Genomic DNA, 56,354 nt, shown 5'->3' with positions numbered 1-56,354 from the left:
GAAGCGTGCGCGGTCGAACAGCGGGTATGCGGCAAGGTCTCCTACACCGGAACGAGCAAGAAGACCGGCCAGGCCATCGTTTTGCGCGGCAAGACCGTGGAAGGCAAGTGCGACGAGAACAACAGCTGCGATTTCGAGGGCTACATCTTCAAGAACGGCGCCACGGTCTATCGGGTGACGTCGGATGGCAAACTGACCGTCTCGCAGGGCGCCAAAACCCTGGTCCAGGAAAAAGGCGTGTGGCAGTAAGAGCGCCTTACCGGATCCTTTATGAAATCGATGGAATCGATTGAATCGACCAGTGCTGCGCTCAACGAACGCATGTACCGTTTCGACCAGCTTCCAGGCGCCAGCGCCAGTGTCATCGCTGAAGCAGCCTACAGCGATATCCACATCGACCGCAACTCTGTAAACTATCTGCTGTTTGGCGGGGTCGGCATGGCGGGCGCAATTGCCGTTGTGGTCGGCGCGGTGACGACGGCGCAGGTCTTGCCCGGGTGGCTGGCGCGTGTGGGCATTGCGGTCAGCCGCGATGCGATCCTGGTGCCGGTCCTGGCAGGCGTGATTGCCGCCGCCTGGATCCTCACATCAAAGCATGCCAAATGGCAGGCGCGCAGACGGCTGGCCGCCTTGAGCGTGCCTCAGCATCGCGCGCGCGACGCTGTCGCGGCGCTGCGGGCCGTATTGCCTGCGCACTTGTCCTTGCTCGACCAGAACCTGCAATCGGCATCGGAGCGCATGCTCAAGGTGTATGCGACCGGGAATATGGAGCTGGCGTACATGTTGTCGGCCCTGTTGAACGACGCGTTCGGCGCTGCGGCCTTCGTGTCGCTCGGGGCGTCGTCCCCGGCGATTGGACAAGGTTTGGCCGAGCTGAGGGCGGCGCTGGCCGCGCTTGGCCGGCCCGACTACCGCGCCGCCTGAAACGACTCGCGTCAATACATTCGCTGTCAAACTGTGATCGCGGCAGTCAAATGTGTGGCGAAAAGCCACATGGCTCGTCTTTTTGGGCACCGGGCACGGCCCCGGCCGCCCGGCCATTTTTGATGTATATCAAGGATTTCGGCCTCCATGCTCCCTAGACTGCTCCTATTGAATTAATGCCCTAGGGCAAAAGGAGTATCTCCGTGCGCAATAATCTGCCGGTAACAGGTATCGAATACGAGCTTCGCGAAGGCCAGTCGATTGTGTCCAAAACGGACACCAAGGGCAAGATCACCTATGTCAATGCCTCCTTCATCGAGGTCAGCGGCTTCACCGAGGACGAATTGATCGGCAAGCCGCACAACCTGGTGCGCCACCCCGACATGCCGGCCGAAGCATTCGCGGACCTGTGGCGCAGCATGAAGGAGGGCCGTCCCTGGACTGGGCTGGTCAAGAACCGGCGCAAGAACGGCGACTTTTACTGGGTGGTGGCAAACGTCACGCCGGTCAAGGAAAACGGCCAGGCGGTCGGCTACATGTCGGTGCGCACGCGTCCAACGCGCGAACAGGTCAAGGCCGCCGGCGATTTGTACCAGCGCTTCAAGCAGGGCAAGGCCGATGGACTGGTGATCGTGGACGGCGGCGCGGTGCGCACCGGCCTGGCCACGCGCCTGCGCGCCGCGCTGCATTTGCCGATCGGCGTACGGATCGGCATCCTGATGGCCAGCCTGGCCGCCTTGCTGGCCGTTCTCGGCGCGGCCTCGGGCAGCGCCATGCTGGGCGGCCTGGGCGGGTTCGGCGCGCTGCTGGCGCTGGGCGGCTGGGTCGCGCTGCAGCGCGCCATCGTGACGCCCATGCGCCAGGCCCTTGAGGCGGCGCAGGCGCTGGCCGGCGGCGACCTGTCGTTCCTGTGCACCGCCGACCGTACCGACGACATGGGCCAGCTGCTGCGCGGCCTGCGCCAGGTGACGGTGAATCTGCGCGCCATCATCGGCGACGTGCGCAGCAACGTGGCCTCGATCGAGACGGCCACCCGCGAAATCGCGATCGGCAATGCCGACCTGGCCGCGCGCACCGAGTCGCAGGCTTCCAGCCTGGAGGAAACCGCCGCCAGCATGGAGCAGTTCGCGGTGACCGTGGGCGACAACGCCGAGCGCGCCTTGCAGGCCGACCAGCTGGTGCTGTCGGCTTCCAGCATCGCCGGCAAGGGCGGCCAGGCGGTGGCCCAGGTGGGGGCGACCATGGGGCAGATCAGTGATTCGGCTGCCAAGATTGTCGATATCATCAGCCTGATCAACGGGATCGCCTTTCAGACAAATATCCTGGCGCTGAACGCCGCCGTCGAAGCGGCGCGCGCCGGCGAGCAGGGACGCGGCTTTGCCGTGGTGGCCGGCGAAGTGCGCGCGCTGGCCCAGCGCTCGGCGGCCGCCGCCAGCGACATCAAGCACCTGATCGAAGATTCGGTCACCAAGGTCAAGAACGGCGACCGCCTGGTCGAGGAGGCCGGCGGCACCATGGCCGGCGTGGTCGAATCGGTGCAGCGCGCCACCACCATCATGGGCGACATCAAGCGCGCCAGCATGGAGCAGAAGAGCGGCATCGCCCAGGTGAACGAAGCGGTGGCGCACCTGGACCAGATCACCCAGCAGAACGCCGCCCTGGTCGAGGAAGCGGCCACCGCCGCGGCCAGCGTGGCCGAGCAGGCGGTGCACCTGGCGCAGGCGATTTCGGTGTTCAAGTTCGGCGGCGAGAGCCGGGTGCGGCCGACGCGCCCGCATCGCCCGGCACAGGCCGACTCTGCCGTTTTTGATGCAGGTCAAGGATTTCGCGCGCTCTGATCCCTACACTCGGTCCCATAGCCCAGGAGCCCACCATGCTGCATAACGTTATCCCCATCGCCAACCAGCGCCACATCGACTTCGATGCGGCCCTGATCCGCAAGTTGAGCCAGAACGGCCCGCGTTACACCTCGTACCCGACCGCCGACCGCTTCAGCGAGGCCTTCGGTTACCGTGACTACCTGCAGGCGGTGGCGGGGCTGCGCACGCGCGGCACGGTCAAGCCCTTGTCGCTGTACCTGCACATTCCCTTCTGCGAATCGGTGTGCTACTACTGCGCCTGCAACAAGATCATCACCAAGAACCGCGACAAGGCGGTCACCTACCTGGGCTACCTGAAACGCGAGATCGAGATGCAGGGCAGGCTGTTCGCCGGCATGAACCAGATCGAGCAGCTGCACCTGGGCGGCGGCACGCCGACCTACTTTACCGACGCGCAGATGGAAGAACTGATGGACCACCTGCGCCGCTGGTTCCAGTTCGCGCCCGACGGTACCGGTGAATACTCGATCGAAATCGACCCGCGCACGGTCTCCCGCGAGCGCGTCCTGAGCCTGCGCCGCCAGGGTTTCAACCGCGTCAGCCTGGGCGTGCAGGATTACGATCCGGCGGTGCAGGCGGCGGTCAACCGCATCCAGCCCGAGGCCGAAACCCAGGCCATCATCGACGCCGCGCGCGAAGCGGGCTTCCGCTCGGTGAGCATCGACCTCATTTACGGCCTGCCCAAGCAGAGCGTGTTTACGATGGCGCAAACCATCGACAAGGTGATCCGCGCCGACCCGGACCGCATCGCCATCTATAACTACGCGCACATGCCGCATCTGTTCAAGCCGCAGCGCCGCATCAACGAAGCGGACATGCCGAGCGCCGACGAGCGGCTCGACATGCTCGGCCTGGCGATCCGCAAGCTGGAGCAGGCTGGCTATGTTTACATCGGCATGGACCATTTCGCCAAGCCCGAAGACGACCTGGCCGTGGCCCAGCGCCAGGGCCGGCTGCACCGCAACTTCCAGGGCTATTCCACGCACGCCGAGATGGACCTGGTCTCGTGCGGCGTCTCGGCCATCAGCGCGGTGGCGGCCACCTACAGCCAGAACGTCAAGACGCTCGACGCCTATTATGATCTGATCGACAAGAACGAACTGCCGGTCGCGCGCGGCATCCGCCTGTCGATGGACGACGCCCTGCGCCGCACCATCATCCAGATGCTGATGTGCCACTTCGAGCTGTCGATGCCATCCATCGAGCAGGCTTACCCGGTCGCGTTCCCGACGTACTTTGCGGCCGAACTGGAACGCCTCAAGGTGCTCGAAGCCGACGGCCTGGTGACCGTCGGCCCCGAGTGGCTGAGCGTGACGCCGAAAGGGCGCCTGTTGATCCGCAACGTGTGCATGGTGTTCGACCGCTATCTGAGCCAGCCCGCCCCGCTGCCGCGCTACTCGCGGACGATCTGACGGAGCAGGGGTGGACGCAGTCAATCTGATCCCGGTGTTCGTGGTGGGCCTGCTCGGCAGCGTCCACTGCGTCGGCATGTGCGGCGGGATCGTCAGCGCTTTTTCGGCAGCCCCCGCGGCGCCGGCGACGGCGCGGCCGTTTCCGGTCGCCGTCATGACCGAGCGCGCGGCCACCGACGGCCTGGCGCGCGTGCTGGCGTATAACACCGGCCGCATCGCCAGTTACATGGCGGCCGGCGCGCTGGCCGGTGGACTGGCGGGCGGCGCGCGCACCCTGGCCGGCTTGACCACCTTGCAGGCTGGCGGCTACTGGCTGGCCAACCTGATGCTGGTGATCCTCGGCCTGTACCTGATGGACGCCTGGCGCGGCCTGGCCAGACTCGAATCGCTGGGACAGGTTTTGTGGCAGCGCGCGCGGCCCCTGATGCGTTTCATCGTGCCGCTCGACAGCCCGTTCAAGATGCTGGCGCTGGGCGCGCTGTGGGGCTGGCTGCCGTGCGGGATGGTCTACAGCGTGCTGATGACCGCCATGCTCACCGGTTCGGGCGCCGGCGGCGCGCTGGTGATGCTCGCTTTCGGCCTGGGCACGCTGCCGATGCTGCTGGCACTGGGCATGGCGGGCGACCGCCTGCGCGCGGCCCTGCAGCGGCGCGCCGTGCGCATCGGCGCCGGCGTGGTCGTTCTGGCCTTCGGCCTGCTGGGCCTCGTGCGCGCGGCCGGCGGCGGCCAGGCCGGCTGGCTCGATGCGCTGTGCATCACGGCGGGTGCCCATTGAGCGACCAACCGTTCGCCGCCGCCTGCTACCACTGCGGCCTGCCGGTGGCGCTTGGTTCCACCTGGTCGGTGCGCATCGACGGCGCAGCGCGCCCGATGTGCTGCCCAGGCTGCGAAGCGGTCGCGCAGGGCATCGTCGCGGCCGGCCTGGCCGACTACTACCGCACCCGCAGCGTGTTCGCCGAGCGGGCCGACGGCATCGACCTGGTGCCGCCCGAGCTGGCGCTGTACGACACGGCCGCCGCCACCGAAGGCGAAGCGCGCGAAGGCGTCTTCTCGGACGGCGTGTACTCGCTCGACGGCATCCGCTGCGCCGCCTGCGTGTGGCTGATCGAACGGCGCCTGGCGCGCCTGCCCGGCGTGCGCGAGGCGCAGGTCAACGTGGCCACCGAGCGCCTGCACATGACGTGGGATGCCGCAACCTGCAAACCGAGCGACATCGTCCAGGCCCTGCGCGGCATCGGCTACACCGCCTACCCTTACGAAGCGGCGCAGCACGGCGCCCAGATGGAAAAGAACCGCAAGAAGCAGTTCCGCCAGTTGTTCGTGGCCGGGCTGTCGATGATGCAGGTGATGATGTACGCGCTGCCGGCCTACATCGCCGACGACGGCACCATGGACGCGCCGATGGCGGCCCTGATGCAATGGGCCTCGCTGCTGCTGACGATTCCGGCGGTGCTGTACTCGGCCCAGCCGTTTTTCAAGGGGGCCTGGGCCAGCCTGCGCGCGCGCATGCCGGGCATGGACCTGCCGGTGGCGATCGGCATCGGCGCCGCCTTCGGCGCCAGCGTGGTGGCGACCCTGCGCGGCAGCGGCGACGTGTATTACGACTCGGTGACGATGTTCATCTTCCTGCTGCTGGCCAGCCGCTACCTCGAACTGATGGCGCGCCGCAAAGCCGCGCGCGCGCTGGAAGACTTGCAGCGCGCCTTGCCGGCGGCGGCCCAGCGCCTGGCCGATTGGCCCGCTTCGCGCCAGGCCACAATGGTGGCCGCCGCCAGCCTGGCCGAGGGCGACGTGATCCTGGTCGAACCGGGCAGCGCGGTCGCTGCCGACGGCATCATCCTCGAAGGGCAGTCCGATGTCGACCTGGCACTGTTGACGGGCGAAAGCCGCGCCCAGGCGCGCGTGCCGGGCGACGAGCTGCCGGGCGGCGCCATCAACACCACCCAGGCCATCGTGCTGCGCGTGACCCGCGTGGCCAGCGACAGCACCCTGGCGCGCCTGGTCAAGCTGGTGGAAAAAGCCGGCCAGGGCAAGCCGCAGATCGCCCAGTGGGCCGACCGGGTGGCCGCCTGGTTCGTGGTGGGCTTGCTGCTGCTGACGGTGGCGGTGTTCATCGGCTGGCAGATGGTCGACCCGGCGCGCGCCTGGCAGGTGGCGATCGCGGTGCTGGTGGTCTCGTGCCCGTGCGCGCTGTCGCTGGCCACGCCGACCGCGCTGGCCGCCGCCACCGATGCACTGGTGCGGCGCGGCGTGCTGGTGGTCCAGCCGCACGTGCTGGAAACCCTGCAGCGCGCGACCCATATCGTGTTCGACAAGACCGGCACCCTGACCGAAGGCCGGCCGGTGCTGCGCCACGTGGAGCCGCTGGCCAGCCTGGAGCGGGCGCGCTGCCTGCAACTGGCGGCGGCGCTGGAGGCGGGCAGCGCCCATCCGCTGGCGCTGGCGATCCGCAATGCGGCGCCAGGCGGCGAATTGCACGCGACGGAACTGCACAGCGAAGCGGGGCAGGGCGTGGAAGGCGTGATCGACGGCGTGCGCTATCGCCTCGGGCGCGCCGGCTATGCGGGCGCGGCGCCGGCCCCAAGGTGGCCCGACGTCAGCAATGTCTACCTGGGCGCCAACGGCATCGTGCTGGCACGCTTCGAGCTGGCCGACGCGCTGCGCGCCGACGCGCCCGAGGTGGTGCGGCGCTTCAGGGCGCGTGGCCAGACTGTCATTCTTTTGAGCGGCGACGACCAGAGTGTGGTCAGCCGCACCGGCGCGGCGCTCGGCATCGAGACTGCCATCGGCCAGCAGCTGCCGGAGCAAAAGCTCGCCTACGTGCAGCAGCTGCAGGCGCAGGGCGCGGTGGTGGCGATGGTCGGCGACGGCATCAACGACGCCGCCGTGCTGCGCGCGGCCGATGTCTCGTTTGCCATGGGCGGCGGGGCCGCGCTGGCGCAGCTCTCCGCCGACTGCGTGCTGCTCTCAAGCCGCTTATCGGCGCTCGACGACGCGGCCCTGGGGGCGGCGCGCGCGCTGCGCATCATCCGCCAGAACCTGGCCTGGGCCAGCATCTACAACTGCGTGGCGATCCCCGCAGCCGCCTTTGGGCTGATCAATCCGTGGCTGTCGGCGGCCGGCATGTCGCTCAGTTCCGCGGTCGTTGTTGTTAACGCATTGCGCCTGCGGCGCATGAAGGCCGCCTGAATGGAATCCTTGTACCTGCTGGTCCCCCTGAGCGTGTTCATCGTCGTGCTGGCGGCGTGGGTGTTCTTCGGCGCGGCCGACAGCGGCCAGTTCGACGACCTCGATGGCCCGGGCATGCGCATCCTCCTCGACGACGAAGAGTCGCCCGCTCCATCAGACACGCCACCGACCTCATTGCGCAACGACAACGAGTGATTCCGGCGTTTTTGATTCACATCAAGGATTTTTGAACTCCAGAAATTTACTCTTCTGCTGTCATCGTTGCATTCTCAGGAGAGCCTTTGTGGACAGAGCTTTAAATTACAACAACAAGATCGTCAGGTACTTCACGATCGCCACCGTCTTTTGGGGCGTTATCGGCATGCTGGTCGGCGTTTTCATCGCCGCGCAGCTGGCCTGGCCGGCCCTCAATTTCGACATCGCGTGGTTAAGCTACGGGCGCCTGCGTCCGCTGCATACCAACGCTGTCATTTTCGCATTCGGCATCAACGGCCTGTTTGCAACCTCCTACTGGGTGGTGCAGCGCACCTGCCAGGTGCGCCTGTTCTCGGACACGCTGGCCATGATGACCTTTTGGGGCTGGCAGGCGATCCTGGTGCTGGCCACCATCACCCTGCCGATGGGTTTCACGCGCGGTAAAGAGTACGCCGAGCTGGAATGGCCCATCGCGCTCCTGATCACGGTGGTCTGGGTGATCTACGCGATCGTCTTCTTCGGCACCATCGTCAAGCGCAAGGTCAAGCACATCTACGTCGCCAACTGGTTCTTCGGCGGGTACATCCTGGCCGTGGCGATCCTCCACATCGTCAACGGCGCGGTCATGCCGGCTTCGTTCTGGAAATCCTACTCGGCCTACGCCGGCGTGCAGGACGCGATGATCCAATGGTGGTACGGCCACAATGCGGTCGGCTTCATCCTCACCGCCGGGTATCTGGGCATGGTGTACTACTTCATTCCAAAGCAGGCCGAGCGCCCGGTGTATTCGTATCGCCTCTCGATCGTCCACTTCTGGGCCCTGATCTTCACCTACATGTGGGCGGGACCGCACCACCTGCACTACACCGCGCTGCCCGACTGGACCCAGTCGATCGGCATGGTCTTCTCGCTGATCCTGCTGGCGCCATCGTGGGGCGGGATGATCAACGGGATCATGACCCTGTCGGGCGCCTGGCACAAGCTGCGTTCGGACCCGATCCTGAAATTCCTGATCGTGTCGCTGTCGTTCTACGGTATCGCCACCTTTGAAGGCCCGATGATGTCGATCAAGACCATCAACGCGCTGTCGCACTACACCGACTGGACCGTCGCCCACGTGCACGCCGGCGCCCTCGGCTGGGTCGGATTCATCACCATGGGCTCGATCTACTACCTGATCCCGCGCCTGGCGGGCAAGAAGGAAATGTGGAGCGTGCGCCTGATCGACACCCACTTCTGGGTCGCGACCATCGGCATCGTGCTGTACATCGCCTCGATGTGGATCGCCGGCGTGATGCAGGGCCTGATGTGGCGCGCGGTAAACAGCGATGGCACCCTGACGTACACCTTCGTCGAAGGCGTCAAGGCGACCTACCCGTACTACGTGATCCGCGTCGGCGGCGGCCTGCTGTACCTGACCGGCATGCTGCTGATGGCCTTTAACACCTTCCAGACCATGCGCGGCACCGCCAGCGAAGATGCGCGCATTCCGACCCTTTTACCGGCACACGCCTGATTTCGGAGCTTGTAATGAAATTTTCACATGAGTCAATCGAGAAGAACCCGTGGCTGTTGATCGGACTGGTTTTGCTGGTCGTGTCCTTCGGCGGCCTGGTGGAAATCGTTCCGCTGTTCTTCCAGAAGTCGACCACCGAGCCGGTGGCCGGCCTGAAACCCTACTCGGCCCTGCGCCTGGTCGGACGCGACATCTACGTGCGTGAAGGCTGCTACAACTGCCATTCGCAGATGATCCGTCCGTTCCGTGCCGAGACCGAGCGCTATGGCCACTATTCGGTGGCCGGCGAATTCGTCTACGACCGTCCGTTCCAGTGGGGTTCCAAGCGCACCGGCCCGGATCTGGCGCGGGTCGGTGGCCGCTACAGCGACGAATGGCACCGCACCCACCTGGACAACCCGCGCGACGTGGTGCCGGAGTCGAACATGCCCGGCTACCCGTGGCTGGCCAAGACCAAGCTCAATCCGGCCGAGGTGGTCCCGAAAATGCGCGCCCTGCAGCGCCTGTCGACGCCGTACACGGAAGAAGACATCGCCCAGGCCCCGGCCACCCTGGCCGACAAGACTGAACAGGATGCCCTGATCGCCTATTTGCAGGGCCTCGGCATCCAGATCAAAACCAGGAACTGACATGGCAATCGAACATATTTTTGACAGCGCGAGCAGCGTAATGACCGTCATCAGCTTCACCACCTTCCTCGGCATTTTGCTGTGGACCTTTGTCCTCAAGGGCAACAAGGACTTCGAGACGCAAGCGGCGCTGCCGTTCGCCGACGACGACAAGCAAGGGGAGAGCGGTCATGGCTGATTTCACCAGCGGTTTCTGGGACCTCTACATCGTCGTCATCACGATCCTGGCGATCGTCGGCTGCGGCGTGCTGCTGTGGTCGCAGTCGACCCACACGGTCGAACCGGGCAGCGACGGCACCACCGGCCACGTATGGGACGAAAACCTGACCGAACTCAATACGCCGCTGCCGCGCTGGTGGATGTGGCTGTTCTACATCACCATCGTGTTCGCCCTGGTGTACCTGGTGCTGTACCCGGGGCTGGGCAGCTACGCCGGCAAATTGGGCTGGAAGTCGACCGGCGAATACCAGCAGGAGCTGGCCAAGGCCGATGCCGACTACGGCCCGCTGTTCGCCAAGTATGCCAGCCAGGACCTCAAGGCCGTGGCGGCCGATCCGCAGGCGCACGCCATCGGCGAGCGCATGTTCCTGACCTACTGCGCGCAGTGCCACGGGTCTGACGCACGCGGCAACAAGGGCTATCCCGACCTGACCGACAAGGACTGGCTGCACGGCGGCGAGCCGTCGGTGATCAAGGAAACCATCATGAAGGGCCGTAACGGCATGATGCCGCCGATGGGCGCGGCGGTCGGTTCCGAGGCCGATATCGAGAACGTGGCGCATTACGTCAAGAGCCTGTCCGGCCTGACGGCCGATCCGATCAAGGTCTCCTTCGGCAAGTCCAAGTTCGCCGCCTGCATCGCCTGCCACAGCGCCGGCGGGGTCGGCAACCAGGCCCTGGGCGCCCCCAACCTGACCGACAAGGTGTGGCTGTACGGCGGCAGCGCCGAGACCATCATGGAAACCATCCGCAAGGGCCGCACCAACACCATGCCGGCCTTCCACGAGTTCCTGGGCGAGTCCAAGGTGCACGTGCTGGCGGCGTATGTGTGGAGCCTGTCGAACGACCCGGCGCAACAACCCAAAGTGGCGGAGGTAGCAGCAAAATGAACGAGGCCCCCACCAAGCCGGCGGTGATCCGGATGTATGCGGCGCGCGAGGAAATCTATCCGCGCGAAGCAAAAGGACGATACGCAAGCTTGCGCTGGGCCTGCGTGTGGATCACGCAGCTGGTCTTCTACGGCCTGCCGTGGATGAACTGGAACGGCCGCCAGGCCGTCCTGTTCGACCTCGGTGCGCGCAAGTTCTACATCTTCGGCATGGTATTGTGGCCGCAGGACTTCATCTACCTGGCGGCGCTCCTGATCATCGCCGCCTACCTGCTGTTCCTCGTGACGGCGATCGCGGGACGGGTGTGGTGCGGCTTCGCCTGTCCGCAGACGGTCTACACCGAGATTTTCATGTGGATCGAGCGCAAGATCGAAGGCGCGCGCAGCGCCCGCATCCGCCTCGACCGCCAGCCCTGGACCGCCGACAAGCTGGCCAGGAAGACCGCCAAGCACCTGGCGTGGGGCGCGGTGGCGCTGTTTACGGGCTTTAGCTTCGTGGCCTATTTTGCGCCGGTGCGCTCGCTGCTGTCGAACATCGGCGCCTTTGCGCTGGGACCGTGGGAATGGTTCTGGATCGGTTTCTACGCGTTCGCCACCTACGGCAACGCCGGCTGGCTGCGCGAGCAGGTCTGCAAATATATGTGCCCGTACGCGCGCTTCCAGAGCGCCATGTTCGACAAGGACACCCTGATCGTCACCTACGACCAGGAACGGGGCGAACCGCGCGGCGCGCTCAGTCCCAAGCACGCCACCCAGGCTGTCAAGGAGAAGGGCGATTGTATCGACTGCAATATGTGCGTGCAGGTGTGCCCGACCGGGATCGACATCCGCAAGGGCTTGCAGTACGAATGCATCGGCTGCGCCGCCTGCGTGGACGCCTGCAACGGCGTGATGGACAAGATCGACCTGCCGCGCGGGCTGATTCGCTACTCGACCGACAACGCGATGGACAACAAGTGGTCGGCCAAGCGCATTGGCCAGCGTATCCTGCGCACGCGGGTGCTGATTTATACCGGGCTGCTGGTGCTGATCGTGGCCGGTTTCGGCACGGCGCTGGCGCTGCGCACCCCGCTCAAGGTCGACGTGATCCGCGACCGCGGTTCGATGGGACGCGAAGTGGGCGATGGCCAGATCGAGAACGTGTATCGCCTGCAGATCATGAATACGGCGGAAGCCGGGCATACCTTCCGCATCAAGGTCTCGGGCATCGATTCGGTGCGCCTGGCCACGCCTGACCAGACAGTGCTCGATGGCGCCAGCACGCGCGCGGTGCCGGTGCGGGTGCAGGTCGACAGGGGCGCGGCGGCCAAAGGCTCGAACCAGATCGAGTTCGAGATCACCGCGGTGGACGACCCGTCGCTGACGGTGCGCGAAAAAGCCGTGTTTATTGTGCCTAAATAAGCGTGCCAAAATAATCGTGCCAGAATAGGCAAACAAGGAGACTCGCATGCAAACCGCCTCACCCCTGACTCCCCCCGCCGGGCCGTGGTACAAGCACCGCTGGCCATGGCTGCTGATGCTCGGTCCCGCCATCGTGGTGGTGGCCGGTGTCAACCTCGGTTTCGTGGCCTATCGCGGCCAGGATGCCATGGTCGTCGATGACTACTACAAGAAGGGCAAGGCGATCAACCAGGACTTGCGGCGCGACCGCGTGGCCAGCGCCATGCGCCTCGGTTTCGATGCGCGCTACGATCCGGCCACCGAAAAGCTGGCCGGGATGTTGAGCAGCGGCGGGCAGCCCTTGAACGCGCCATTCAGCATCCACCTGGCGCACGCCACCCAGCCTGAAAAGGACCGCAAGCTGGACGTGATCCCGGATGCGCAGGGGCGTTTTTCGGTGGCCTTGCCCATGCTCGAACGGGCCCGCTGGCAGGTGGTGGTCGAAGGCGGCAAGCGTGACTGGCGCCTGGCGGCGGCCTGGCACTGGCCGCGCGAGCAGGCGCTGGAGATCAAGGCCGACGCCGTGGAACCAGCCAGGCAAGCAGCTCACTAATCAAAGGGGGGAAGTCTCGTATGCGTCTTGCGATGAAAGTACTGTGGCCCGCCTTCCTGGCGGCGATGCTGGCCGAAGGCTGTTTCTTTGCGCTGTTCGACCCGCGCGAAACGCTGCACGTGGGCGAGAGCGCGCTCTCGCCGATGGCGGTGTACACGCTCGGGTTTTTCTTCTTCTGGGTCTTTTGCGCGCTGGCCAGCATGCTGACCTACTACCTGGTGGTGATACCGGACGACCCGCATCCGCCGTTCTGAGTACGTGCCGGCGCCCGCGCGCGCCGGCCGCGCAACTTACGCGAAATCCGGCATGACGCCGTCCGCCACGCCAACGAGTGTCGGCGGCACATCGGGCAGCTCACCCGCTGCGCTCCTGGCCGGTACCGGCGCCAGGGCGGCAACCGCCGCAAGCACCTTCGCCTGGTAGGGGAACAGTTCGGTGCCGTTGGTGACGCCATCGAGCAGGTTCCTGACGATGGCCACCGCGCCATTGCCCGCATACGCGCCACCCTTGCCGGCGGCATCGACGGCGAGCGTAAAATTGGAAGCGACATCGACCAGGTTGCCGATCAGCGCCGCATCCTGCTTTCCGAGCGGGCTCTGGTTCGACAGTGCGCCGTCCATGATCGCCAGCGAGGCGTTGGCGCGGGTCAGGGTGCCGCGATCGAGCGCCTGGGTCCAGAAATCGAGTCCGGCCTGGTCCGGCGCGCGGCTGAACAGGTTCTGGTAGATCGCTTTCACGAACGCCGTGTTGGCACCGCCGTAGAGCGCAAGCGATTCGGCACTCGATCCGAACGAGTCGATCAGGGTGCGCAAGCCGGCATTGCCGGGGTAGGCGGCGTTCAGCCCGGCCACCGTCTCCGGCGCGTCCAGCTCGGCCAGGCGCTGCTGGAAGTTTGCCATGCCGCCCACATCGGCGGCGCGCCCGAAATAGCTGTAGTACAGCGATTGGGTCAGATTCATGTACTTGAACGTGACCGCCCTGTCGGCAAACTCGGCACGCTCAACGCTGAACAGCGTATCGGTGCCTTCGCCGCTGGCGAGATTGGTGACGTTATAGATACCGCGCGTCGAGACGATCCCGGTCGTACCGAAGGTGCCGAGGTACAAGGCGGTGTCGAAGCCGTCTTCGCCCGCCAGAATATCAATCCCGCCGCCGCCATACAGGATGTCGTCGCCGCCTCCCGCGACCAGGGAATCGTCGCCATTGAAGCCTGTCAGGACATCGTTGCCCAGGCCGGCCTTGAGATAGTTGTCGTTGTTGTCGCCGCGAATCGAGTCGCTGGCCGCCGTATCCATGGAAAACGGCGTGTAGCCAGGCAGGTCGGCGATGCTGACGGTCTTGTCGGCGAAGCGGATGAACTCGATGCCGGTGAAGCGGAGGTAAGGATGCGACGATAGCGCATAGTGGTCCGGATACGGGCTGTTGGCGGCGTCGATGCCGATCGCTTTCGGCGCAATGCTCACGCCAGCGCTTGCCCCCGGCACTGCCAGCGTGTCGATTCCGATGCCGCCATCGACAATGGCGCGGTCTCTGCTCACATTGCCAGCCGAGATGAGGTCGTTACCGGCGCCACCGGAGAGCTTGTTGTCCAGCCCCGGCAAGCTCGACGTGATGCTGTCGTTGCCGGCGCCGCCCAGGTAACCGTCGCCACCGCCCGACGATACATTTTTGACGTACACGTCGTCGCCTGGCGTGCCATGCGCATGCTCGTCGACACGGATCTTGATTACCGGATTGGGGTAAGCCGGCGTGGCAGCGCCGCCCGCCTTGAGGTAAATGCGCCCGGTTTCTTCCGCCAGGAACGTCATGCGCACCGTGTTGATGCCGATGTGAGCGGTGCCCTCGCGCTCGACGATCGGGAAACCGTCCGCGTCGTACAGCCGCACCCATGATCCCGGCCCCGCGACGCCTTCAAACTCGTACAAGTGCCCGGCCACCACGTCCAGCGCATAGGTGCCAACGGCGCCAACGACGTTGGTATCCCAACCGGGCGTGCCCATTGCCGGTGCATCCCCGGCGTCGTACCTGGCGAGTCCCTCGAGCAGCCTGGGCGTCGCCTTGGCAATGTCGTCAGCCGATAGGCGATAGGTGTACAGCGTCTGGTGCGGATAGGGAACGTAAATGGACATGAATGGACAGTAAAAACGTGGTTTCAGGAATGCAATAATGAATTTGTGCAATTTTAGCCGGATTGTCCATGATTCCGGATTGAAAGCCAGGGTAAATACGCCGCGTCGCCTGTGCGGGCGAGGTTGACGGACAGGCCGGGAAGCGAAGATACCGATGGGCAGCGGTGCCGCTGCGCTCGAAACCTCGGCCAACGGGCTCGCCGCCATCGACGGCCAGGCAGGCGCAGCGGCCTTTGGCGGGCGGTGTGTCGCAGTGTCTTCGATGGCAAAGATTGGACACCGCTCCGCCCCGATGAAAACTGAGAGCGCCATCCCTGAACTATACTGTCTGGCTGCTGTCTGATAAACATAGCCAGCCACGCCAGGACGGGATACCCGGATGATAAAAATCGACATACCAACTTCCAACAAGCAAGTTCTACCGATCGGGGTGCTGTTCGCGGTGCCGCTCCTGCTGACCACGTTCTTCTATTTTCTGACCCCGCACCAAAAAGCACCGGGTTCCATGGAGTTAGGTTTCGTCGGGGGCATGCTCATCGCCTCGGGAGTGCTGGCCCTGGTTCTCTGCGCGAGCATGCTGAAGCGTCACTCGGTCGAACTGGGCCCCGATGCGATCGTGGTCAAGCATGCCTTCTATACCTTCAGGCTGGCGCGCGCCGACATCCGTGCGCCAGCCGTCGAGCGCCTGCCCGACGTTCGCAGCCTCGGCATTTCGAACAAGAGGAACGGCATTGCCGCCTTTGGATTCTATTCGGGATGGTTCAACGCCACCAGTGGCGAGCGGGTATTCATGGCGGTGTCCGGCGCACCGGTCGTGGTATTGCGCTTTACCGGCCATCCCAAGTGCTCGGTGCTGGCCGTGAGCAGCGGCGGCAACCTGGAAGCGGACCTCGCGGCCTGGCTCGCCCAAGGTTCAGGCGCGCCGGAGCGCGCCAGCCTGCCCGCCTGAGCCAGTCCGGCTTACGCCATCGGGCTGCACTGCTCGGTGCCGGCGGCCAGCGCCTTGAGCATGGCCGGGTCGAGCAGGCTCAGTTCGCGCTTGTCGACGCTGATCCAGCCCTGCTTTTTAAAGCGCGACAGCAGGCGGCTGATGCTTTCGATGGTCAGGCCCAGGTAGTTGCCGATATCTTCGCGCGACATGCGCAGCTGGAAGCTGGTGGCCGAGTAACCGCGCGCCGCGTAACGCGCCGACAGGTTGACCAGGAACACGGCAAAGCGCTGTTCCGCCCGCATATTTCCCAGCAACAGCATGACATTCTGCTCACGCGTGATTTCCTGGCTCATGATGCGATGGAAATGGCGCAGCAGGGTCGGCACCTGGCCAAACAGTTCTTCCAGGCGCTCGAACGGAATTTCGCACACTTCGCTGTCCTCCAGCGCGACCGCGTCGCAATGGTGGCGCTCGCCGCTGATGGCGTCCATGCCCAGCAGTTCGCCGGCCATCTGGAAACCGGTGATCTGCTGCTCGCCGTTGGCATTGACCTGGTAGGTCTTGAAGTGCCCGAAGCGGATCGCGTACAGGTTGCGGAACGGCTCGTCCATCTGGTACAGGCGTTCGTCGCGCAACAGGCGGCGGCGCTTGCCGATGATGTTGTCGAGCCGGGTGATGTCGTCGTTTTCGAGTCCCATCGGCAGGCAGAGCTGGTGCATGCTGCATCCTGCACAGCTTGCCTTTAATGCTGCGACGTTCAGCATTGCTGCGGGAACGAATGGAAGAGGCTGAGGCATAGGGTCTAACGGTTTGTGGCTTGAGCCGTATGATACCCCACAGGAACCAGGTCGCACAGGCTATAACCGGCGCAGTTTCCGCTAAATCACCAGTACAGATGCCTGTTTGTCCATGGCGGCTTGCCATTATCACCAGCGGCGTTATGCAAGGTATAACAGACCTGCTCTACATGCGGCCGCTTACCCGAATCGGCTAGCGCGGGCGGAAGCGCACATCGACGTGCGACACCTCGCCGACGACCTTGGCTTTCTTCGGCTTCTTGGGTTTTTTCACGACCTCGCCGGCGGTGTTGGTGAGCGGCACCCGGTGTTCCGGCGAGAAGCCCGGTTCCTCGATGCGTTCGAGGGTCTGCTTGGTCAGAATCTCGATAGCGGCCAGCAATTGCACCTCGTCCGCGCACACCAGCGAGACGGCCTCGCCCGAGGCTCCCGCGCGGCCGGTGCGGCCGGTGCGGTGGATGTAGTCTTCGGCCACGATCGGCAGGTCGAAATTGACCACCTGCGGCAGGTCGTCGATATCGAGTCCGCGCGCGGCCACGTCGGTCGCCACCAGGATTGTCGCTTCGCCGGCCTTGAAACGGTCGAGCGCGCGCAGGCGCGCCGGCTGCGGCTTGTCGCCGTGAATCGAATCGGCCGCGAGACCCTGCGCCTGCAGGGTCTCGACCAGCTGGTCGACGCCCTTGCGCGTCTTGACGAACACCAGCACCTGGCCCCAGCGGTGCTTGTTGAGCAGATAGACGAACAGCTCAGGCTTGCGTTTTTTGTCGACCGGCACCACCCACTGGCGGATGCGCTTGACGGTGCTGTTGCGCGGGCTGACCTCGATGCTCAACGGGTCGCTCAGCAGTTTCCCGGCCAGCGTGCGGATCTCGTCCGAAAACGTGGCCGAAAACAGCAGGGTCTGGCGCTTTGCCGGCAGGGCGGCGAACACGGCGTCGAGCTCGCGCGAAAAGCCGAGGTCGAGCATGCGGTCCGCTTCGTCCAGCACCAGCGTCTCGAGCTGGTCGAACTTGACCGCGTTCTGGCGGTACAGGTCGAGCAGGCGGCCTGGGGTGGCCACCAGCACGTCGAGTCCCTTGCGCAGCTTCATCATTTGCGGATTGATGCTGACGCCGCCGTAGGCCACATGGGTGCGCAGCGGCAAGCCGGCGCCATAGGCGCGGAAACTCTCGTGCACCTGCTCGGCCAGTTCGCGCGTGGGCACCAGCACCAGCACGCGCACCGCGTTGGCGCCGACCTGGCCCTGCAGGGTCAGGCGCTGCAGCAGGGGCAGGGCGAAGCCGGCGGTCTTGCCGGTGCCGGTCTGGGCGGCGGCCATCATGTCGCGTCCGGCCAGCACGGCGGGAATGGCTTGCGCCTGCACCGGCGTGGGCGTGCTGTAGCCGAGCGCGTCCAGCGTGCGCACGAGGGGGTCGATCAGACCGAGGGAATCAAAAGACATGGGGAAGCGACCTTGCGGCAAAAGAACAAGGACGTAGTTTACCCTGTCCGGCGCTTGCCGGGGCGCAAAAGCCTACGCGCTCAATGCCGCCCTTGCCACTTGCGGCTTGGTCGGTTCGGGCTTGTCGCCGCAGCCGGCCGTGGCCAGCATGAGCATGCAGCAGGCGGCGAGCGCCGCGAGCGGGTGAAAGCGTGGTTTCATGGCGTACTCCCTTGTAAAAAGGACATCCTACCCAAAACCACGCCCGCGCGGCGCGCTGTTAATACTGACTTAATGCGTGGCGATCAGAAACGGTAGCTGATACCGGCGCGCAGCACCGGATAGACCTTGTAGGCCTGGACGTCGGCTTCCATCTTCACGCGCTCGGTGGCGACATCGCGCGCCAGCACGGTGCAGACGGCGACAGTGCCGGTACATTGCGAATTGGTCAGGCGGCCCTTCGGATGCCCCTGCCACAACGCGCCCAGGTCGGCGCTGACCTGCCACTTCTTGTCGGTGCTCAGGGCATTGCCCCAGCCCACGCCGATGTAAGGCGCGCCCTTGTTGTACTCGATGCCGCCGTTGAGGATGCCGACCTGGCTGGCGGCGTAATTCTTGCCGTTGATATTGAAGTTGCCGTTCGAATCCTGGCGCGCCACCATGCTGACCTTGTTACCGTTGTACACCACGCCGCCGGTCAGGCGGAACGGGCTGTTATCGATCAGGTGCCAGTCGAACAGCACATCGATATTTTGCAGCTTGGCCTTCATGGTGTAGCTCACGGTGCTGGCGGTATCGTTGTATTTGCGCTGGAAGTAGCTGGCGCCGAAACGGGCGTTCAGCGTCTTTTCCATTGGGAAAATCACGTGCGCACCGACGCCGGTGGTGCCGACTTCGGCGGTGACAGCGAACTGGGCTTGGGCGCTGGCTGCCAGCAACATGGCGGCGGCCGCCAGGACGGTATTCTTAATGTACATGCAATGACCTTTGACGAATGACTGGGGGATGGCGGCATTGTACCGGTTGGGGTGGCGACAAGCGCTGGCATCGTGGCTCGCCATGCTACCCCAGTCGGGGCCGTCGATCCAGTCCCTTAAGGTAAGCAATTGTCGTTTTTTGTCGCGGCGGCGGACTGTCCCGGCGCGCCTCGTTCAGGCGTTTCACCTGTATTGACGGGCGTCCCGTAGGGCGTCCCTGAGGGATTCGTTGGGCGCTGGCGTGGTGGTTTCTTGATGGAATCCATGATAAATTCTGTCGCGCTTGAAAGCAGGCCGTCTGCGACAAGCCCACCACACCATCTCAGGAGACTTTCGCATGCATACACCGTTCCGCCGCGCCATCGCGCCCCGCTTGACCGCCGCGCTGGTGGCGCTTTCGCTCGGCGGCGCCGCCTTGCCGGTGCTTGCCGCCGCGCCCGGCGCCGGCGTGGTGGCCGGCGTGGACAAGCGCGCGCACGCCTTCGACAAATGGGCCGACGGCTTCGCCGCCGACTGGGTGCGCCTGTCGCCCCAGCGCGCCACCGGCGACCAGTACTTTGCCGGCGCCGAACAGCAGGCGCTGGACCGTCAGCTCGCGCCGATCACGCCGGCGCAGCGCGCCAGATATGCGGCGCTGGCCAGGGCCGGCGTGGCGCGCCTGGACCGCTTCCTGGCCGGCCCGCTCGACGCGACCGACCGCGTGTCGGCCGAAACCATGCGCTGGTCGCTGGCCAATCACCTGGCCGGCGAGCGCTTCGACGACCACGCGTTCGTGTTCTCGCAATTCGGCGGCACGCACATCGCGCTGGTCAACTTCATGACCAGCACCCACCCGATGCGGCGCGCGGCCGATGTCGACAGCTACCTGGCGCGCCTGGCGCAGATCGGCGAGCGCATGGACCAGGCCAGCGCGCGCGCCCGTGCCGCCGCGGCGCGTGGCATGCTGCCGCCGCGCTTCATCCTCGAACGCGCGCAGGGGCAGGTCGACGCCTTCCTCAAGCCGTCGGCCGATCAAAATGTGCTGGTGACGTCGCTGTCCCAGCGCAGCGCCGCGCTGGCCGACCTGAGCCCGCAAGCGCGCGCCGCCACCATCGACAAGGCCATGGCGATTGTCGGCAAGAGCATCTTGCCGGCGTACGCCAGGACCCAGGCGCTGCTGGCCGAACTGCACCCGAAGACTGGCGACGCCGCCGGCATCGCGCGCCTGCCCGACGGCGCCGCCGCCTACAGCCATGCGCTGGCCAGCTACACCGGCACCACCCTGAGCGCGGCGCAGATCCACGCGATCGGGCTGCGCGAAGTGGCGCGCATCGAGGGCGAGATGGACCGCCACCTGCGCCAGCTCGGTTTCACAGAAGGCAGCATCGACGTGCGCATGAAAGCGCTCGACAAAACCTTCCAGCCGGCCGCCGACCCCGATCCGCGCGCGGCCATATTGGCCAGCTACGTCGCCATGGTGAAGGATGCCGAAAAGCGCAGCGCCACGCTGTTCAACCTGATGCCGCGCGCGCCGGTGGAAGTGCGGCGCGAACCGCCGCTGACCGAAGGCAGCGCCTCGGCGCACTACAGCGTGCCGGCGCCGGACGGCAGCCTGCCCGGCATTTTCTGGGTACCGCTGCGCGGGCCGACGTTCGACATGATCCGCATGCGCAGCCTGGCGTACCACGAAGCGGTGCCCGGCCACCACTTCCAGCTCGCGATCCAGCAGGAGCTTGGCGGCCTGCCGAAGTTCCGCACGCAGCGCATTTTTGGCGGCGGCAGCGCGCACTCGGAAGGGTGGGCGCTGTACACCGAGCGGCTGGCGGTGGAGCAGGGCTGGTATGAAGGCGACGTGCCGGGCTTGCTTGGCGCGCTCGGCTCCGAACTGTTCCGCGCGCGCCGGCTGGTGGTCGACACCGGTTTGCACAGCAAGGGCTGGACGCGCCAGCAAGCGATCGACTACGGCATAGGCGCGGCCGAGGTGGAGCGCTACGTGGTGTGGCCGGGACAGGCCTGCGCCTACATGCTCGGCATGCTGCGCATCCTCGAACTGCGCGACAAGGCCCGGCTGGCGCTGGGAGAGCGCTTCACGCTGCCGGCGTTCCACGACGTCATCCTGAAAAACGGGTCCGTGCCGATGGATGTGCTGGCCAAAATCATCGACCAATGGATCGCCGACCAATCCAGGCCCGCCTGACCACCGCCCAACCGGGGTCAGAGCTCTGACTAGAAATTTTGTTAAATCCGACCACCGCCCAACCGGGGTCAGAGCTCTGACTAGAAATTTTGTTAAATCCAGTCCTCGGTTTGATTTTCATAGAGCATCAAGTGGCCGCATGTTCCCAAACTGGGCCAGCTGACTCTGTCCATGGCTTTGCAAGAATGTGAAATGTTGCTAGTCAGAGCTCTGACCCCGGTTGTAAGGGGGGTTCAGAAGGGTTTGGGGACTTATCTGATGACGTGGAAGTCTTTGCCGTTGACGATGGTGCCGGCACTGTCGACGGTGATCAGGTGCATGCCGCTGTCTTGCAGGCCGAGCCTGGCCAGTTGGGCCGGGGCGATGCGCAGCAGGTAGTTGCCCGGCGCGATGCCGCCCAGCACGTAGTAGCCGTCGGCGCTGCTGGTCGTTTTGCCGATCACCGTTCCGCCCCGGTCCAGCAGTTCGAGCTCGAAGTCGCCCATGCCGCGCTTGCCGCCCGCGTCAGAAAGCCAGGTGGTGCCGTCGATCTCGCCCGTGACACCCACCGCCACTTCCAGCCGGCTGACCTTGCCCGGCCGCGGGACCAGCCGCCGTCCCGCTTCGCGCGCCTGCCATTGCGGGTCTTCCAATGTGCCTGGGTCGATCGCGATGTCGGCGTGCTGGTGCGCCGGCAGCCGGTTCAGGTAGGCCACGCCGTCGTCGCCGCTACGCGCCAGGTGGGCGCCGCCGTTGACGGAAAATCCCGCGCCCTTGATCGGTTCGTCGTCGCCATCCATCACGCCGTTGCCGTTCTTGTCGAGGAAGACGCGGACCGAGGCCGCGCCGCCGCCCGCCATCGGCACGGCGTCGTGCAGCCAGCGCCCGCTCCTCGGTTCCCGGCCGAGCGCCATGAACAGCCGGACCCCGCCACCGTAGTCGCCGCGGCTGGTGTAGAACGCGTTCACGCCCAGGCCGACGCTGCCCACGCCTTTGTTGAGCGAGGCGCTCCAGCGCAGCTGCGGGTCGGCGAAGGTGCGCGCGACGGCGCCGTTGAGCAGATAGCCGTCGCCGACCAGTTTGTCGGCCGCCAGCGCCAGCGACGAGAGGCCGGCGTCGGGCAGGATGGCGTATTGCAGCTGGCCGCTGATGGCGACGCCAGCCACGCGCCGGCTCGCTTGCAGGCTGCCGTCGGCCTGGCGCGCGGCGCCGCTGGCGCGCCAGTGGAGGTTGCCGCTCATGGCCGTGCCGCGGCTGAAGGCGGACAGGCGCGCGCCGGCCTCGTGCCGCGTGGCGCCCGACGCGAGCCGTTCGCGCCGCAGTTGCAGCGCCAGCGGGATCGGGGTACGGCCGCCGCCCGGCAGCAGGCCGTCGAGGCGCACCTCGTCGCGGCTGCGCAGCGGGTCGGCGGCGGGCAGGAACAGTTCGCTGCTAAAACCGTCCAGGCGCGCGTGGACCGCGCCGAGCGCCATGCCGCCGATGCGCGTCTTGATGCCGATCCGGGCCAGCGCGCCGCCGTCATCGGCGCGCGCGAACGCGGCGTCGGCCAGCAGCGCGCGCCAGTAGCCGTGCAGGCCGAGGTTGGCGTAGCGCCGCTGCCGGCCATCGAGCGCCAGGCGCGCCACGCCGCCGCTGGCGCTCAGTTGCGCCAGCACGCCGACTTCGGCCTGGGCCAGCGCGCGCTCGCCGCCCTGGACGCTGGCGCTGTAGGCGATGGCGCCGGGCGCGAGCACCGCCTGGTCGATCAGAAAAGTCTGGCGCTCGACGCGCAGCTGGCCCAGCGGACCGTGGAATACCAGGCGAAATTCATTGCTGCCGTAGATCAGGGGCTGGTCGTCGAAGCGGTAGCGGCCATCGGGGCGCGCTTGCTGGAAGCCGATCAGGGCGTTGTTGAAGTACAGTTCCACGTCCCAGCCGGGCGGCAGGTCGCCTTGCAGGGTGTGGCGGTCGGTGCGCGCCGGCTGGCCGAGCGCACGGTTGGAGATGGCCACGCCGGCGCGCCCGCTGCTCGCTTGCGCGATGTCGGCGACGCCGGCGGCCAGCACGCTGCCAATCTGGATGGTGCGCGCGCGCAGTGGACCGAGCAGGCCGGCGTCGGGGTCGTTGCGGGCCAAGGTCATGCGCGTGCTGGCGCCGGCTGCGTTGTTGGCGGCGCCGACGTAGAGCGCCGCTTCCATGCCGGCCAGGTCGGCCGTCAGGTAGGCGGTGTAGCCGAGCGTGCTGCCGCCGCGCCGCGCGTCGGCGGACACGGTCTGGTCGATGAAGGGCACGCCGGCCAGCGCGTAGGGCGTGTCGAGGCGGGGGTAGGCGGGGGCGGGCGTGCCGTCGGGGCGCCGCGCCGGCCCGGCGCGCGACTGGCGTTCGAGGCGCGCCTGCAGCGGCAGTGTTTCGCGCGCGCGCACGCGCAGCACCAGGCTGGCCATGTCGATGTCGAGGTCGAGCGGCAGCCATTGCGCCAGCAGGCGGCTGGCGACGTACAGGTCGTCCGGATGGCGCAGTACGCGCGCCGCCTCAAAACTGCTGCGCCGCTCGCCGATCACCACCAGGCGCTGCGCCAGGTCGAGCCGGAAGCCGCGCTGTTCGTCGAGGATGTAGCCGCTGGCGATGCCGTTGGCCGGGTCGGCGCGGATGGCGATGGTGAGCAGGCGCGCCAGTTCGCCGAGCGGCAGGTGGATGTCGCCGCCGTGCTGGTAGGCGCCGACGGCGTCGGAGACCAGGTGCTCGCCGAGCCGCACTTCGAGCACCAGGTCGGGACCGTCGGCGGCGCGCGCCGGCGCCGGCAGTGCGCATACAAGCAGAAAGCAGAGCCGGCAAGCGCGCTGGCGCAGGCGTCGGGCCAGCATGGTCGCGCGCACGTGCCTGGCCCGAGGTCGGCCGCTCCTGTCAGGGCAGGGCCAGCGTGGCTTCGGCCAGCAGGGCGCCGCCGGCTTCGGCCCGTTCGCGAAAGCGCAGGTGCACGGTGCCGCGCGCGAGGTTCACGCCGGCCGGCATGGCCAGGCTGGCTTTACGCATCGGATTGGGGGTGTAGATCGCCACCCCGGCCGCCTTGGCCAGCACCTGTTCGGCGCCGCCCTGCGGCGTAAAGGCGGCGCTGATGTCGCCATACACGGAGCTGTCGCCGCTGCGCGCGATCTGGAACACGAGCTGCGCGCCCTTGTCGCTCTTTTGCAGCGCCAGCGCGCCCAGGGTCACGCTGGCGCCTTCGGTCTGGTGCCGCACGATGACGGGAATCGAGGCGCCGATCAGGGAGTTGAGCACCACGCCGATCTGCTGCGCGCCGGCGCCTTGCTGTTCGACGCTGGTGCCGCTGGTGCTGTTGGCCAGTTTTTCGAAGTGCAGGTGCGAGCGGTATTCGCCGGCCGCCAGCGCGTCCGGTTTGCGCAGCATGACGCGCACCACCTGGGCGCTGCCGGGCAGCAGGGTCACCTGGCGCGGCGAAAAACTGAGCATGGCGTCGGCGAAGCGCTCCTCCGGCGCGACCTTGTCGGCGCTGGTGAATTCGCCGCTCTCGCTCATGCGCCGGTTGACAAGGCTGATGCGGTAGGTGGCGGGGGCGCTGTCGCTGTTGATCAGTTCAACCTGGGCGGCGCGCTGGTTCTTGGTGAAGACGACGCGGGTCGGGTTGAGCATCAGGCCGGCCATCGCTTGCAGCGGCAGCACGGCCATCAGGGCGGCGGCAAGCAGGCGCGCGGCGCGCGGGAGAGCGAAAGTGGAATGCATGGTGGGCCTCGCGGGTCGATGATCGGCTATTGATATTCGATGGTGATGTGGAAGGTGCCGCTGTAGTTGCCGGCGCGCTGGCCGGCGCCGACGTGCAAGGTGGCGCCGATCGACAGCACCTGACTGCCGCCGGTGAGCACGCCGCCGCCGGCGGGGGCGCTGGTAAAGCCGGTCAGCGCCATGCTGTCGGCACCGGCGCTGATGCTGGCGCCGGCCGGCAGGCTGACGATGTAGACCAGGCTGGCGTTGGCCGGCTTGTTGTCGCTGATGGTGAACCTGGCCGGCGCCGCCGCCGACGGCAGCAGCAGCACGCCGCCGCCGGCCGCGCGGTTGCCGTGCGGGTCGACGCTGACGCTGCCGGCGGCGCTGGCGGCGAAGCGGCCGAAGGCCAGGCCGGCGGCGGGAGCGGCGCTCAGCTGCGCGCGCGCCGGCAGGGCGGCCAGCGCGGCCGCCAGCACCGTTGCCAACAGCGCCGGCGCCACGGCGGACGCGCCGCCGCGGCGCCGCGCGTCAGTTGTATTCAACGGTGGCGACGACATTGCCGGCATAGATGCCAGGGACCTGGTTGGCCGCCACGGTCAGGGTGCCGCCCACATACAGCGACTGGGTGCCGCCGGCGGAGAGGGTGCCGGCGGTGGCCTCGCCGGAGGTGGCGTCGGCGGCGGTCAGGTCGCTGAATTTGGTCAGGGCCATGGTTTCGCCGGCGCCGCCGGTGTTGGTCAGCACGGCGCTGCCGGAGTGGGTGATGGTGTAGGTGCTGCCTGGCTCGCCGGTGATGTCGAACCGGGCGGCGGTGGTGGCCGCGCCGTTCATCCCCACCACGCCGCTGACGCTGCGCACGCCGCTGGTGCTGACGGTGATGGTGCCGCCGACGGCGGCGGCAAAATTGCCGAAGGCCAGCGGGGCCGCCGGCGCAATGGCGATCGGGGTGACCACGGTGCCGCCGGCAACCGCCGTCGCTTGCGCGGCGTAGGCCGGTACGCCCAGGCCCAGGCTGGCGGCGATGAAGGCGAGTACGGCCAGGGTGCGCTGCTGTTGGATTGTTGTGTTCATTCCAGCTCCTTAGTTTGGTCGGTTGGTTATTCTTTGCAGAAGCTCTTTCTGCAAGGGAATAGTACCTGCCATTCCGCATGGAAAATCCAGCGTGGCGCGACCTTGCGGCACAGTTTGATATGCATCTAAAGCGGGGCGCCATTCGCCGCCGGAGTGTTGCGCAATCGCCGCGCAAGAGTGGCGCGGATGGTACGGCTGGGCGACTGTTGTCCGATGTGCTATCTTGCGTACCGGAAAAACTGCAGCTGTGCCGTTCGGCCTGCCGTTCGGCCTGCCGTTCGGCCGGCCGTCCAGCCGGGCGGGCCAAGCGGGTGTTCGTCGGCGCCGGCGCGGTTTCGTCGGAATCGGTGTCGACTGCCCGGGGCCGCTTGCTATAGTCGTTTCCACTTCTCCCTGACTGGATTGCCGACCATGACGAGTTTCTTTTTTATCTTCCGGATCACCCTGGCCTGGGGCATCGCCAACACGGTGCTGGCGATCACGGTTGCGCAGACCATCTTCAGCGAGCGCGACGCCGGCGGCTCGCTGCTGCTGCTGGTGCTGGGCGCGATGGCGTTTGCCGCGATCAGCGCGTTTTCGCATGTGCGCCGGGTGCGCCTGCTCACGGGCCAGGTCAACGGCGCCACCTTGTCGAGCCGCCAGCGGCGCCAGATCGAGGTGCCGTTCGAGGCCGGCGAGGCGTTCGACATCATCGACGCCGCCATCCGCGACCTGCCGGGCGCCGAGCAGGTCGATAGCGCGCGCGACAGCTTGCAGGTGCGCGCCAAGATCCGCTACCTGCATCCCTACCGCGGCGGCGTGCTGTGGCAAATGACCGGCCATACCGGCCCGAGCGGCAACCAGGTGATCGTCACCGTCACGCCGAACGGCGACGCCGGCAGCGTGACCCTGATCTGCGAGCCGGAACGCTGGGCCTGGACCGACTGGTTCCTGGTCGACGGCGGCGCCAACCTCGAAAACGCCGAGGCCATCGGCCGCGCCGTGGCGCGCCGGGTGGCGGAGCGGCGCCGCAGCGAGCAGGCGGCCGCCGTGCAAACCGCCACCGAGAAGGAACTGACGGTGGCCAAACTGAGCCTGCTGCATGCGCAGGTCGAGCCGCATTTTTTGTACAACACCCTGGCCAGCGCGCAGCTGCTCACGCGCAGCGATCCGGCCCGCGCCGACGAGATGCTGGGCAATCTGATCGCCTACCTGCGCAACTCGCTGCCGCGCACCGACGACGCGCTCTCGACCCTGGGCAAGGAGCTGGAACGGGCGCGCGCCTATCTCGACATCCTGGTGATCCGCATGGGGCCGCGCCTGCGCTTGCAGGTGGAGGTGGCGGCCCATTTGCATGACGCGCCGTTTCCCGCCATGATGTTGCAGACCCTGGTCGAAAACGCCATCAAGCACGGGCTGGAAGCGAAGGCGGGCGGCGGTACGGTGTGGATCATCGCGCGCGTCCACGATGGCGCGCTGGCGCTGACGGTGGCCGACGATGGACGCGGCTTGTCGAGCGAAGGCGGCGGCACCGGCATCGGCCTGCGCAATGTGCGCGAGCGGCTGCGCCTGGCCTACGGCAGCGCCGCTGGTTTTACCATCGTGTCGAACTATCCGAGCGGGGTGGCGGCGACGATCAGCGTGCCGTATTCGGGCGCTGCGCACGGCACGGCAACGGCGGAGGGGAAGCGGCATGACTGATTGTGTGATTGCGGAAGATGAACTGCTGCTGCGCGACGAGCTGGTGCAACTGCTGGCGGCCGCGTGGCCGGATTTGCGCATCGTGGCGGCCTGCGATGATGGCGCCAGCGCGCTCGAAGCGATTGCCGCGCATCGGCCGCAGGTGGCCTTCCTCGACATCCGCATGCCGGGACTGAGCGGGCTGGAGGTGGCCGGCGCACTGGCCGAGCTCAGCCCGGCCACGCAGGTGGTGTTCGTGACCGCCTACGACCAGTATGCGATCGATGCCTTCGAGCGCGGCGCGCTCGACTACCTGCTCAAGCCCGTGCTGCCGGCGCGCCTGGCGGCCACGGTGCGGCGGGTCAAGGCGCGCCTGGCCAGCGGCGTGGCGGACGCCGGCGCGCTGGCCGCCTTGCTGCGCCAGCTCGGGCATGCGCCGCCGGCGCCGCCCAAGGTGGAGCCGCTGGTGTGGCTGACCGCCAGCGCGGGCACGGAGACGCGCCTGATCATGGTCGAGGATGTGGCCTACTTCCAGGCCGACAGCAAGTACACGGTGGTGATGACGGCGCAGGGCGAAGCGCTGCTGCGCAAACCGATCCGCGAACTGCTCGACGTGCTCGATCCGGCCATCTTCCGGCAGATTCACCGCTCGACCATCGTCAACGTCAAGGCGATCGCGTCGGTCTCGCGCGACGAGAGCGGACGCGGGCTGCTGCGCCTGCGCACGCGCCCGGAAACGCTGGCGGTCAGCCAGCCGTTCATGGCCCTGTTCCGCGCCATGTAAAGGCTTGGTACGCTGGCGCACCGACTTGGTCGTTGCTTTTGTTAAACTTATGAATGTGAGCGGCAAGCCGATGGCGGCCTGCGGCTGACGGTGCGCCTGCCGGGCGCGCCTACTTTCTTAGTGAGGCAAGCATGAAAAACCTACTCGTCGCCGCCGTCCTGCTGGGCGCCAGCCTGTCGGCGCAGGCCCAGGTCAATGTCCGTATCGACATCGGGCAGCCGGGATTTTATGGACGCATCGATCCCGCCGATTTCGGCCGGCCGCCGGTGGTGTACACCCAGCCGATCGTGGTGGAACGGTATGCGCGCGGCGCGTCCGAGCCGGTGTATCTGCGCGTGCCGCCGGGGCACATGAAAAAATGGAGCAAGCATTGCGCGCGCTACGACGCGTGCGGGCGCCAGGTGTATTTCGTGCGCGACGAGTGGTACACCAACACGTATGCGCCGCGCTACCGCGAAATGCGCGGCGGCGGGCGCGATCGCGACCGCGGCTACGACCGTCATGAGCGGCGCGACCGCGATGACCGCAACGACCGGGGCCACGGAGGTGGCCGCGGCAACGGCAACGGCAACGGTAACGGCCATGGCAACGGCCACGACCGCGACAAGAACGGATTCCGTTGAAAACCTGTTTTCTCCGGGAACCCCTGAAACCGTACAGCGTGAGCGCGATTGTCCGGATCGCAGTAGACTGACGTTGTCAAAAATTCAGGGAGATTCTCTTGCGCGGCGAAATAGTGATTGTCGGGGGTGGGGCGGGCGGTTTGGAACTTGCCAGCAAATTGGGCCGCAAGCTGGGCCCGTCCAAGGTGTTTCTCGTCGATAGCCGCCTGTCGCATATCTGGAAACCATCCCTGCACGAAGTCGCCGCCGGCACCCTCGATATCCACCAGGAAGGCCTGTCCTACCAGATGCTGGCGCACGACAACGGCTTCAGCTTCGTGTACGGTCCTCTGACCGGGCTCGATGCCCCCGCCAAACGCCTGACCATCGGCCCCATCCGCACGCCACAGGAGGAAGAAGTGCTGCCCGAACGCTCGCTCGCATTCGGCGCGCTGGTGATCGCCGTCGGCAGCACCTCGAACTACTTCGGGGTGCCGGGCGCGAAGGAATACACGATTTCCCTGAACGCGACCGAAGACGCCGAGCGCTTCCGCCTGCAACTGCTCAAATTGCTGGCGCGGGCCGACGCGCGCAAACCGCAGGAGCCGGCGGCGGGCGTCGATATCGTCATCATCGGCGGCGGCGCCACCGGCGTCGAGCTGGCCGCCGAGCTGCGCGAAGCGAGCGCGGTGTACACCACCTATGGCTTCCAGCACCTGAAACCCCAGCAGGACGTGCGCATCACCCTGCTCGAAGGCGCGCCGCGCATCCTGGCGCCGCTGCCAGAACGGGTGTCGAACGCGGCCTTGAAGCTGCTGCACGAGCGCGGCATCAAGGTGGTCAACGAGTGCCGCGTGACCGGCATCGCGCCCGACCAGGTGAGCGACAAGAACGGCAACGTGTATCCATCCGACCTGTGCGTGTGGGCGGCCGGCATCCGCGCGCCGGAATTTCTGGCCACGCTCGGCTTGCCGCTGGCCAAGGGCGGGCAGATCGAGGTCGACGGCTTCTTGCGCGTGAAAGAGGCGCCGGGCATCTACGCCATGGGCGACTGCGCCGCCTGCGTCGATGCCGAAGGCAAGATGGTGCCGCCGCGCGCCCAGGCCGCGCACCAGCAGGCCGATTACCTGCTGGCCACCTTCCTGCGCGCGCAGGCCGGCAAGGCGCCGCAGGCCAAGCCGTACGCCTACAAGGATTACGGTTCGCTGGTGTCGTTCGGCCAGACCACCACCGTCGGCAGTCTGATGGGCTCGCTAAAGGGCTTGAGCTGGTTCGTCGAAGGTTTCTTCGCGCGCATGATGTATGTCAGCCTGCACTTGATGCATCACGCGGCCGTGCTCGGCTCGGTGCGCACCGGCGTGCTGGCGCTGGCGCGCTTCCTGATCAAGCGCAACACGCCGCAGGTCAAGCTGCACTGAGCACCTTGCCGCAAACAGCGCTTAGTGCTGACTAGCCGCCGCCTTGGGCAGGGTCAGGGTCATCACCGTGCCGCGCTCCCGGGCCGGCATGACCGAGAGCGCCCCGCCCAGGTAGCGGGCGCGTTCGCGCAGCAGGCGCAGGCCGTGGCAGCCGGACGATTCGCCGGGCTTCTCGCCCGGCCCGACGCCGTTGTCGCGCACCGTGAGCATGATTTCGTCGCCGCCGTCATCGAGGATGACATCGACCTCGGTCGCCCCCGCGTGCGCGGCGATGTTGCGCAAGCCTTCTTCCAGCGCCCGCAGCAGGGCCACGCCGTGTTCGCGCGCGTAGGCTTCGTCTTCGTCGGGCAGGCTGCAGCGCGCCACCAGCTGGTGCTGCTTGCCGAAATCGCTGACCAGCTCGGCGATAGCCGACTTGATTCCCAGAAACTCCAACTTATCGTTCCACAGCGACAATTGCATGTCGCGGTTGGTGTCGATGATGGTCATCAGGAGTTGTTTCATCTGAGCGGTGCGGTCTTGCAGCGCCTGTTCCTTGGGCAATTGCTGGGTCAGCAGGGCAAGATGCATGGTCAGGGCCGTCATCGACGAGCCGAGACTGTCGTGCAGCTTGCGCGCCAGCAGGCGCCGTTCGTCATCCCGGCAGGTCGTCAGATGGCCGAGCAGTTCGGCCAGGTCGGCATTGCGCTCGGCAAGCTGGCGGTCCGGTGCGGCGTCGGGCGGGAGGGAGGGCGGTTGGGTCATGCTGGGCTCAATCAATGTTTCCCAAATCATACAACAGCTTGCGCGCGCTTGTCGCGGCGTCGCGCCGCACTCACTTAGTCCTCAATGAGCGCGCACTGGCCGATGGCGTCGAGCAGGTGGGCGATGTCGACCGGCTTGACCAGGTGCCTGTCGAAGCCGGCTTCGAGCACGCGGCGCTGGTCGTCGGCCAGGCCGTAGCCGGTCAGCGCGATCAGCTTGATGTGGCGGGTGGCGCCGTCCTGGCGCAGGCGGCGCGCCACTTCGTAGCCGTCGATGCCGGGCAGGCCGATGTCGACCAGGGCGACCTCGGGCAGGAAGCTGCGCGCCATCTGCACGCCCTGCACGCCGTCGGCCGCGTGGCGCACCGGGTAGCCGTAGGCGCCGAGCATGGTGGCCATCATTTCGCGGCCGTCGTCGTTGTCTTCGATTAGCAGGATGGTGGGCTTGTGCTCGCTGGCAAGTGTGGCCGGCGCCGCGTTCGCCGCCGGCGCCACGGGCGCTGTGCGCGGCAGGCGGATGACGAAGGTGGAGCCGGCGCTGGCGCCGTCGCTGTGGGCCGACACTTTGCCGCCATGCAGCTCGACCAGGCGCCGCACCAGCGCCAGGCCGATGCCCAGGCCGCCCTGGGCGCGGTCGAGCGTGATCGAGCCCTGCACGAACACGTCGAACACATGCGGCAGCAGCTCGGCCGAAATGCCCACGCCGGTGTCGCGCACTTCGAGCACGATCTCGTCGTCGCTGTCGGAGACGGTAATGTCGATGGTGCCGCCGGGCGGTGTGTATTTGAGGGCGTTGTCGATCAGGTTGGTGGCGATCTGTTCGAGCCGGGTCGGGTCGCCGTCGACCCAGGCCGGCTCCATGTCGACGTTAAGCAGGTAGTTGCCGGTGCGGCCGGTGGCCTTGAAGGTGTCGAGGCAGGCCGAGACCAGCGCGGCGACGTCGAGCACTTGCTTGTCGAGCAAGATCTTGCCGGACATGGCGCGCGACAGGTCGAGCAGGTCGTCGACGATGCGCGACAAATGCTGGCTCTGGCGCTGGATGATCTGCTTGGCGCGCCCGACCGACTCGCCGCTCACGCCGGCCAGGCCGATCAGCGAGGCGGCGCTGCTGATGGCGGAAAGCGGGTTGCGCAGTTCGTGCCCGAGCATGGCCAGGAATTCATCCTTGGCGTGGCTTTTCGCTTCGGCTTCCTTGCGCTCTTCCATTTCGCGGGTGAGGCGCTTGTTGGTGGCGGTCAGTTCGGTGGTGCGCTGGCTCAGCTTGTGGGCCTGGCGCTTGAGTTCCTCGTTCTTGATGGCCAGCGCGACGAACACCTGGACCTTGGCGTGCAGGATCTGCGGGATGACCGGGGTGAACAGGAAATCGGCGGCGCCGCGCTGGTAGGCTTTCAGGCGGTCGATTTCATCGGCCAGAAAGGCGGTGACGAAAATGATGGGAATGTCGGCCGAGCGCGCGCGCTGGTGGATCGCTTCGGCGGTTTCGAAGCCGTCCATGCCGGGCATGTTGACGTCGAGCAGGATTACCGCAAAGTCGTGCAGCAGGACCTGGCGCAAGGCTTCCTGGCCGGACCGGGCGGACAGGACGGCGTAGCCCGATTCATCGGCCCATTGGTCCAGCAGACTGGTCAGTGCCAGCAGGCTGGCGGCATCGTCGTTAACGACGAGAATCTTCGGCTTGTCTAAGTTGGTCACGTCATTCCTGCGCTGCGGTGGTGGTTGAATCACTTCGAATGCATTGCTGCCGGATAGCAGAACCGGAATGTGGGATCGGATGACAGCGAACGCGGCTGTCATGTCGGTACGGCGCTCATCATAGCAATCGGGTAATCCAATGTCAAAATGCAAGCGAATAGGGTGGCAACGCAATGCAAGGTACGCTAACGCACATACGAGGGGGTGGGCCTATGCGATAGTGAGATCAGGACAACCGATGCCGAATGGCACGGTACATCGCCACCATCGTGGCGTGGCACATTGAAAGGGTAAGCCATGAATATCAACACCATCGTAGATGCCGAATTTACCGGCAAATGTTTCCGTGACCTGCGCAACGCGCCACTGTCGGCCATGCGCGGGCTGAGCACCAAGGACGCCAAGGCGCTGCACGAAGCGTTCAATATCACCACCATCGGCGACCTGGCCAACCTCAAGTTCGTCAAGTGGGCCAGCGCGATCAATGTGCTGGCGGAAGAAGAGTGCGATACGTCCGAGCAGGCTGCCAAAGAAACCTTGCTCGACGATGCGGTCGAGATGACCTTCCCGGCCAGCGATCCGATTTCGGTCGACTCGGGCATTACCCGCATTGAAGTACCGCCAGAGATGGTCAACGCCAGCACCGATCACCAGCATGCGAAGTCGATCGAGGCGAATACCAAGCAGGCGACCAAGGGACGTTAAATCGAGCGGGTGCAGGGGGAAGGCGTGAGCCCTTGGGCTCGGCATTCCTGGCCGATCACCCCGGCACTGCCGGAACCGGCTTCGCACCCTGCCGGCCGTCAGGGAAGCGCCGTTGTGGTCACCGTGCTCGACGGATCCGAATAGTAATTGTCAGCAATCTTGCCCGCAACGCTAGCCAGGCCGGCGGCCAGATCGCGCATCGCGTGACTGGCAGCCGGAGAGCCGAGCCGCTTCCACCCACCGACCGCCGGCTTGCCGTCTTCGGTGAACAGACGGTTATAGCGTACCTCTTCAATTTTCGGACCGAGACAGGTCCCGCTTCCGCAAGTACCATCGTTGAGCGGTACCACATAACCGAGCAAAAGCCGCACGTAAGCCAATGCCTCGCCGTGCTGGAATACGCGCGACACCGGCACGCCGCCGGCATTTGCCTCGCGCAACTTTGCGGGAACGGACACCCAGCCATTGACTGGCGATGGATTGAACACCACCACCTGCTCGAGCTTCAAGCCCGGATAGTCCTTGACAGGATACCCGGCCGGCGGGAAGGCATAGGCAAACTGCTGCGCCAACGCCCCGCCCAGCGAGTGGCCGGTGCTGTACATGCGCAGCGCACCCGGAACGCGAACCCGTTCCGGGTGCCGTTGCACGATCGCCCTGGCCATGTCGGCAGTCAGGCGGTTCTGGACGACCATGTTCGCGTCTTCGCCGGTCCAGGGCCAATGGATGAACCAGCGCAGATTGCTCTTCACATTTGGCCAGTAATCCCAGACGGTGCCGCGAAATGCGATCGCGATCTCCACCACGCCATCCTGTTCGCGCTCGTAGATGCGATATGCGAGCCCATGCTCCACCGATTTGCACCAGGTCTGCCGGGATATCAGGTCCGTAGCGGGGGGCCACTCCACCCACCCGGCCGCTTCGGTCATGCTGGTGCGCGTGTGGAGAGTCAGCTGCGACAGGTCGGGACGCGGGTTTTTCCGGTGCAAAATCGTCTGCCTTGCATCGGCCGACAATTCCTTGCAATCCGCAAGTCGCGGCGCCTGAAGCTGGCCTATGGGAAAATTCGCATGGCCGTGATAGGCGTTCTCGCTCATGACGGCAAACTGCCAATGTTTGCCGGCCTGAACCTCAAGCGCTTCGCGCGTCATGTTGTCCGCGTTGAGGTTCCAGTGCGTCGTGCCGGATGCGCGCACGTAGACCGTGTCGCGGTCCTGGGAAAGGATGGCGCAGCCACCGAGGCTGCTGATGGCCAGGCTGATGATCGTCAGGCGGATCGCCGCCTCAAAGCGAATAGGCATCGTGCTGCTCCAGGATGGATGATCCGGTATTGACGATTGATTATGCCATGGATTATCGACATCAAACACCAGGCGCCGTGAGCGTCGCGTTGCAGACACAGGCGTTCCGCGCGGACGGGGGAGGGGATCGGAAAAACCGGTTGCCGCATGGGCCGTGCGCGGAGCACGATGGCGCGGACAGCAGGCGCCCGGCGCCCGCAATCGGAGATGTCAGCGCCGTGGCGCCACGCCCAGCTTGTCCTGCACCAGCGGCGTGGCCGGCGTGGCCGAGGTCGCGCAGAACCGGTTCTTGCCGCCGCGCTTGGCTTCATACAGCGCGTAGTCGGCAATGCTGATCAGCGCTTCCACCGTCTCGGCATCGTCCGGATAGATACTGATCCCGATACTGGTCGACAGCCGCAAGGTCAGGTCGTTGATGAAAAACGGCTCCGACACCGCCTCGACCAGCTTGGCCGCCGGTCCGTGCGCATCGGCCAGGCCCGACACTTCGCCGAGCACCACCATGAATTCATCGCCGCCGAGGCGCGCCACGGTATCTTCCTTGCGCGACGAGGCCACCAGCCGCTGCGCGACAATCTTCAGCACTTCATCGCCATACGCATGGCCATAGGTGTCGTTGATCGCCTTGAAGCCATCGAGGTCGAGATACATGATCGCGGCCTTGTGATGGTTGCGGTTGGCGTGCTGCAGGGTGGTTTCGATACGGTCTTCCAGCAGGCGCCGGTTCGGCAGCCCCGTCAACGGGTCGTGCAGCGCCAGTTCCTGCTGCGCGCGGCTGTACTGCGCCAGTTCCTTGTAGAGCAGGCGCACTTCGAGCATGTTATGGATGCGCTTGTGCACTTCGAGCAGATCGAAGGGCTTGCTGATGAAGTCGCGCGCGCCAGCTTCGAGCGCGGCAATCTTGAAGGTGGGCTGGGCGGTGAGCGCCAGCACGGGCAGATAACCGCCCTGTTCGATTTCTTTCAGGCCCTTCATGACCTGGAAGCCGTTCATGCCGGGCATCTGCAGGTCGAGCAGGATCAGGTCGTAGCAGTGCTGGCGGTGCAGCGGACAGACTTGTTCGGGGAGCATAGTCGAGCTGACGCAGTTGTATCCTTGTTCGCGCAATATCTCTTCCATCAGTTCGATATTGTCGGCCGAATCGTCTACAACCAGTATTTTTGCGTTCAGTATGTCTTCTCGGCTTGGCATACATTGTCTCGGTCAAGGCGGAGGGGCGTGCGGCAAAAGTGCACGCGCGATTTTAATATGTTGCTAGTGTAACAGTGTATCGAACATTTCTTGTAGGACAGCGCCGCGTGCGCCGGTAGGACTCCCATTGTAGGCTAATGAGGCGCATTCCCAGCCATCGTGGCAACTGTGGCGATCAGTTCGCTCGGCTCGACCGGCTTGGCGATATGCGCCATGAATCCCGCTTCCAGCGCGCGCAGCCGGTCTTCCGAGCGTGCAAACGCGGTCAGCGCCACCGCCGGCACGTCGCCGCCGCCGGCGTGGCCGAGCGCGCGCACTTGCGCCAGCAGCTCGAAGCCGTCCACGTCCGGCATGCCCAGGTCGCTCACCAGCAAGTCCGGCGGCGACGCCCGGAACTCGGCCAGCGCATCGGCCGCGCTGGCCGCCGTGCGCACCGTGGCGTTGCAGTCAGATAATATCCGACGGATCAGGTCGCGTGCGTCCGGTTCGTCGTCAACTACCAGAACATTCAGGTGCGACAGGTCGCGCAACAGAATGTCGGGTGTGAGCGGCGCCGTCGGCAGGGTGGGGGCGCGGCCGGTGCGCGCGGCCGGGCTCTGGCGGTTGGCGGCAGGCAACTCGATGGTGAAGGTGGCGCCGCGCTCCTCGCCGGCGCTGTCGGCGCGCACCGTGCCGCCGTGCTGCTCGATGAGGTGCTTGACGATCGACAGTCCCAGCCCCAGCCCGCCGTGCTTGCGGGTGGTGGAGGCGTCGCCCTGGCGGAAGCGCTCGAACACGTGCGCCATGAATTCGGGCTTGATGCCGACGCCCGTGTCGTGCACGGAAATTTCGACATGGCCGTCGACGGCGCGCAGTGCGATGCGCACCATGCCGTCGCGCGCGGTGAACTTGATGGCGTTCGAGAGCAGGTTCCAGATCACCTGCTGCAAGCGGGCCGGGTCGCCGGCGATCATGCCCACGCCCGGGGCGACGATTTTGTCGAGGCGGATGTTCTTGGCGTCGGCCGCCGGGCGCACCGTTTCGATGGCGGCGTCGATGAACACCGTGGGCGAGACGGTCTGCATGTCGAGCAGCACCTTGCCCGAGGTGATGCGGCTCATGTCGAGCAAGTCTTCGATCAGCTGGGCCTGGGCGCGCGCGTTGCGCTCGATGGTTTGCAGGCCGCGCTGCAGGTCGGCCTGGTCGCGGCTGCCGCGCCGCAGTACCTGGGCCCAGCCCAGGATCGCCGAGAGCGGTGTGCGCAGCTCGTGCGACAGGGTGGCCAGGAATTCATCTTTCATCTGGCTCGTGCGTTCGGCTTCGGCGCGCGCCGAGCGTTCGCTCTCGAGCAGCACCTTGCGTTCTTCGGCCGCGTGCTGGGCCGCTTCGTACAGGCGCGTGTTGTCGATCGCCACCGCCGCCTGGGCCGCGATGCCGCCGACGATGCGCTCGGTGCGCTCGCTGAAGATGGCCGTTTCGGGGTGGCTGAAGAACAGGCTGCCCAGCACCTCGCCCGAACGGGCGATGACCGGCACCGCCAGGTAGCTGCGCACCCCGGCCTGCTCGTCGGCCAGGCCGCCGTGCGGGGCGAACGCGGCGTGGCGCGGATCGGTGCGGATGTCATCCGAGCGCAACACCTCTTCGCCGCGCAGCTTGGGCCCGAACAGCGCACTGGTGCGCAGCTCGCCGTCGGTGTCGAATTCGGGCGGGGGCGCCCCGGCCACGGTGTGCAGGGTGAACAGGTCGCCGTCGTTATCCTTGCCATGGTAAAAGAAGACGCCGAAGCGGGCGCCGCTGATGCCGGTGGCGGCGTCGGTCACGGTTTGCAGCAGCGAGCGCAGGTCGCGCTGCGAGGCCAGCGCGCTGCCGGTGCTGTTGAGCAGTTCGAGCACGTTCGATTCGTCGCGCAGGGCTTGCTGCACGCGCTTGACCTGGTCGACGTCGGTATTCGTGCCGAACCAGCGCACCACGTGGCCGAGGCGGTCGCGCACGGCGTTCACGCGCGTGAGGAACCAGCGGTACTGGCCGTCGGCGCCGCGGATCGGGAATTCCATCTCGAACGGATTGCCGGTGCGGATCGATTCGTGCCAGCGCTGCAGCATTTGCGGCAGCACGTCGGGGTCGTGCGTCGATTGCCAGCCCCAGCCCACCATCTGGTCGGGCGTGGTGCCGGTGTATTCGTACCAGCGCTTGTTGAACCAGACGATGGCGCCGTCGGCCTGGGCCATCCAGGCCAGCTGCGGGATCGAATTGGCCAGCGCGCGCAGCACTTCCTCGCTCTCGCGCAGGGTGTCTTCGGCGCTCTTGCGGGTGCTGATGTCCTGTACCACGCCGGTCATGCCCAGCACGTTGCCGTCGCGGTCGTAGTCGGCGCGCCCGACCACGGCGATCCAGCACTGGTCGCCGTCGGGCCGGTCGACCCGGCATTCCATGTTCAGGTCGGTATGCTGGGCGAAGGCTTGCAGGAATTCGGTGCGCGCCATGTCCTTGTCGCCGTCGTGCAGGCGTTCGCGCAGGCTGTCCCAGGGCAGCGGGGTCTCGGGCGGCAGGCTGAAGATGTCGGCGGCGCGCGCGCCCAGGGTCACGCGGTCGGCGCCGGCGTCCCAGCGCCAGTCGCCCAGGCGCCCGGCCGAGAGCGCCACTTGCAGGCGGCTGCTGCCGTCGAGCAGGGCTTGTTCGTCGGACTTGCGCTTGCTGATGTCCTGGAAGTACACGGTCAGGCCGTCGTCGGACGGGTAGGCGCGCAGGTCGAACCAGCTGCCCAGGCTCGGGTAAAAGAATTCGAAGCTGACTGTTTCCTGGGAATCCATGGCGCGCCGGTACTGCGCTTCCATGCCGCTGTCGCGCAGTTCGGGGAACTCGTCCCAGATGACCCGGCCCAGCAGGGCCTCGCGGGTTTTGCCGCGCGCCGACAGCAGTTGCAGCGCGCGCGCGTTGATGTAGGTGATGCGCCAGCTGCGGTCAACCGCGCAAAAACCGTCGGTCAGGCTTTCAAGCATGTTTTCCATGCGCGTGTTGGCCTGGCGCAGGGCGTCCTTGGTTTCGCTCAGTTCTTGCTGGGCACGCTCGCGCGCGGCCAGCACGCTGCTGGCGTTGCGCAGCGCCACGGAGCGCATCAGCTCGGTTTCGTCGCGGTCGTCGTTCACATGCGCTCCCGCAGGATGGTACTGGCCAGCGCGGTGCCGGCCACGCGCGCGGCGATCTTGGCGAAGGCCGTCTCGCGGCTGGTGGAACGGTCGTCGCAGAAGGGCGAAAAGCCGCAGTCGTCGGTGCTGCCGAGCTGGGAAGGGGCGATGAACTCGGCCGCCTGCAGGATGCGGTCGCGCACCAGTTCGGGCGTTTCGATGCGCGGATCGATCGGGTCGATCACGCCGATGAAGACGCGCTGGCCCGGCCTGATGTGTTGGGCGATGATCTTGAGCGCGCGCACCGGGTCCGGCTCGCGCGCCATGGCGATGTAGAAATTGCCGGCTTTCAGTTCAAACAGGCTGGGCAGGAGCTCGGCGTAATCCACGTCAAGGCTGTGGGTCGAGTCGTGGTCGGCGCCGGGGCAGGTGTGCACGCCGATCAGGGCCTGCTCGGCGCTTGAAAAACGGTTCAGCGCCAGGTTGTTCAGGTCGATGAAGCTCGACAGCAGCTCGCCGCTCGGATCGAGCTTCATGGCCAGCCGGCCTTCGGTGAAGTCGACCTGCACCTTGTGCGCGCCCTGCTCGAGGCAGCGCCGGATTTCGGTCTCGTGCTCGCCCAGCAGATCGTCGATGAACTGGTCGCGCGAGTAGCCGGGCAAGCCTTCGGACGGGTACATGAGCGACAGGGCCGAGGGCGAAATGACGGCCTGCTTGACCGCCACCGTGGCGTAGCGCCGCGCCAGCTTGAGAAAGCTGTCGGCGTAGCGTTCGTAGCGGAACGGGGCGCGCATCAGGCGCGGCATGCGGCGCGTGTGGCCGTCCGCGAACGGGATCTGGAAGCCGTCCGGCGCGGTGTTGGGCGAGCCGTGCACGCAGTAGGTCAGGAAGTTGTGGTATTTGCGCTGCTCGCCATCGCTGATGACGGGCGAGCCGGTCGCTTCCATGCGGGCGATGGTGTCGCGCACGGCGTCCTCGTACAGGGCGTCGAGTTCGCTGTCGCTGAGCGTGCCGCTTTCGACCGCGGCGATCAGGGCCGCTGGCCGAGGAATGCTGCCGATTGGCTCGGTGGGAATCATCATCTGTCTGTCGGCAATCGTGAAGGGATGGGTGGGGTCGGCCCCGCAACGTCTCCTGCGCACTGCATCGGGTGGCGCCTTGCGATTCTAGCCGACCGGCGGCGCATCGCACCACACGCTAGGTACCTTGAGTCCCGATCATACTCCGCCGGGAAGCCGCTGGGCGATTGTCGCCAGTGCTGCTTGCAGCTGTTCAAGTTCGTAGGGTTTTTGCAGCGACTGGTGCGCGAACTCGACGTGGCGCAGCAGGGCGTCGCCGTAGCCGGACGCGAAGATCACGTTCAGGCCCGGATACAGGCGCACCGCTTCGCGCGCCATGTCGACGCCGGACATGCCGGGCAGGCTGACATCGGAGAACAGCACGTTGTAGCTGCTCTGCGCCATCAGTGCCAGCGCGTTCTCGGCGTCGCCCACGCCGTCGGCTTCGTGGCCGAAGGCCTTGAGCATCTCGACCACCAGGTACTGCGAGTCGAGGTTGTCTTCGACCACCAGGATGCGCAGGCCGTCGGCCGGGGCGGGCACGCTGGCCGGCGGCGCGCTCGGGGTCACGGCGCACAGCACGCCGCCGACGGTGTCGCCATCGCGCACCGGGGTGAAGTGGAGGTCGTAGTCGGCCGATGCGAGCGCGCCGTCGCGCACGAAGGCGAGGCGCTGGCGCTCGAGCCGCACGACATTGCCGGCGAGGGCGTCGTCGAGGGTAGCGGGGCTGGCGGCGAGCGGGGCCGGCCAGACCGCGGGTATGCGGCCGCCCGGCGCGCGCGGGTGGCGCGGACCGGCCAGGTCGGCGTAGGCATCGTTGAACACGATGACGCGGCGCGGACCCCACACCAGCAGCATCGGCAGCGGCGTGTTGAGGAGGATGTCGACGCACAGGCGCAAGGTGCCGGGCCAGGTCTCTGGCGCGCCAAGGTCGGTGCCGCTCCAGTCGGTGCTGGCCACTCCGGCGCTGTTACCAGATGCGTGCATGGGTAGGCTGTTTCATGAAAGATGGATAAGATGAAGTTGTAGAAACGAAAACGTGAGCGAATCGTACACCAAATGAGGTGGAATGGGCCTTTTTGCTGCGGGGGAGGGGGCCGTGCGACGCCGGTCGGATGGATGGGTGTAAACGCACGAGGCCGCAGCTTTCTTCAAGCTGCGGCCCGCACAAAACGCGCCCCGACCGGTCGGCAATGAACCAGGCGCTCGCCAACGTCAGCGAGCGCCATCGCCGCTTCGCGCAGATCGATGGTCAGGCTCAGGTCATAATGCGGGGAGTTTGCCGACTCAATGACGATACCTTTGACGCGCATCGGGATGAGCTGCGTACCGTGGACAAGGTGGACCACCGAGCCGATCGTCAGCGATCCCTCAATGAGCTTCCCATCCAGCACTCCAGCCTTTGCCCGAGGAAATTTGCTGATGCCAGTGATGTCGAACGCAAACGGCACGGGATGCGCCGCAATGTCGTCAGGCGCCCGCATCGCGGGGAGACATCCCGGCAACGCGCCCTTCACGGATGGCCTGCCGGATATGCTCGTCAGTGCGCTTTGGCGTGATCGCCGGATCGTCGACACGGACAAGTTTGCCGCGACGGCTGCGAAAGATATCGCGCAGAAATGCTATCTCAGGAGCGATGCCGGATGTTTTCAAGAATGCGTCAATTTTCATGGCGGAAGTAAGCTGGCGCTTGCTGATGCGAACACTTGGCGTACAGGCAAAAAAAAGCCCGCTCAGAGAGCGGGCTGAATCTATTTTCTTGGAGGAGAATAGAGGAGACAGATGCAGTATGCTGCGGTGCGGTAAATAAATCTAATTGATGTTTGTGATGTCAGTTATTTGTTCTGTTTATAGCTCAAACACAAACAAGGGGTGATTCATGGCAAGTATCGTCAAGCACAGGAAAGTCAACATCGTCGTGCTCGAGCAGGATGAGCCGATCGGCGAGCACTGCAAACCGGGCGACATCGCCATTTCCGCCGCCGCGGACGGCTGGTGGACCAGCTTTATCGGCGAAGACGGCGCGGTCGACAGTTACGATATTCCCTATCCCAGTTACCTGGAAGCCTTGTGGGCGGCCAAGGCGGCGGCGGAGTTCGGCGTGTGAGACAGCGTGGTCCGCGCCGACGCGCAGCCGGTGTCGGCAAACTGCCACGACAAGCAAGAAACCAACGGTAACGAATAGCTGTTAACGTGCGCTGCTTTGTGCATGACAGAAAATGTTCTACGATAGCAAGCATGCGTAAACTGCCATTTCTGACCATTTCCGTCGTATGCGCCGGCTTGTTGCATGCCGCTGGCGCGCGTGCGGAAGTGGAGCAGTTGTCCCTGCTCGATTTTTCGCTGGAGCAGTTGTCGGACATCGTGGTCAGTTCAGTGTCGCGCCAGCCGACCCGCCTGGCCGACGCCCCCATTTCGCTGTATGTGATCGCCGGCGGCGATATCGAGCGCGCCGGCGCGCGCACCCTGCCCGAGGCGCTGCGCCTGGCGCCCAACCTGCAGGTGGCGCGCAGCGACGGCGCCAGTTACGCGATCACCGCGCGCGGCTTCTCGACCACCATCGAAAACAAGCTGCTGGTGCTGATCGACGGGCGCAGCGCGTATTCGCCGCTGTTTTCCGGGGTGTTCTGGGATGCCCAGGATGTGGTGATGGAAGACATCGAGCGCATCGAAGTCATCAGCGGTCCGGGCGCGACCATCTGGGGCGCCAACGCGGTCAATGGCGTGATCAACATTATCACGCGCAACGCCGCCAGCAGCCAGGGGCTACTGCTGTCGCTGGACGGCGGCCGCCTCGAGCGTGGCGCCACAGTGCGCCAGGGCGGCCGGCTGGACGACGGCGGCGCTTACCGCGTGTACGCCAAGGCCATCGAGATCGACGACTATCCCGATGCGCCCGGCGGCGGCATGGAGCGCCGCCAGGCTGGCTTTCGCAGCGACTGGAAGCATGGCGCCGGCGCCGCCAGCCTCAGCGCCGACCTGTACCGCACCAGCGTGCACCGGCGCGGCGGGGCCGAGATGCGCGGCAGCGGCGCCAACCTGCTGGGACGGGCCAGCGGCACCCTGGGCGATGGCAGCGACTGGCGGGTCCAGGCCTCGCTCGACCATACCGAACGGGTGCAGGACGGCAGCGGCGCCCAGCGCCTCGATATCATCGACCTGGAGTTGCAACACGGCACCCACCTTGGCCGCGTCCACAGCGTGCAGTGGGGCGGCGGCTACCGGCATGCCTGGGACCGGGTCAAAGGCGGCACCGCGCTGGAGTTTTTTCCTGCAGACAAGGATCTGCGCTGGGCGAATGTGTTCGCGCAGGATAAGATACAACTGAGCAGTACCCTGCGGATGAGCATTGGAGTCAAACTGGAACACAATACGTACACCGGCACGGAAACGCTGCCAAGCATGCGCATGGCGTGGAACGCCAGTCCCACCAGTGTGCTGTGGGCGGCGCTGTCGCGCAATGTGCGCGCGCCGTCGCGCTTCGACCGCGATCTCCACGTGCGCAGCGCCAGCGGCGGCTACAGCATCGCGGGCGGGCCGGACTTCGTCTCCGAAACGGTGCGCGTGGCCGACATCGGCTACCGCGCCCAGCCGCTGCCCAGCCTGTCGTATTCGCTGACCGCCTTCGCCAGCGATTACGACCGCCTGCGCACGCTGGAACCGCGTCCGCCCGGGCCGGGTCCGGCGCAGCCGGCCGCACAGTTCGCCAATCTGGGCGAGGCCACTACGCGCGGCCTGGAATTCTGGGGCCGCTGGCAGCCGCTCCCGCGCTGGCGCCTGGTGGCCGGCCTGGTGCTGCAGGATATCGACGCCGGCCTCGACCCCGCCAGCCGCGACGGCTCGGCCGCGCTCGGCATCGGCACCAACGATCCGAGCAGCTACTGGTCGCTGCGTTCCTCGCACGAGCTGTCCGATTCCTTGCAGGCCGAGCTGGCGCTGCGCCGGGTCGGCCAGTTGCCGCAGCCGATGGTGCCGGCCTACTACGAGCTCGACGTCCGCATGGCATGGCAGCCGCGTCCGGACCTGGAGCTGGCGCTGGCGGGCCGCAACTTGCTGCACGCCGCGCACGCCGAGTTCGGCCCGCCCGCCACGCGCCGCATGATCGGGCGCGCCGTGTCGCTCCAGCTGAGCGCGCGGTTTTGAGCGCGGTATTGGCCATGCCGCCCCGCGCATCGAGCGCCGCGCGCCGCCTGCCGCCGCGCCTGGCCGCGTGGGCCATGCCGCTGCTGCTGGGACTGTCCATGGGGCTGGTGCTCACGCCGCCGCTGGTGCGCGCCGCGCTGCCGGCCGGCGGCGCGGTGCTGCCCGAGCGCAGCATCAAGGCCGCCTTCCTGTACAAGTTCCTGGGCTACGCCGAATTTCCGGCCTCGGCTTTCGCGGACGCCGGCGCGCCGCTGGTGATCGGCGTGGCCGGCGCCGACGAGCTGGCGGCCGACCTGGCGCGCATCGTCGCCGGGCGCGCGGTGCAGGGCAGGCCGGTGCTGGTGCGCCCGCTGCGCGAGCACGACCCGCTTGCCGGGGTGCATCTGCTGTTCATCGGCGGCGAGGACCCTGCGCGCCTGCGCGCGGCACTGCGCGCGATCGGCGCCATGCCGACCCTGGTCGTGACAGAATCGCAACAGGGACTGCAACAAGGCAGTGTCATTAACTTCAGGATCGTCGAAGAGCGCGTGCGCTTCGATGTCTCGCTGGAAGCGGCCGACCGTAACAGCGTCAAGCTCAGTTCGCGCCTGCTGACAGTGGCCAATCACGTTCACAAGGGAGCACCGTGATGCAACACGATAGCGGCTCCGTCCGTAGCAAACTCATCCTCATGGCCGTCTCGACCACTTTCGTGGCCCTGCTGGCGGCCTCGATCGCCATGCTGCTGTACGACCTGCGTACCTTCCAGCGCTACTGGGTCGACGACCTGATGACCCAGGCCGACATCATCGCCAGCGTCAGCGCCCCGGCGCTGGCCTTCAACGATGCCAGGAGCGCGCAGCAGAACCTGGCGGTGCTGCGGGTGCGCCCGCAGATCCTGTCGGGCGCGCTGTACACCAGCGCCGGGGTGCGCTTCGCGTCCTACACGCAGGGCTCGCTGGAACCGTCGTATCCGGTCAAGCCGGGGCGGCCCGGCTACACCATCGACCATGGCGAGCTGGTGGTGTACCACAACATTGTCGATAATGGCGAGGTACTCGGCACGGTGTACCTGCGCGCGCGTTTCGGGCTGGTCGAGCGCATGCTCAATTACGCGGCGATTCTCGGCATCGTACTGCTGATCTCGCTGCTGATCGCGGCCCTGGTGGCATCGCGCTTGCAGCAGAGCATCACGCGGCCGCTGCTGGCGGTGACCAATGTGGCGCGCGAAGTGATGCAGCGGCGCGACTTCAGCCTGCGCGTGCCGGGCAATAACAGCGGCGAAATCGGGGTGCTGGTGGCCGCTTTCAACGACATGCTGGCCGAAATCGGACGCCGTTCGCATGCCTTGCAGGAAGCCAACCTGACCCTGGAACATGAAATGCAGGTGCGCCACCGCGCCGAGGAAGCGCTGCTGGTGGCCGACCGCCGCAAGGATGAGTTCCTGGCCACCCTGGCGCACGAGCTGCGCAATCCGCTGGCGCCGATCCGTACCGGGCTCGACATCCTGCGCATCCGCAGCGGCGACGCCCAGGCCACCCAGCGCGCCACCGACATCATGGAACGCCAGCTGCGCCAGATGGTGCGGCTGGTGGACGACCTGCTGGATGTCTCGCGCATCAACACCGGCAAGTTCGCCATCAAGATGGGCCGCGTCGAACTCAAGGCGGTGGTCAACGATGCGCTCGAAGTGGTGCGTTCCTACATTGAACTGCACGGCCACGAACTGGCGATCGACCTGCCGGACCGGCCGGTGTTCCTGCACGGCGACGCCACGCGGCTGGCGCAGATCCTGTCGAACCTGCTCAACAATGCCGCCAAATACACCAACCGGGGCGGGCGGGTCGCCTTGAGCGCGCGGGTGGAAGAGCGCGACCTGGTCATCCAGGTGGCCGACAACGGCATCGGCATCGCGCCCGACATGCTCAACCACGTGTTCGAAATGTTCGTCCAGGTCGACTCGACCCTGGAGCGCACCAATGCCGGCCTGGGCGTCGGCTTGTCGCTGGCGCGCCGCCTGGTTGAGTTGCATGGCGGCAGCATCGAAGCGCACAGTGCCGGCATCAACCGCGGCAGCGAATTCATCGTGCGCCTGCCGATCGTGGTCGAGCCCGAAATGCCGACCAAGACCAGCCCGGCCGCCTTCATGACCTCGGAAACCTACAGGATCTTGCTGGCCGACGACAACGTGGATTTTGTGAACAGTATCGGGGCCTTGCTCTCGGCCATGGGGCACAGCGTGGTGATCACCCACAACGGGCCGGATGCGCTGACGGCGGCGGCGCGCTTTTGCCCGGATTATGCGTTTCTCGATATCGGCCTGCCGCAGATGTCGGGCTACGACCTGGCGCGCGGGATCCGGCGCCTGTCGTGCGGGCAGATGACCTTGCTGATCGCGGTGACCGGCTGGGGCCAGGAAAAGGATCGCCAGCTGGCGTTCGAGGCCGGGTTCGACCATCACATGGTCAAGCCGGTGCGCTTCGAGCAGATCGAGGAGATTCTCAGCAACCGCAGCGTGATCAAGAAGGTGCGCAGCTAACTTAGCCCTGAGCCGCTGGAGAAGGGACGAAAAAAAACGGAAGCCGAAGCTTCCGTTTTTTTCGGCTAAGCAAATTACGCTTGCTTGGCTGCCTTGCGGCGACGCGCCAGGAAACCGAGCACGCCCAGGCCTGCCAGCATCATGCCGTAGGTTTCTGGTTCTGGTACTGGTGCCAGCATCACGGTGCCGCCGAAGCTGCCGCCGGTGCCCGAAACCATCTTGCCGCTGACCTGCAGGTAGTAGCTACCGACGTCCAGGTTGTCAGCGCGCAGGCTCCAGATATCGACGGCGCCAGTGCTTTCCATGGTGCCGCTGGTGATCAGGCTGCCGGCGTTGCTGAACAGGCTCAGGCCGGTGATGTCCAGGCCGGTCGACGCATTGCGCGTGATCGACGACACGATGGCGTCGAAGTCGTGATCGACGGTCGTGATCGCGAAGCGGAACTTGTCGGCGAAGGTGTTGTTTTGGTTGTTCAACAGGAACGAGCTGCCGAAATTGGCAGTATTGTCCAGCACAGCCAAAGCTTGTGGGTTGTTGGAAATGTCAGCAGCGAATGCCGCCGTCGAACCGAGTGATGCGGTTGCCAGGACAGCCGCAGCAATCAGGGATTTCATATGTTTCATAAATGTTACCTCGTAAGAAAGAATCAGCCGTGCAAGACGGCCTGGTTATCAAGACTCGGGGAGCTTCATGCTAGCAAAGGCGCGTTCAAAATCGGCATTCCGGCACAACGTGCGCGCAACACCTCAGCATTCTTGCATCGTCAAATTAATTACTCCCCTATAAGTCCATTTTTACATTTTCATAGAGGAGCGCGTCCGATTCTAATGCAAATATACAAAGATTACCAAGCTATTGTATTGACTGTAGGCCAATACCTACACAAACTCGCGCCGATCTCCTTGGAAGAGTGCGCTTCTTCGTTCAACGTGCTCAGCCGAGGTGATTCGTTAAAGTGTAAGAGAGTGTGACACTACAACAAAGTGTTGTAGGAAAAGAAAAAAGGCCTGAAGATTGCTCTTCAGGCCTTTCAACTTACGAATAATGGTGCGGCTGGCAGGAATTGAACCCACGACCCCTTGGTTCGTAGCCAAGTACTCTATCCAGCTGAGCTACAGCCGCGAAAGACAAGATTATAGCAACGATTTCGCGAATGTCAAAGTTCCCTGAGTAAAAAAATGCGCAGGCCCGCACCGTCCCGGCCGGGCATGGGATGCGAGCGGTGCTTGACCCGGATCGCCGTGCAATGCTAATTTACCAACAGCTTCATTCACCCACCGGTTCAGCACAGGAGCAACGCCATGACCAGCCCGGATTCCACTGTCGATTTCCACCTCACGCGCGTGTTCGACGCCCCGCGCGCCCTTGTATTCAAGACCATGACCGAGACCGAACACCTGCAGAAATGGTGGGGGCCGCAAGGCTGCGCCATCGAGGTGATCCGCCATGAGCCGCAGGCGGGCGGGGTATTCCACTATTGCATGCGCTTCGGCCCCGGCGTGGAAATGTACGGCAGGTTCGATTACCGCGAGATCGCGCCGCCGGAGCGGCTGGTATTCGTCAACGGCTTCGCCGACGCCGAAGGCAATCGCATACATTACGCGATGAGTCCCACATGGCCGCTGGAAGTGCTCAATACGGTCACCTTGAGCGAAGATGCCGGCAAGACCACGCTGACCCTGGTGTCCACGCCGCTCGACGCCGGCGCCGTCGAGATCGAGACCTTCAAGTCCGGCCACGCGTCGATGCAGCAGGGTTTCGGCGGCATGTACGATGTGTATGCCCAATACCTGGCGAGCGTGCGCGCCGCACAAGCCTGATTAACGTTTCCGCAACCTGAGGCAGTTACCGTTACCATTCATGAAAAAACTACTTTTTGTCCTGCTGGCCGGCATCGCCAGCGCCGCACTGGCCGCGCCGGTCAGCTACCAGATCGATCCGACCCACACCTTTCCCAGCTTCGAAGCCGATCACATGGGCGTGTCGGTCTGGCGCGGCAAATTCAACAGCAGTTCGGGGAAGGTGTCTCTGGACAAGGCGGCCGGCTACGGCATGGTCGATATCAGCATCGACCCGGCCAGCGTCGACTTCGGCCATGACGTACTGAATAAATGGGCGGCCGGTCCGGAACTGTTCGATGTGGCAAAGTTCGGCGCGGCGCGCTACAAGGGCAAGCTGACCGGTTTCAAGGAAGGCGCTCCGACCCAGCTGCAAGGCGAGCTGACCCTGCATGGCGTGACCAGGCCGGTCAACCTGCAAATCAAGAGCTTCAAGTGCATCCCGCACCCGATGCTCAAGCGCGAGATGTGCGGGGCGGATGCCTACGGCAGTTTCAAGCGCGATGAGTTCGGCCTGACCGCCGGCAAGGAATACGGCTTCAAGATGGATGTCGATCTGCGCATCCAGGTAGAAGCCGTGGCCGACTAATGTTTACGCCTGCAGGGCAGGGTAGTCGGTGTAGCCGTCGTCGTTGGCGCCGTAGAATTTCTCCGGACGCGGGGCGTTGAGCGGCGCGTCGAGTTGCAGGCGGCGCGGCAGGTCGGGATTGGCGATGAACCAGATGCCGAAGGCAACCGCGTCGGCTTCACCGCTGGAAACCAGCGCTTCGGCGCTTTCCTTGGTCAGCTTTTCGTTGGCGATGTAGACGCCGCCGAATTCCTGCTTCAGGTACGGTCCCAGGCGGCCTTCGCCCTGCGATTCGCGCGCGCAGATGAAGGCGATGCCGCGCTTGCCCAGCTCGCGCGCCACGTAGCCGAAGGTCGCCTTCGGATCGGAGTCGCTCATGTCGTGCGCATCGCGGCGCGGCGCCAGGTGCATGCCGACTTTACCCGCGCCCCACACCGCGATGCAGGCGTCGGTCACTTCGAGCATCAGGCGGGCGCGGTTTTCGACCGGGCCGCCGTAGTTGTCGGTGCGCTGGTTGGTGCCGTCCTGCAGGAACTGATCGAGCAGATAGCCGTTGGCGCCGTGGATTTCCACGCCGTCGAAGCCGGCCAGCTTGGCGTTCTCGGCGCCTTTACGGTAGGCGGCCACGATGCCCGGAATTTCTTCCAGGTCCAGCGCGCGCGGCACCGGATAATCGCGCTGCGGGCGCAGCAGGCTCACATGGCCCTTGGCCGCGATCGCGCTCGGCGCCACCGGGGCGTCGCCGTTCAGCAGGTCCGGGTCCGAAATGCGGCCCACGTGCCACAGTTGCATCATGATCTTGCCGCCGGCCTGGTGCACGGCCTCGGTCACCAGTTTCCAGCCTGCGACCTGCGCGTCGGACCAGATGCCCGGCGTGTCGGCGTAGCCCACGCCCTGCGGCGTGACCGAGGTCGCTTCGCTCAGGATCAGGCCGGCGGAGGCGCGCTGCACGTAGTACTCGGCCATGAGCGCGTTCGGCACGCGGCCGCCGCCAATGGCGCGGGCGCGCGTCAGCGGCGCCATGATGATGCGGTTTTGCAGCGTCAGATCGCCAATGGTGATCGGGTCGAATAATGTACTCATGCGTTGCTCCTATAGTCCCTGGTTCATATGGTCGAGGAACGCCTTGATGGTGTCCTCGTTGCGTTTGTAATAGATCCACTGGCCGACCTTGTGCCCGGTAATGAGCCCGGCGCGCTGCAGCGCTGCCAGGTGGGCCGAGACGGTCGATTGCGCCAATCCCGTGCGCGCATCGATCAGGCCGGCGCACACCCCGACCTCGAGGTTATGTTCCTGATGCGCGAAATGGACACGCGGCTCCCTCAGCCAGCCAAGAATCTGGCGGCGCATCGGGTTGGCCAAAGCTTTGTGAATGGCGTCGATTTGCATATCGGGTTTTTCCGAATCTAATATCGCCATATTACGATATGTAAAAAATTCCTGCTTGCCGGGGGCCAAAACCGGGGAGGGGGTTGACGTTATACTCATGTTCCTTGGCGTGGCGCCGCTGCCCGTTTGTCACTTTTCAGGACTGCATGAACAATCCCATCACCCCCTTGACGACCTGGGACGGCTGGCCGCGCCTGTCGTCGGCCGATCTGCGCGATCATTTCCCCGACGCCTGCGTCGGCGAACGCCGCAACCCGCGCGCGCGCCGCTGCATCGACGCTACCTCGGCCGGCGGGCGCGAGATCGACGACGAACCGGTCCGGCTGCTGCTGCTGAGCGGCCCGATCCGCATCGACGCCGCCCTGTGGCAGCACGCGGAGGACGCCGACTGGACCCACATCGCGGTCGATGGCGACCTGCATCTGGACGGGCTCGGCCATGATGAGGGCATGGCCCGGCTGTTTTTCGTCAGCGGCGACCTGCATGCCGATTCGGTCAAGCTGGGCGAGTTGCCGAGCAACGCGGTGGCGGGCCGCATCGTCTGCCACTGCGCCTGGCTGTACGCGGGCGACGACTGCGCCATGCGCACGGCACCCGAACTGCGCCTGGACACCCGCTTCCTGTTCGCCTGGTTCTACAGCATCGACGACCTGGCGATTTGCCCGGAGGCGGTGATTTTCATTCTCGGCAATCCCGATTACTGCGCCAGCCTGGGCTTGCCCAACCCGGCCTTCCAGTGGCACGAAGATGTTCATGTGCTGGCCGAACCATGCGTCGCGGTCGTGGCGCGCGAGGGCGTCGACGCGGACGGCTGGATGACGGACACCATCGAACGGGCCTTGTCGCGCGGCCAGTCGATTTACCGCGACGGGGTCGATATCGCCAGCTACCCGTATCACCGGGCGGCGCAGGAGGCGGCCGGCCTGGGCGACCATCGCGGCGCCTATCTGCTGCACCGGAAATCGGCGTCGATCTCGCCCGGCTATTACGAGGCCTGGTACGGCATGGGCGACGCCCTGTTCGCGGCGGGCGCCTACCGCCAGGCGCTGGCGGCCTACCACCGGGCGGGCGTGCTGTTCCCGCCGGACCAGCACGGGCTGGTCAACCGGGCCTGGAACGACGGCGCGCTGTGCGCTCTGTTGCTGGGCCAGCTCGATAGCGCCATCGCCCTGGCCAGCCTGTCGATCGACCACAACAACGATACGGAATCGAAGTACATCGAGCACGCCCACGCGTACCGCTACCGTGCCGAGGCCTGGCTGCTGTCGGGCCGCAGCGACGCCGCTTGTGCGGACCTGGAACAGGCCCTCGGCCTGTGCTCCCATGACGAGGCCTCGCTCTGGCTGATGGGACTGGCCTGCCACCGGCGCGGGGACGCTGACCAGGCGCGCTTCCACCACGCCGCAGCGAACCAATACCACAGCACCTATGCGGCGTTGTACGATGCCGAGGGCGGCACCGCCCATCTGTACCAAGAGCCCGGCGAGGTCGACTGGCACACGCTGCCGCTCGACGCGCTGGACCCGCCGCCGAGGGATGAAGCCTACTGGCGCGACTTCATGCGCCACAACGGCGCGGACGCGCTGTGGAAGGTGCCGCTGGCCCAGCGCAGCGCCGCGCTGTGCCTGGAGGTGGCGCAGGCCGCCGGTCCGCACAAGACGGACTACCTCAAGGACATTCCCGCCGCCGCCTACACGCCCGAACTGGCGCAGCATCTCGTGGCGAGCGCGCCCGGGCTGCTGCGCTTGATTCCCGCGCACCTGATCGACAAGGCGCTGTGCATGTCGGCGCGGCCCGGCAGCGACGGTTTTTCGCTCGACCATGTGCCGGCGGCGCTGTGCGACGCCGACATCTGTACGCGCGCGGTGCAGTGCGGCGAGCGGATCGACAGGGTGCCGCCCGCGTACCTGAGCCGCGACCTGTGCCTGGCCGCCGTGCGCGCCCACCCGGGCACGCTCGCATGCGTGCCCGGCGAACTGCTCGACGACGACCTGATCGCGGCCGCCATCGCCCACGGCGACCATGCCACCTTCGACCAGGACCTGCCCGAACTGTACAAGACGCCGGCACTGCTCGAACGCGCGCTCGATGGTTACAAGTGCGCGCTCGACGCCATCCCCGGCAACCGCTTCGACGGTGCCCTGTTCGCATTCGCGCACGAGCGCTACGGACGCGATCAGGACTGGCCCGACATCGTCGCGCGCCACGGCCAGGCCGTGGTGGACGCCGGCGCCAGCGCGCTGGCATGCTGGAGCGTGTTCTGGGACGAGCCTTTCATGCTGGCGCAGATCGCGCGGCGCAAGAAGCAGCGCCTGGCGCCGTCCAGCATTCCCGCGCGCTGCTACAACGACGTGGTGGCCGAGGCCGCGTTCCGGCGCGAGCCGGACCAGCTGCACTGCATCCCCCCCGCCTTTGTCACTCAGGCGATGTGCGACCAGGCCAGCAGCGCCAATCCCGGCGCGCTGGAACGCATCCCGCTGCGCTATCGCACGCCCGCCATCTGCGCCAGGGCGCTGGCCGCCAACCCCGCCAATCTGCCGCTGGTGCCGCTGGCGCTGCGCAGCGTCGACGCCTGCGTGCGCGCGGTGCGCCAGAAGAAGGAGTATCTCGGCAGCGTGCCGGGAGCGCTGCGCGCGGAGGTGATCGACATCCTGATCGCGGACCACCGCAAAAGAATCGATGAGGACTGGCTGGAGCGCAACCGCGGCTTGGGCGAAGCGCGCGAACCGGGCGACTTCGACCCGCGCCGCTTCGCCCAGGTGGCGCGCGATCTCGACATGCTCGCCGTGCGCGAAGACTACCCGCGCGCGCTGGTGCAGGCCGGCCTGGCGGAGAACCTGCTCGATGGCGCCGGCTGGCCCGATCCGGCCCTGTGGGCGCACGTCCTCGACAAGAAGCGCGCCATCTGCCATCACCTGGCGCTGGTGGCGGCGAAACAGGCCTGAGGCCTACAAGCCCTCGTTGATCTGGTCGAGGAAGGCCTTGATGGCTTCCTCGTTGCGCCTGTAATAGATCCACTGGCCGACCTTGCGCGAGCTGATCAAGCCGGCGCGCTGCAGCGCCGCCAGGTGGGCCGAGACGGTCGATTGCGCCAGCCCCGTGCGCGCGTCGATCAGGCCGGCGCAGACGCCGACATCGAGGTTGTGTTGCTGGTGCGCGAAGTGGACACGCGGTTCCTTGAGCCAGGCAAGGATCTGGCGCCGCATCGGATTGGCCAATGCCTTGTGGATGGCGTCGACCGGCACGTCGGGTGTGGTTGATTCTGACAGCGTCATACGTCTCAGTGCGACAGGAAGTACAAGGCCAGGGCGATCGCCGCCGGCACGGTCTGGATGAACAGGATGGTCTTCTTGACCGTCAACGCGCCCCATACGCCAGCCACCATCACGCAGGCCAGGCCGTACACCACGAATGCGCGGGCGACTTCGGGCTGGGGATGGAGCAGGCCGACGGCCAGCGCCGCCACCAGAAAGCCGTTGTAGCACCCTTGATTGGACATGGCCGGCGCCATGATCTCGGCTTTTTCGGCCGTCAGGCCGAACACGCGCCGTCCGCGCGTCTTGAACAGCACCGTTTCGAGCAGGACGAAGTAGACGTGCGCCAGCAGGATCAAACCGATCAGCACTTGTGCGGCAATGGCCATTCATGGCTCCTTGTTATGGATTGTGGGAACCGTAGTGTAACCGGGCGCAAGCCGCATGGCGACTGGCAGGAGGTGGCAAGTTGGCAGAGGCATTATTTGTTAATGTTATAATAACGTTCCCCGGTTTTTTCTGCGCTTATCCACCTCTTCCAGGCTTTCATGACGACCCATTTCTCCATCCTGACCACCTGGGACGGCGTTCCGCGCATGTCGGACGCGGCATTTTTCGAGCGCTTTCCCGACTGGCTCGACGAGTCGGAGGAGGGCGGCAGCGTCTCGTGTTTTCTCCTGGCCGGCAATATCAGCGTCAGCACGGCCCTGCTCGAGGAGCTCGGCGACGATACCCTGATCGTTGTCGACGGCAGCCTGCGGATCGACGCCGGCAACGCCCACGGCTACCTGTTAAGGAGCGACGCATACGAGCGGATCTGCTTCGTCAGCGGCGACCTGCATGTGGAGGCGGCCGTCCTCGACGGCATGCGCGACGACATGGTGGGCGGGCGCATCGTGGCCAGCTCCGCCTGGCTGCTGGCCGAAGACTTCAGCGCGATGCGCGAGGCGCCCGCCGTGCGCATCGAAACGCAGTTCCTGTTCGTCTGGTTTTACGAGATCGACACGCTCACGCTCAACCCGGACGCCGTCGTCTTCATCATCGGCGAGGGGGACTACTGCGCGCGGCTTGAGCTGCCCAATCCGCTCTTCTGCTGGCACGAGGGCGTGTTCGCGCTCGACGCGAAGTACCTCGACAAGATCGATTGCGACAGTTCCAACAGCGTGATGTGGCAAAGTACTTCCATCATCCTGGCCCTGCGCGCCGGCCGCTCGCTGTTCATGGACGGCGTGGATGTCGCGTCGAACCCGTATCACACTTCGGCCAGGGCGGCGATGGCAACCGGCGAGCGCCGCGCCGCCTATCTGCTGCATAAAAAGTCGGCGGCCATCTCGCCGGCTTACTACGAAGCCTGGTTCGGCATGGGACAGGCGCTGATGCACGAAGGCGCGTGGCGGCAGGCGTTGGAAATGTACCGCAAGGCGGCCGCCCTGTTCCCGCGCAGGCAGACCGGCATGGTCAACACGGCCCTCAGCGACGCCGCCCTGTGCGCCCTGCGCAGCGCCGAGCCGGCGCAGGCCATCGAGTTGGCCGGCATGGCGATCCTGCATAACCAGGACTGCTATTACAAGGAACCCGAGGCGGCCGAGGCGTACTGCCACCGCGCCGAAGCGTATCTGATGACCGGCCAGGCCGACGCCGCGCTGGCCGACCTGGGTACGGCGCTCGAACTCGACCCGCACCTGACGAAAGCGCGCTGGCTCACGGGCCTGGCGCATTACCAGCGCAATGAGCCGGACCTGGCGCGGGCGGCGCACGCCAGTGCCAGTGAAGCGAATGCACGCTACGCGCCGTTCTACGATATCCACCCCGATACCGGCTTCCTGTACCGCGGCGAGCGGCCGGTCGACTGGGACCGGGTCGACGCCGCCAGCATCGCCTTGCCCGTCAAGGACGAGGCCTACTGGCTCAATTACATGCTGCGCGACGCCTGGGCCTCGCTCAAGCGGGTGCCGCCCGCATGGCGCACCGACGCCTTGTGCCAGGCGGTGGCGGCCGCGTGCGGCCCGTCCAAACTCGATTACGCCCGCTACCTGCCAGACAGCGCCTTCACGCGCGCGATTGCCGAAACGCTGATGGCGGCCTGGCCGGGCTGGTTGGAGCGCATCCCGCCGCGCTTGATCGACAAGGCGCTGATCATGCTGGCCCGCCCAGGCGCCCGGCATTTCTCGCTGGCGCATGTTCCTGCCGACGTCATCGACGCCGAGGTGTGCCTCAGGGCGGTGCAGTGCGGCGAATCGATCGCCAACATCCCGCCGGAGTACGTGGACAAGGCGCTGTGCCTGGCCTGCGTCACGGCGCATCCGAGCCACCTGGAACAGGTTTCCCCGCACCTGATCGACGACGACGTGATCGCGGC

The 56,354-nt window shown here is 65.9% G+C and carries 52 protein-coding genes and 1 tRNA gene (2 of these 53 cut by a window edge); 29 read left to right on the top strand and 24 right to left on the bottom strand.

All coding sequences use genetic code 11. From position 1 onward, the window contains the following. From F2P45_RS00790 to F2P45_RS00725, 14 genes are all read left to right on the top strand, one after another. Positions 1-249: the 3' portion of a hypothetical protein gene (locus F2P45_RS00790; protein WP_166869876.1), read on the top strand. 96 nt of this gene lie to the left of the window's left edge; only the last 249 of its 345 coding nucleotides appear in the window; the start codon falls outside the window, past its left edge; it ends in the stop codon at positions 247-249. A gap of 21 nt (positions 250-270) precedes the next feature. Beyond that, entirely contained in the window at positions 271-924 is a 654-nt protein-coding gene (locus F2P45_RS00785; protein WP_166869875.1) for a hypothetical protein, read from the top strand. Positions 925-1,127: 203 nt separating this feature from the next. Beyond that, entirely contained in the window at positions 1,128-2,762 is a 1,635-nt protein-coding gene (locus F2P45_RS00780; protein ID WP_166869874.1) for a methyl-accepting chemotaxis protein, read from the top strand. A 35-nt stretch (positions 2,763-2,797) separates the two neighbouring features. Continuing rightward, positions 2,798-4,216 (top strand): oxygen-independent coproporphyrinogen III oxidase, encoded by a 1,419-nt coding sequence (gene hemN, locus F2P45_RS00775; protein ID WP_166869873.1) that lies wholly within the window; start codon positions 2,798-2,800, stop codon positions 4,214-4,216. 10 nt (positions 4,217-4,226) lie between these two features. Then, positions 4,227-4,991 carry a sulfite exporter TauE/SafE family protein gene (locus tag F2P45_RS00770; protein ID WP_166869872.1) on the top strand — a complete coding sequence of 255 codons (765 nt, stop codon included), beginning with the start codon at positions 4,227-4,229 and terminating at the stop codon, positions 4,989-4,991. Then, complete coding sequence (locus tag F2P45_RS00765) at positions 4,988-7,405, top strand: heavy metal translocating P-type ATPase (RefSeq protein ID WP_229504868.1); 2,418 nt, start codon at positions 4,988-4,990, stop codon at positions 7,403-7,405. Before F2P45_RS00770 ends, F2P45_RS00765 begins: the two co-directional genes overlap by 4 nt. Beyond that, complete coding sequence (gene ccoS / locus F2P45_RS00760; RefSeq protein ID WP_166869871.1) at positions 7,406-7,600, top strand: cbb3-type cytochrome oxidase assembly protein CcoS; 195 nt, start codon at positions 7,406-7,408, stop codon at positions 7,598-7,600. A gap of 88 nt (positions 7,601-7,688) precedes the next feature. Continuing rightward, the gene (ccoN, locus tag F2P45_RS00755) at positions 7,689-9,116 is read left to right on the top strand and encodes a cytochrome-c oxidase, cbb3-type subunit I (RefSeq protein ID WP_166869870.1); all 1,428 of its coding nucleotides are present in this window, start codon (positions 7,689-7,691) and stop codon (positions 9,114-9,116) included. A 14-nt stretch (positions 9,117-9,130) separates the two neighbouring features. After that, positions 9,131-9,745, top strand: a complete 615-nt coding sequence (gene ccoO, locus F2P45_RS00750) for a cytochrome-c oxidase, cbb3-type subunit II (RefSeq protein ID WP_166869869.1) — start codon at positions 9,131-9,133, stop codon at positions 9,743-9,745. 1 nt (position 9,746) lies between these two features. Then, on the top strand, positions 9,747-9,923 hold the full coding sequence (locus F2P45_RS00745; RefSeq protein WP_166869868.1) for a cbb3-type cytochrome oxidase subunit 3: 177 nt from the start codon (positions 9,747-9,749) through the stop codon (positions 9,921-9,923). Further along, on the top strand, positions 9,916-10,854 hold the full coding sequence (gene ccoP / locus F2P45_RS00740; protein ID WP_166869867.1) for a cytochrome-c oxidase, cbb3-type subunit III: 939 nt from the start codon (positions 9,916-9,918) through the stop codon (positions 10,852-10,854). Before F2P45_RS00745 ends, ccoP begins: the two co-directional genes overlap by 8 nt. Then, a complete protein-coding gene (gene ccoG / locus F2P45_RS00735; RefSeq protein ID WP_166869866.1) occupies positions 10,851-12,254 on the top strand; it encodes a cytochrome c oxidase accessory protein CcoG in 1,404 nt (467 codons plus the stop codon). Before ccoP ends, ccoG begins: the two co-directional genes overlap by 4 nt. A 46-nt stretch (positions 12,255-12,300) precedes the next feature. Continuing rightward, positions 12,301-12,846 carry a FixH family protein gene (locus F2P45_RS00730; RefSeq protein ID WP_166869865.1) on the top strand — a complete coding sequence of 182 codons (546 nt, stop codon included), beginning with the start codon at positions 12,301-12,303 and terminating at the stop codon, positions 12,844-12,846. A gap of 32 nt (positions 12,847-12,878) precedes the next feature. Next, on the top strand, positions 12,879-13,100 hold the full coding sequence (locus F2P45_RS00725) for a hypothetical protein (protein ID WP_187367122.1): 222 nt from the start codon (positions 12,879-12,881) through the stop codon (positions 13,098-13,100). A 36-nt stretch (positions 13,101-13,136) separates the two neighbouring features. Here the strand turns inward: F2P45_RS00725 and F2P45_RS00720 are convergent, their stop codons facing one another. After that, the gene (locus F2P45_RS00720; RefSeq protein ID WP_166869863.1) at positions 13,137-14,975 is read right to left on the bottom strand and encodes a DUF4214 domain-containing protein; all 1,839 of its coding nucleotides are present in this window, start codon (positions 14,973-14,975) and stop codon (positions 13,137-13,139) included. Between the two features lie 379 nt (positions 14,976-15,354). Between F2P45_RS00720 and F2P45_RS00715 the strand changes: the two genes are divergently transcribed. Beyond that, complete coding sequence (locus F2P45_RS00715; protein WP_166869862.1) at positions 15,355-15,924, top strand: hypothetical protein; 570 nt, start codon at positions 15,355-15,357, stop codon at positions 15,922-15,924. A gap of 11 nt (positions 15,925-15,935) precedes the next feature. Here F2P45_RS00715 and fnr read toward each other — a convergent pair whose 3' ends face one another. The 4 genes from fnr to F2P45_RS00700 form a co-directional block, all read right to left on the bottom strand. Beyond that, positions 15,936-16,703, bottom strand: coding sequence for a fumarate/nitrate reduction transcriptional regulator Fnr (fnr, locus tag F2P45_RS00710; protein ID WP_166869861.1), 768 nt, complete (start codon positions 16,701-16,703; stop codon positions 15,936-15,938). Between the two features lie 193 nt (positions 16,704-16,896). Beyond that, on the bottom strand, positions 16,897-18,144 hold the full coding sequence (gene rhlE1, locus F2P45_RS00705; protein WP_166869860.1) for an RNA helicase RhlE1: 1,248 nt from the start codon (positions 18,142-18,144) through the stop codon (positions 16,897-16,899). Positions 18,145-18,216: 72 nt separating this feature from the next. Then, on the bottom strand, positions 18,217-18,345 hold the full coding sequence (locus F2P45_RS36685; protein WP_267877325.1) for a hypothetical protein: 129 nt from the start codon (positions 18,343-18,345) through the stop codon (positions 18,217-18,219). An 83-nt stretch (positions 18,346-18,428) separates the two neighbouring features. Beyond that, the gene (locus F2P45_RS00700) at positions 18,429-19,100 is read right to left on the bottom strand and encodes a hypothetical protein (protein WP_166869859.1); all 672 of its coding nucleotides are present in this window, start codon (positions 19,098-19,100) and stop codon (positions 18,429-18,431) included. Positions 19,101-19,437: 337 nt separating this feature from the next. Between F2P45_RS00700 and F2P45_RS00695 the strand changes: the two genes are divergently transcribed. Then, entirely contained in the window at positions 19,438-21,276 is a 1,839-nt protein-coding gene (locus F2P45_RS00695; protein ID WP_166869858.1) for a DUF885 domain-containing protein, read from the top strand. 251 nt (positions 21,277-21,527) lie between these two features. Here the strand turns inward: F2P45_RS00695 and F2P45_RS00690 are convergent, their stop codons facing one another. Genes F2P45_RS00690 through F2P45_RS00675 form a run of 4 tightly spaced genes read right to left on the bottom strand, consistent with a single transcriptional unit; the run spans position 21,528 to position 26,028 of the window. Further along, positions 21,528-24,098, bottom strand: coding sequence for a hypothetical protein (locus F2P45_RS00690; protein WP_166869857.1), 2,571 nt, complete (start codon positions 24,096-24,098; stop codon positions 21,528-21,530). A gap of 40 nt (positions 24,099-24,138) precedes the next feature. Next, a complete protein-coding gene (locus F2P45_RS00685; protein WP_166869856.1) occupies positions 24,139-24,975 on the bottom strand; it encodes a fimbrial biogenesis chaperone in 837 nt (278 codons plus the stop codon). 26 nt (positions 24,976-25,001) lie between these two features. Beyond that, a complete protein-coding gene (locus F2P45_RS00680) occupies positions 25,002-25,499 on the bottom strand; it encodes a DUF4402 domain-containing protein (protein ID WP_166869855.1) in 498 nt (165 codons plus the stop codon). Then, positions 25,486-26,028: a DUF4402 domain-containing protein gene (locus tag F2P45_RS00675; protein WP_166869854.1), complete on the bottom strand. Its 543-nt coding sequence runs from the start codon at positions 26,026-26,028 to the stop codon at positions 25,486-25,488. The genes F2P45_RS00680 and F2P45_RS00675 overlap by 14 nt, the downstream gene beginning before the upstream one ends. A 411-nt stretch (positions 26,029-26,439) precedes the next feature. Between F2P45_RS00675 and F2P45_RS00670 the strand changes: the two genes are divergently transcribed. The 4 genes from F2P45_RS00670 to F2P45_RS00655 all read left to right on the top strand — a co-directional run bounded on the left by F2P45_RS00670 (position 26,440) and on the right by F2P45_RS00655 (position 30,491). Then, entirely contained in the window at positions 26,440-27,708 is a 1,269-nt protein-coding gene (locus tag F2P45_RS00670; RefSeq protein WP_166869853.1) for a histidine kinase, read from the top strand. Next, positions 27,701-28,471 carry a LytR/AlgR family response regulator transcription factor gene (locus tag F2P45_RS00665; protein WP_166869852.1) on the top strand — a complete coding sequence of 257 codons (771 nt, stop codon included), beginning with the start codon at positions 27,701-27,703 and terminating at the stop codon, positions 28,469-28,471. The genes F2P45_RS00670 and F2P45_RS00665 overlap by 8 nt, the downstream gene beginning before the upstream one ends. Positions 28,472-28,602: 131 nt before the next feature. After that, positions 28,603-29,094 carry a hypothetical protein gene (locus F2P45_RS00660; protein WP_166869851.1) on the top strand — a complete coding sequence of 164 codons (492 nt, stop codon included), beginning with the start codon at positions 28,603-28,605 and terminating at the stop codon, positions 29,092-29,094. A gap of 98 nt (positions 29,095-29,192) precedes the next feature. Continuing rightward, on the top strand, positions 29,193-30,491 hold the full coding sequence (locus F2P45_RS00655; protein WP_166869850.1) for an NAD(P)/FAD-dependent oxidoreductase: 1,299 nt from the start codon (positions 29,193-29,195) through the stop codon (positions 30,489-30,491). Between the two features lie 21 nt (positions 30,492-30,512). Here the strand turns inward: F2P45_RS00655 and F2P45_RS00650 are convergent, their stop codons facing one another. Both F2P45_RS00650 and F2P45_RS00645 read right to left on the bottom strand, forming a co-directional pair. Further along, positions 30,513-31,235 carry a sensor histidine kinase gene (locus F2P45_RS00650; RefSeq protein WP_166869849.1) on the bottom strand — a complete coding sequence of 241 codons (723 nt, stop codon included), beginning with the start codon at positions 31,233-31,235 and terminating at the stop codon, positions 30,513-30,515. A gap of 74 nt (positions 31,236-31,309) precedes the next feature. Beyond that, positions 31,310-32,926, bottom strand: a complete 1,617-nt coding sequence (locus tag F2P45_RS00645) for a response regulator (protein WP_166869848.1) — start codon at positions 32,924-32,926, stop codon at positions 31,310-31,312. Positions 32,927-33,223: 297 nt separating this feature from the next. On the opposite strand from F2P45_RS00645, the gene F2P45_RS00640 reads away from it, so the two are divergent. After that, a complete protein-coding gene (locus F2P45_RS00640) occupies positions 33,224-33,631 on the top strand; it encodes a hypothetical protein (RefSeq protein ID WP_166869847.1) in 408 nt (135 codons plus the stop codon). A 98-nt stretch (positions 33,632-33,729) separates the two neighbouring features. Here the strand turns inward: F2P45_RS00640 and F2P45_RS00635 are convergent, their stop codons facing one another. From F2P45_RS00635 to F2P45_RS00605, 7 genes are all read right to left on the bottom strand, one after another. Next, positions 33,730-34,932 carry an alpha/beta hydrolase family protein gene (locus tag F2P45_RS00635; RefSeq protein ID WP_166869846.1) on the bottom strand — a complete coding sequence of 401 codons (1,203 nt, stop codon included), beginning with the start codon at positions 34,930-34,932 and terminating at the stop codon, positions 33,730-33,732. 210 nt (positions 34,933-35,142) lie between these two features. Further along, a complete protein-coding gene (locus F2P45_RS00630) occupies positions 35,143-36,123 on the bottom strand; it encodes a GGDEF domain-containing response regulator (protein ID WP_166869845.1) in 981 nt (326 codons plus the stop codon). Between the two features lie 134 nt (positions 36,124-36,257). Next, a complete protein-coding gene (locus tag F2P45_RS00625) occupies positions 36,258-39,248 on the bottom strand; it encodes a hybrid sensor histidine kinase/response regulator (RefSeq protein ID WP_187367121.1) in 2,991 nt (996 codons plus the stop codon). Next, positions 39,245-40,309 (bottom strand): cobalamin-independent methionine synthase II family protein, encoded by a 1,065-nt coding sequence (locus F2P45_RS00620; RefSeq protein WP_166869844.1) that lies wholly within the window; start codon positions 40,307-40,309, stop codon positions 39,245-39,247. Before F2P45_RS00620 ends, F2P45_RS00625 begins: the two co-directional genes overlap by 4 nt. Positions 40,310-40,444: 135 nt before the next feature. After that, a complete protein-coding gene (locus tag F2P45_RS00615; RefSeq protein WP_166869843.1) occupies positions 40,445-41,272 on the bottom strand; it encodes a response regulator in 828 nt (275 codons plus the stop codon). Positions 41,273-41,436: 164 nt separating this feature from the next. Beyond that, the gene (locus tag F2P45_RS00610; RefSeq protein WP_223164649.1) at positions 41,437-41,769 is read right to left on the bottom strand and encodes a hypothetical protein; all 333 of its coding nucleotides are present in this window, start codon (positions 41,767-41,769) and stop codon (positions 41,437-41,439) included. Continuing rightward, a complete protein-coding gene (locus tag F2P45_RS00605) occupies positions 41,756-41,956 on the bottom strand; it encodes a hypothetical protein (protein ID WP_166869841.1) in 201 nt (66 codons plus the stop codon). The genes F2P45_RS00610 and F2P45_RS00605 overlap by 14 nt, the downstream gene beginning before the upstream one ends. A 208-nt stretch (positions 41,957-42,164) precedes the next feature. On the opposite strand from F2P45_RS00605, the gene F2P45_RS00600 reads away from it, so the two are divergent. The 4 genes from F2P45_RS00600 to F2P45_RS00585 all read left to right on the top strand — a co-directional run bounded on the left by F2P45_RS00600 (position 42,165) and on the right by F2P45_RS00585 (position 46,946). Further along, positions 42,165-42,392, top strand: coding sequence for a hypothetical protein (locus F2P45_RS00600; RefSeq protein WP_166869840.1), 228 nt, complete (start codon positions 42,165-42,167; stop codon positions 42,390-42,392). 131 nt (positions 42,393-42,523) lie between these two features. Beyond that, complete coding sequence (locus F2P45_RS00595; RefSeq protein ID WP_166869839.1) at positions 42,524-44,428, top strand: TOL_0244 family TonB-dependent receptor; 1,905 nt, start codon at positions 42,524-42,526, stop codon at positions 44,426-44,428. Between the two features lie 14 nt (positions 44,429-44,442). Further along, complete coding sequence (locus F2P45_RS00590; protein ID WP_166869838.1) at positions 44,443-45,057, top strand: TOL_0243 family YfiR-like periplasmic protein; 615 nt, start codon at positions 44,443-44,445, stop codon at positions 45,055-45,057. Continuing rightward, the gene (locus F2P45_RS00585) at positions 45,057-46,946 is read left to right on the top strand and encodes a sensor histidine kinase, YfiR-like protein-associated (RefSeq protein ID WP_166869837.1); all 1,890 of its coding nucleotides are present in this window, start codon (positions 45,057-45,059) and stop codon (positions 46,944-46,946) included. The genes F2P45_RS00590 and F2P45_RS00585 overlap by 1 nt, the downstream gene beginning before the upstream one ends. A 74-nt stretch (positions 46,947-47,020) precedes the next feature. On the opposite strand, the gene F2P45_RS00580 is transcribed toward F2P45_RS00585, so the two are convergent. Both F2P45_RS00580 and F2P45_RS00575 read right to left on the bottom strand, forming a co-directional pair. Further along, the gene (locus F2P45_RS00580) at positions 47,021-47,560 is read right to left on the bottom strand and encodes an FxDxF family PEP-CTERM protein (RefSeq protein WP_229504867.1); all 540 of its coding nucleotides are present in this window, start codon (positions 47,558-47,560) and stop codon (positions 47,021-47,023) included. Between the two features lie 431 nt (positions 47,561-47,991). Beyond that, positions 47,992-48,068: transfer RNA gene (locus F2P45_RS00575), tRNA-Arg, on the bottom strand. A 179-nt stretch (positions 48,069-48,247) separates the two neighbouring features. Here F2P45_RS00575 and F2P45_RS00570 point away from each other — a divergent pair. Both F2P45_RS00570 and F2P45_RS00565 read left to right on the top strand, forming a co-directional pair. Next, entirely contained in the window at positions 48,248-48,766 is a 519-nt protein-coding gene (locus F2P45_RS00570; RefSeq protein ID WP_166869835.1) for an SRPBCC family protein, read from the top strand. A 40-nt stretch (positions 48,767-48,806) separates the two neighbouring features. Continuing rightward, complete coding sequence (locus tag F2P45_RS00565; protein WP_166869834.1) at positions 48,807-49,373, top strand: YceI family protein; 567 nt, start codon at positions 48,807-48,809, stop codon at positions 49,371-49,373. Positions 49,374-49,376: 3 nt separating this feature from the next. Here F2P45_RS00565 and F2P45_RS00560 read toward each other — a convergent pair whose 3' ends face one another. Beyond that, positions 49,377-50,435, bottom strand: a complete 1,059-nt coding sequence (locus tag F2P45_RS00560) for an alkene reductase (protein ID WP_166869833.1) — start codon at positions 50,433-50,435, stop codon at positions 49,377-49,379. A 9-nt stretch (positions 50,436-50,444) separates the two neighbouring features. Continuing rightward, positions 50,445-50,741, bottom strand: a complete 297-nt coding sequence (locus tag F2P45_RS00555) for an ArsR/SmtB family transcription factor (protein ID WP_166869832.1) — start codon at positions 50,739-50,741, stop codon at positions 50,445-50,447. Positions 50,742-50,887: 146 nt separating this feature from the next. On the opposite strand from F2P45_RS00555, the gene F2P45_RS00550 reads away from it, so the two are divergent. Then, the gene (locus tag F2P45_RS00550; RefSeq protein ID WP_166869831.1) at positions 50,888-53,686 is read left to right on the top strand and encodes a tetratricopeptide repeat protein; all 2,799 of its coding nucleotides are present in this window, start codon (positions 50,888-50,890) and stop codon (positions 53,684-53,686) included. 3 nt (positions 53,687-53,689) lie between these two features. On the opposite strand, the gene F2P45_RS00545 is transcribed toward F2P45_RS00550, so the two are convergent. Then, positions 53,690-54,016, bottom strand: coding sequence for an ArsR/SmtB family transcription factor (locus F2P45_RS00545; RefSeq protein WP_166869830.1), 327 nt, complete (start codon positions 54,014-54,016; stop codon positions 53,690-53,692). A gap of 5 nt (positions 54,017-54,021) precedes the next feature. After that, positions 54,022-54,384 (bottom strand): DUF1304 domain-containing protein, encoded by a 363-nt coding sequence (locus F2P45_RS00540; protein ID WP_166869829.1) that lies wholly within the window; start codon positions 54,382-54,384, stop codon positions 54,022-54,024. Between the two features lie 159 nt (positions 54,385-54,543). On the opposite strand from F2P45_RS00540, the gene F2P45_RS00535 reads away from it, so the two are divergent. Further along, positions 54,544-56,354: the 5' portion of a tetratricopeptide repeat protein gene (locus tag F2P45_RS00535; RefSeq protein ID WP_166869828.1), read on the top strand. The gene runs 1,441 nt beyond the window's last position; the window shows 1,811 of its 3,252 coding nt (coding positions 1-1,811); the start codon lies at positions 54,544-54,546; the stop codon falls past the right edge of the window.

The sequence above is a fragment of the Massilia mucilaginosa genome (assembly GCF_011682145.1).
GTDB classification, from domain to species: Bacteria; Pseudomonadota; Gammaproteobacteria; order Burkholderiales; family Burkholderiaceae_D; genus Telluria_A; species Telluria_A mucilaginosa.
The sequence above is the reverse complement of the archived record's forward strand: the minus strand, read 5'-3'. Positions and strand labels throughout refer to the sequence as shown.

What these genes read in the sequence shown, in the direction of transcription:
- F2P45_RS00785 (WP_166869875.1), top strand. Translation starts at nt 271, where the DNA reads ATGAAATCGATGGAATCGATTGAATCGACCAGTGCTGCGCTCAACGAA.
- hemN (WP_166869873.1), top strand. Translation starts at nt 2,798, where the DNA reads ATGCTGCATAACGTTATCCCCATCGCCAACCAGCGCCACATCGACTTC.
- ccoS (WP_166869871.1), top strand. Translation starts at nt 7,406, where the DNA reads ATGGAATCCTTGTACCTGCTGGTCCCCCTGAGCGTGTTCATCGTCGTG.
- ccoO (WP_166869869.1), top strand. Translation starts at nt 9,131, where the DNA reads ATGAAATTTTCACATGAGTCAATCGAGAAGAACCCGTGGCTGTTGATC.
- F2P45_RS00745 (WP_166869868.1), top strand. Translation starts at nt 9,747, where the DNA reads ATGGCAATCGAACATATTTTTGACAGCGCGAGCAGCGTAATGACCGTC.
- ccoP (WP_166869867.1), top strand. Translation starts at nt 9,916, where the DNA reads ATGGCTGATTTCACCAGCGGTTTCTGGGACCTCTACATCGTCGTCATC.
- ccoG (WP_166869866.1), top strand. Translation starts at nt 10,851, where the DNA reads ATGAACGAGGCCCCCACCAAGCCGGCGGTGATCCGGATGTATGCGGCG.
- F2P45_RS00730 (WP_166869865.1), top strand. Translation starts at nt 12,301, where the DNA reads ATGCAAACCGCCTCACCCCTGACTCCCCCCGCCGGGCCGTGGTACAAG.
- F2P45_RS00725 (WP_187367122.1), top strand. Translation starts at nt 12,879, where the DNA reads ATGAAAGTACTGTGGCCCGCCTTCCTGGCGGCGATGCTGGCCGAAGGC.
- F2P45_RS00720 (WP_166869863.1), bottom strand. Translation starts at nt 14,975, where the DNA reads ATGTCCATTTACGTTCCCTATCCGCACCAGACGCTGTACACCTATCGC.
- F2P45_RS00715 (WP_166869862.1), top strand. Translation starts at nt 15,355, where the DNA reads ATGATAAAAATCGACATACCAACTTCCAACAAGCAAGTTCTACCGATC.
- fnr (WP_166869861.1), bottom strand. Translation starts at nt 16,703, where the DNA reads ATGCCTCAGCCTCTTCCATTCGTTCCCGCAGCAATGCTGAACGTCGCA.
- rhlE1 (WP_166869860.1), bottom strand. Translation starts at nt 18,144, where the DNA reads ATGTCTTTTGATTCCCTCGGTCTGATCGACCCCCTCGTGCGCACGCTG.
- F2P45_RS36685 (WP_267877325.1), bottom strand. Translation starts at nt 18,345, where the DNA reads ATGAAACCACGCTTTCACCCGCTCGCGGCGCTCGCCGCCTGCTGCATG.
- F2P45_RS00700 (WP_166869859.1), bottom strand. Translation starts at nt 19,100, where the DNA reads ATGTACATTAAGAATACCGTCCTGGCGGCCGCCGCCATGTTGCTGGCA.
- F2P45_RS00695 (WP_166869858.1), top strand. Translation starts at nt 19,438, where the DNA reads ATGCATACACCGTTCCGCCGCGCCATCGCGCCCCGCTTGACCGCCGCG.
- F2P45_RS00690 (WP_166869857.1), bottom strand. Translation starts at nt 24,098, where the DNA reads ATGCTGGCCCGACGCCTGCGCCAGCGCGCTTGCCGGCTCTGCTTTCTG.
- F2P45_RS00685 (WP_166869856.1), bottom strand. Translation starts at nt 24,975, where the DNA reads ATGCATTCCACTTTCGCTCTCCCGCGCGCCGCGCGCCTGCTTGCCGCC.
- F2P45_RS00675 (WP_166869854.1), bottom strand. Translation starts at nt 26,028, where the DNA reads ATGAACACAACAATCCAACAGCAGCGCACCCTGGCCGTACTCGCCTTC.
- F2P45_RS00670 (WP_166869853.1), top strand. Translation starts at nt 26,440, where the DNA reads ATGACGAGTTTCTTTTTTATCTTCCGGATCACCCTGGCCTGGGGCATC.
- F2P45_RS00665 (WP_166869852.1), top strand. Translation starts at nt 27,701, where the DNA reads ATGACTGATTGTGTGATTGCGGAAGATGAACTGCTGCTGCGCGACGAG.
- F2P45_RS00660 (WP_166869851.1), top strand. Translation starts at nt 28,603, where the DNA reads ATGAAAAACCTACTCGTCGCCGCCGTCCTGCTGGGCGCCAGCCTGTCG.
- F2P45_RS00650 (WP_166869849.1), bottom strand. Translation starts at nt 31,235, where the DNA reads ATGACCCAACCGCCCTCCCTCCCGCCCGACGCCGCACCGGACCGCCAG.
- F2P45_RS00640 (WP_166869847.1), top strand. Translation starts at nt 33,224, where the DNA reads ATGAATATCAACACCATCGTAGATGCCGAATTTACCGGCAAATGTTTC.
- F2P45_RS00635 (WP_166869846.1), bottom strand. Translation starts at nt 34,932, where the DNA reads ATGCCTATTCGCTTTGAGGCGGCGATCCGCCTGACGATCATCAGCCTG.
- F2P45_RS00630 (WP_166869845.1), bottom strand. Translation starts at nt 36,123, where the DNA reads ATGCCAAGCCGAGAAGACATACTGAACGCAAAAATACTGGTTGTAGAC.
- F2P45_RS00620 (WP_166869844.1), bottom strand. Translation starts at nt 40,309, where the DNA reads ATGATGATTCCCACCGAGCCAATCGGCAGCATTCCTCGGCCAGCGGCC.
- F2P45_RS00615 (WP_166869843.1), bottom strand. Translation starts at nt 41,272, where the DNA reads ATGCACGCATCTGGTAACAGCGCCGGAGTGGCCAGCACCGACTGGAGC.
- F2P45_RS00610 (WP_223164649.1), bottom strand. Translation starts at nt 41,769, where the DNA reads ATGCGGGCGCCTGACGACATTGCGGCGCATCCCGTGCCGTTTGCGTTC.
- F2P45_RS00605 (WP_166869841.1), bottom strand. Translation starts at nt 41,956, where the DNA reads ATGAAAATTGACGCATTCTTGAAAACATCCGGCATCGCTCCTGAGATA.
- F2P45_RS00600 (WP_166869840.1), top strand. Translation starts at nt 42,165, where the DNA reads ATGGCAAGTATCGTCAAGCACAGGAAAGTCAACATCGTCGTGCTCGAG.
- F2P45_RS00595 (WP_166869839.1), top strand. Translation starts at nt 42,524, where the DNA reads ATGCGTAAACTGCCATTTCTGACCATTTCCGTCGTATGCGCCGGCTTG.
- F2P45_RS00590 (WP_166869838.1), top strand. Translation starts at nt 44,443, where the DNA reads ATGCCGCCCCGCGCATCGAGCGCCGCGCGCCGCCTGCCGCCGCGCCTG.
- F2P45_RS00585 (WP_166869837.1), top strand. Translation starts at nt 45,057, where the DNA reads ATGCAACACGATAGCGGCTCCGTCCGTAGCAAACTCATCCTCATGGCC.
- F2P45_RS00580 (WP_229504867.1), bottom strand. Translation starts at nt 47,560, where the DNA reads ATGAAATCCCTGATTGCTGCGGCTGTCCTGGCAACCGCATCACTCGGT.
- F2P45_RS00570 (WP_166869835.1), top strand. Translation starts at nt 48,248, where the DNA reads ATGACCAGCCCGGATTCCACTGTCGATTTCCACCTCACGCGCGTGTTC.
- F2P45_RS00565 (WP_166869834.1), top strand. Translation starts at nt 48,807, where the DNA reads ATGAAAAAACTACTTTTTGTCCTGCTGGCCGGCATCGCCAGCGCCGCA.
- F2P45_RS00560 (WP_166869833.1), bottom strand. Translation starts at nt 50,435, where the DNA reads ATGAGTACATTATTCGACCCGATCACCATTGGCGATCTGACGCTGCAA.
- F2P45_RS00555 (WP_166869832.1), bottom strand. Translation starts at nt 50,741, where the DNA reads ATGCAAATCGACGCCATTCACAAAGCTTTGGCCAACCCGATGCGCCGC.
- F2P45_RS00550 (WP_166869831.1), top strand. Translation starts at nt 50,888, where the DNA reads ATGAACAATCCCATCACCCCCTTGACGACCTGGGACGGCTGGCCGCGC.
- F2P45_RS00545 (WP_166869830.1), bottom strand. Translation starts at nt 54,016, where the DNA reads ATGACGCTGTCAGAATCAACCACACCCGACGTGCCGGTCGACGCCATC.
- F2P45_RS00540 (WP_166869829.1), bottom strand. Translation starts at nt 54,384, where the DNA reads ATGGCCATTGCCGCACAAGTGCTGATCGGTTTGATCCTGCTGGCGCAC.